We start from the raw sequence: 56,715 nt of genomic DNA, 5'->3' as shown, positions 1-56,715 counted from the left end.
ATCTGTTTCCAATCTGCGTGTTGCTGTTGGGTTGGTCTGAGGTCGATGTCGGTGGGCACCAAGTCCGGTGGTTCGGCGTTCCAATGCCCAAAGTGTTTCCGACGTTGGAATCCTTGTGGGGGCTCAATCTGGAAAACACGACCGAGACACTTCACAGGGTCTTTGCCTACGCCTTCTTAGCCGTCGTTGTTGGCCATATTGCAGCAGTGTTCAAACACAAGAACATCGATGGGCATGACGTCATGCCAAGAATATCCCTACGCGAGAGGTAAGCAGCGCGACTTCATTGGATTTGAGGTGAACTTGGAGGTGACAAGCAGTTTTTTGCCTCCAAGGTTGCGCGAAAGCCGAACACGGCGCGCGCGCCCAAAATCGTGGATAATCGCGGAACTGTCCGCTTTCTTGCAAAATTGTAAACCAACGGCAAAGTCACTGATACATTCCCGGATTATCTGAGGCCTCCAGACGCATTTACCTTAACGGAGGTTCACAATGTGGAAGGAACGGTTTTCCAGGACCGCCTCAAGGCACCGGACGACATTGGTGTTCGCCGGAAAAGACCCAGCATGTTAACGACACTGGCCTCCACAATGGTCGCGGGCTGCCGATCCTCTGCCTTGAGCCTTTACACACTCCTGTACGTGCTAGCGGATCGTATCCGCTATCTTCTTTGGCACTTGTACTTGCTTCCGATCGACCAAAAAGACCGTCTCTCGTGGGACGTCTATGAAAATGGGAAGTCTCGGCATCGCAACCCGGCAATGGCCGTCGCAGAATTAGGTTTTCACCTCACCGTCATCGCATTCATCTGGGAATGGATTTAGTTTTCTCAACTTGTTCGGCGCCTTCAATCAGTGGGTTGAGAACGACTTCAACGCCCAGGCTGCAATCGCAAAATCCCGCTTTTCTCGATGATCCAGCATGCCACGACCTCCTTCGGATGCGCAAAGCCAACAATGAAAGGCGCCAAATGAAGATCATGGTTATCAACCCTCCAAACAACAGGTCGCGGCGCGAGTTTCAACTCCGCCAAGCTGACCGGCTGGGACTGGAACTGGAGTTTGTGAACGGCGTTTCAGTCGGTGACTTGCCATCCAGGGTGCTTCAGAATGCGGCAAATGACTGGACACGTTTGATCAGAGCTCAGGATGTCGCCTGCACGTTTTCTCATTGGAGTGTTTGGGAGAAAGTCGCGAACCTGGACCAAAAGGTTTGTATCCTAGAGGACGACGTGTTGATCTCAAATAGCTTCAAACCGGTGTTGTCCTACATCCGGTCGCGTCCGGATGAGTGGAATTGCGTCTATGATCTTGAATACGCGCAGAAAAAGCACACGCTTGGCAAAACTCCAATATGGCAGAACGCTGAGTTGAGTGTCGAAGCGCACCGCATCTACAAGAACAAACGCGGAGCGGCAGCATATGTCCTTGGGCCCGCTGCGGCCCAAAGACTGCTGGACGAAGCAAAACACTACCACATGATGGAAGGGTTCCTTTGGACAAGAAAATGGATGACGCAGATGCAGATTGAACCTTGTCCGGTTGTGCAGCTTGATGTGCTCGATCCAACGGCGACTTTCGGGGAAAACAACGTAAACCCGGCAAACACAATGGTCTTCAAAAACAGCTCTTGGGTAAAAGCCAAATTAAAGCGGCTTTCAATTTCCATCGGAGAAACTCCACAAGTGTTGTCAGGAGCAACAATCGGTGAACGCAGACCTTTGCGGATGAACCCGAGTGAATTCTGTCCTCCAGGTGTTCTGAACCCGGAAACCTGACCCGGGACAGGCAGCGATCTGCTCTACCTGCTGACGCATTGATCGTGGTGACCGGGCTCGGCGCATATTTTTTGGTGCCGAATTCGTGGAACCCGCCACGTTATTGCCGCGCAGCGCATTGCTGACACTACCCGTGTGGACGGCGGGAGTGCCCTGGGCCAACCGGTGCGACGCGGCATATTTTCTGCGACTATAGTGTTGTGCAAATGCAGATAGGTGTCCTCTGTTGATCTTGAGCGGGCTTGCGCCTTGCTGCTGAAACTGCGGGTACACTGATGCGCCATCCTAAGACGCTTAATCTGACGAAACACTGCCAACATAGTTGTAAAACTCTGGCATCTCAACATCCTGAAATTGCTGGGTCACATCGGCTAACTTGTACTCCGCAACAGAACCGCATTCTGGTCCAATCATCCGCTGTTTCCCTCACCGACCGCCGGCGATATGTGCCGTGGCTTCAATTTCGATCAGAGCTTCATCTTCGACCAGGTCCCTGACAATCAGCAAGGACATGGCTGGAAAATGTTTGCCCAACACCCTGCGGTACGCCTGACCGACTTCGCGCTGTTTTGCCAGGTATTCATCCTTGTCCTTAACGAACCAGGTCAAGCGGGCGATATCTGTCGGCTTGCCTCCGGCGGCTTCGACCACGGCGACGATATTGCGCAGGGTCTGCTCCATTTGCCCGATAAAATCCTTGGCTTCGAATTCCTTATTTGCGTTCCAACCGATCTGGCCGCCAACATGGAGCGTTCCGTTTTCCGCCAGCATGCCGTTTGCATAGCCAAGTGCGGGGGCCCATCCGTCGGGGTGAATTTCTTTCAGGTTCATCTTGTATCTCTTCCGCTTGGTTTCGGGCAGTGTGTGCAAGAGGGCCGAAGCTGGCGCGCCGATCTCAGGTTACGCGCGATCTCAGTTGGTAATTCGGGTCCCGCCAGAGATCGTTCTGAATCACGGTCTCGATGGTTATTGCAGCGGCGACGACGTCCTCTTCATTCAGGTAGAGCGGGGTAAACCCAAACCGCATGATGTCCGGCGACCGGAAATCTCCGATTACACCCCTGTCTATCAGCGCCTGCATGGCGGGATAGCCGTGTTCGAAAGCAAACGAGACCTGCGAGCCGCGCTCGGCCGGATCACGTGGCGAGGCCAGTTGCAACTGCGGGCAGCGCGCCTCGACCTCGGCAATGAACCTGTCAGACAGAGCGACCGAAGCCATGCGCACATCCTGCAGATCAACGTCTTCCCAGATCTGCAATGCCTCATCCAGAATAGACAGCTGAACCACCGGCGGCGTACCAACCCGCAAACGCTCGGTCGACATTGCCGGGCGGTATTGCGGGTCCATGGCAAACGGCGCCTCGTGCCCCATCCACCCCGCAAGCGCGGGCTGTACCGTTTCAACGAGATCGGGTCGCACATAGATGAACGCCGGAGCACCGGGGCCGCCATTTAAGTACTTGTAGGTGCAGCCCGTCGCAAACTCGGCGTTGGAGGTAATCAGGTCGACGGGAAACGCGCCAGCACTGTGGGCAAGATCCCAGATCATGACGGCTCTGGCATCATGGGCGCGGCGGGTGATCTCGATCATGTCGTGCTTGCGGCCCGTGCGAAAATCCACTTCGGTCAGCATGACCACGGCCACGTCTTTGTTGATGGCGTCAGCGATATCTTCCGGTGCCGTAGTGCGCAGCTCATATTCTTTGTCGATGGTTTCGATCAGGCCCTGCGCCATGTAGAGATCGGTTGGAAAATTGCCTTCATCCGACAGAATGACGCGTCTTTCAGGACGCATTTTCAAAGCAGCGGCCAGCGCCTGATATTCTTTGATCGACAACGTGTCACCGGTTGCGACGGATCCCGCAGGCGCACCGATCAACCGGGCAATCTTATCGCCAACCCTCTGCGGCAGAGAGATCCAGTCGGCCGTGTTCCACGCTTTGATCAGCTCCTGTCCCCATTCGGACCGGATGGTTGCCAGCGCACGGTCCGCCGCCGTTTTCGGAAGCGGACCAAGAGAGTTTCCGTCGAGGTAAATCACATCGTCCGGAATATCGAACAAGTGCTTTCGATAAACGGTGTTTCCGGACATCTCAAAGCTCTCCGCGCAAATGCCAGAGTTCGGGGAAGAGTTCGACGCTGAGCATTCGGCGCAGGTATTCAACGCCGGACGTCCCGCCTGTCCCGCGCTTGAAGCCAATCACCCGCTCAACAGTGGTGACGTGGTTGAAGCGCCAGCGCCTGAAATAGTCCTCGAGATCGACAAGCTTTTCTCCGAGTTCGTACAAGGTCCAGTAGGTGTCGACATCCTCGTAAACCTGCCTCCACTTGGCCTGAACCTCGGGCAGGGGGGTATGAGGCGAACTCAACTGTGGTTCGGGGATTTTTGCGTCGGGGCCGTCGATTGTGGTGATCAGCAATCGAATGACATCGTCGTACAAACTCGGTCGGGCCAATTCTGCGCTGAGCATTTCACGAACTTCCCGATTGTGCTCGTGCGGTTTGAGCATGTTGGGGTTTCTGTTGCCCAGGACGTATTCGATCATCCGGTACTGATAGGATTGAAATCCTGACGACGGACCAAGCGCCTCGCGAAACCTGGTGTAGTCGGCGGGCGTCATCGTGCGCAGAACGTCCCATGCATTGTTGAGCTGTTCGAAAATCCGCGACACGCGCGCCAGCATTTTGAACATGTGGGACATGTTTCCCGCGTTCAACGCGTCTCGGGCCATGGACATTTCATGAAGCGCCAGCTTCATCCAAAGCTCGCTGGTCTGATGCTGAATGATAAACAGCATCTCGTCATGGGCGCTCGACAACGGGCATTGCTGGCTCAACAGGTTGTCCAGCTTCAGGTAGTCGCCATAAGACATGGCATCCTTGAAGCCCATCTTTGCGCCTTCCGAGCTTGGATCATATGGCTGCGCGCTCATGACTTTTCCTTCAATCTGAAACGCTGGATCTTTCCCGTTTCGGTTTTTGGTAATGACTGCGCAAAGATGATCGATCGGGGGTATTTGAACGGGGCGATGGATGCTTTGACGTGGTCCTGCAACTGTTTGACCATGTCCTCGTCCGGCTGGTGACCACATGAGAGAACGACATGCGCCTGAACGATGGAACCGCGTGCACCGTCAGGAAAACCGATAACGGCGCATTCGGCGACCGCTTCGTGGCTGAGTAAGGCGGCTTCCACTTCCGGGCCGGCAATGTTGTATCCCGATGAGACGATTATGTCGTCATTCCGGGCGGCAAAATGGAAATACCCGTCCTCATCTCGGTAGAAGGCATCCCCCGACACGTTCCAGCCGTCCTGGACGTATTCCCGCTGGCGTTCCCCTCTCAGGTACCGGCACCCGGTTGGGCCGCGTATCGCAAGACGGCCCACGTCACCAACGGGCACCTCCTTGCCGTCGTTGTCGATGATTTTGGCAACATATCCTGTGACTGGCTTACCCGTGCAGGCCGGTTTGTGGTCTTCAAAACGGTTGGTGACAAAGATGTGCAACATCTCGGTCGCGCCTATGCCGTCCAGCATTGGCTTGCCCGTTTTCTCAATCCAGTCATCGTAGACCGGACCGGGCAAGGTTTCACCGGCGGAAACGGCTGCGCGCAAAGACGAGAGATCTGCCCCGTCATCCATGGCCTGCATCATGGCCCGATAGGCTGTTGGGGCGGTAAAGCAGATCGTGGCGCGATACTGTTCGATAACGTCCACCATGTTCGGCGGCGACGCATTTTCCAGAAGCGTCGCCGTTGCCCCGAAACGCAGCGGGAAAACGGCCAGCCCGCCCAGCCCAAAGGTAAAGGCCAGCGGCGGAGATCCTATGAAGACATCTTCCGGCGTGACGTTCAGCACTTCTTTTGCATAGCCGTCGGCGATGATCAGCAGATCGCGGTGAAAATGCATCGTTCCCTTTGGTTCACCGGTCGATCCCGATGTGAAACCGATCAGTGCGACATCGTCCTGCGCCGTCTCGACCGCATCAAAGATCACGGGTTTTTCCAGCGCCAGACGATCCAATTCGGCATCGTGATTTGCAGTACCGTCAAACCCCACAACAGTTTTGAGGAATCTGCTGCCCTTGGCGCAGGCGGTCATTTCATCCATCAGACGGGTGTCGCACAACGCGTGGGTCACTTCGGCCTTGTCGACATACTTCGCAAGTTCCGCCGCCCGCAGCATCGGCATCGTGTTAACCACCACCGCGCCCGCCTTTGTGGCGGCCAGCCAGCAGGCAACCATGGCCGGGTTGTTGGCTGACCGGATCAGGACGCGGTTGCCGGGCTTTATGCCTAGATCCCTCACCAGGGCATGGGCCAGACGGTTGGTCCAATCCATCAGCTCTTTGTACGTCCGACGGCGTCCATTGCCGATCAATGCCGTATGATCACCGAAACCCTTTGCAACCATGGCATCCGTCAACTCGACCGCCGCATTCAGGCGATCGGGATAGTCAAAACCGCCCAACAGCAATTCCGGCCATGTATCGGTTTCCGGCAGGTTGTCCCGGGTGAACGTGTCGGTGTGAGCTGAATCTCTGAACATCTTCAAACTCCGTGGTTTGCGTTAAGCGCCTGACGTGCGATGACGACGCGCTGAACGTCCGAGGCACCTTCGTAGATCCGAAGGGCACGGATATCGCGATAGAGTTTTTCGACGGGTTCGTCGGCCTTTACACCGTCTCCGCCGTGGAGCTGAACCGCCTTGTCGATCACGACCTGTGCCTGATCCGTGGCGAACAACTTGGCCATTGCGGCTTCGCGCGTCACTTTTGGCGCGCCGCTGTCCTTGGTCCAGGCGGCGCGATAAACCAGCAGTGCGGCAGCATCGACGTCCAGCGCCATATCAGCAACGTGACCCTGCACCATCTGCAGATCGAACAGCGGCGCGCCCTGAAGGTGGCGGGTGGTGACCCGGTTCAGGGTTTCGTCCAGCGCACGGCGGGCAAATCCAAGCGCGGCGGCCGCGACGGTGGTCCGGAACACGTCCAGAACCGACATGGCAATCTTGAACCCTGAGCCTCGTTCCCCGATGAGCGCGGAAGAGGGGATACGGCAATCCGTGAATCCGAGCCTTGCAAGCGGATGAGGCGCAATTGTCTCAAGGCGCTCAACCACCTCGAACCCCGGTATGCCGGCAGGAACAATGAAGGCAGAAAGCCCTCTGGCACCCGGTGCCTCACCGGTGCGGGCGAAAACAGTGTAAACGTCGGCAATTCCACCATTGGAAATCCACGTCTTTTCGCCATTGAGAATGAAGTCGTCGCCATCCTGCACGGCCGTCATGGTCGAGCTGGAAACGTCCGACCCTGACTGAGGTTCCGTCAAAGCAAAAGCCGAGATCGCCTGACCCGCACGGGTCTGCGACAGCCACTCGGATTGCTGGGCTTTGGTGCCGAACAGCGAAATCGCACCGGTTCCAAGCCCCTGCATGGCAAAGGAGAAATCGGCCAAACCATCGTGCCGGGCCAGTGTCTCGCGGATAAGGCAGAGGCTGCGGACGTCAAGCAGGGCACCGCCTTCGGGATCAACGGCGGAATGTTGCAGCCAGCCGTCGCGTCCCAGTGCCGTGACCAGATCGCGACAGGCCTGATCCGTATCCGAGTGGTCGATACCCGCCAGTTCGGTAGCCGCCCAATCCTCAAGGCGCGCGGCCAGTTCCCGGTGACGATCCTCTAGAAATGGCCAGTTGAGAAAGCTTTTATCCGGCATCAGTCACCCTCGAATACAGGTTTTTCCTTGGCGACAAACGCGTTGTAGGCGCGGTGAAAATCCTGACCTTGCATGCAAATTGCTTGCGCCTGCGCTTCGGCTTCGATCGCCTGCTCAACCGACATCGACCATTCCTGCGCCAACATCGTCTTTGTCATCATGTTTGCGAAACTCGGCCCGTCAGCGATCCGGCGTGCCAGATCGTTTGCCGTATCAAGCAACTGATCCTGCGGCACGACCCGGTTGAAGTATCCCCAGGCCGCGCCTTCTTCGGCGCTCATTGAGCGGCCCAGATACAGCAGTTCGGCAGCGCGGCCCTGACCGATGATCCGAGGCAGGATGGCGCAGGCGCCCATGTCACAGCCCGCCAGACCCACACGGTTGAACAGGAAAGCGGTTTTTGCTTCGGGCGTGGCGATCCTGAGATCCGACGCCATGGCGATGATCGCACCGGCCCCGGCGCTGATGCCGTCAACAGCTGCAATAACCGGCTTGCCGCAATTCACTATCGCCTTGACCAGATCCCCGGTCATCCGAGTAAAGGTCAGCAGCTCTTTCATGTTCATTTTGGTGAGCGGGCCAATGATTTCGTGAACATCGCCGCCAGAGCTGAAATTCCCGTCATTCGGCGCAAAAATGACGGCTTTGACCGTGTCGCTATAGTGTAAATCCCGGAACCAGTCCCGCAGTTCGGCATAGCTGTCAAAGGACAGGGCGTTCTTTCGCTCCGGCCGGTTCAGCGCCACAGTGGCGATACCGTCGGAAATTTCGCATTTGAAATGCGTCACTTCGCTGCGCATTGATCTCTCCCTGTCATATTTCTCCGCCCGAAATGCTGAGCGCATGCCCGTTGACCGATCGTGCCGCATCCGAGCAAAGCCACATTGCCGTTCCGGCCACCTCGTCGGTCTGGACAAACCGTTTCTGCGGGTTGTTGCGCCAAAGTGAATTGGCGGCTTGTTCCGAAGTCATGCCGGTCTTTTCAGAAATGTTGGCTATGCTCCGGTCCAGCATCGGTGTTTCGATGAAACCCGGGCAGATCGCATTCACGGTTATGCCCGATGATGCCAATTCCAGAGACAGCGCGCGGGTTAGTCCCACAACGCCGTGCTTGGCAGCGCAATATCCCGACACGTATGAGTATCCCTTTAGGCCGGCCGTTGAAGCAATGGCAATCATCCGGCCCCAGCCCGCAGCCTTCATGTCGGGCAATGCGGCTTGCCAAACGTTGAAGACGCCGGTCAGGTTGACGCCAAGCATTTTATCCAGATCATCTGGCGACATTTTTTCGAAAGGCACCGACAGCGCTGCTCCGGCATTTGCAACAACGACTGCGATATCTCCGTGCTCGGCGCGAGCCGCGTCGAAGGCAGATGAGACTGAGCCCGGATCGGTGACGTCACACACCTGCCAGGACAGTCCCTGAGCCTGCAGCTGTTTCTGTCCGCGGCCCATGATTGTAACCTTGGCACCGGCATCTGCAAATTCCCGCGCCGTTTCGGCGCCGACACCGGAACCGCCGCCCGTCACGATGACATGTTTCCCTGAAATCGTCATACCTTGCCCAACACCTCTGCGTCACGGTCCGCCAGTCGCCAGCTTTGATCCCGGCCTGCCAGATAGGGGAGAGGCCAATCCGCGTGACGATCACCGATTGAGGCACCCGCATGCAGCGTCCAGTAGGGGTCAGCCAGATGCGGGCGTGCCAGACACACCAGATCCGCTCGCCCAGCCATCAGGATCGAATTGACATGATCGGGTTCATAGATGTTACCGACGGTCATGGTTCGGATACCGGTTTCGTTGCGGATGCGGTCCGAAAAGGGAGTCTGGAACATCCGCCCATAGACCGGCTTTGCGTCAACCGTGGTCTGACCGGCAGACACGTCGATGATGTCAGCGCCTGCGGCTTCAAAGGCGCGAGCAATTTCTACGGCTTCTTCGGGGGTGACGCCGTCGACCCCAACCCAATCATTGGCTGAAATTCGGACCGCCATGGGCTTTTCAGAAGGCCATGCCCCACGCATTGCGGCAAACACCTCAAGCGGGTAGCGCAGCCGGTTTTCCAGAGACCCGCCGTATTCATCCGTGCGTGTGTTGGACACCGGGGATATGAAAGAGGATATCAGATACCCGTGCGCCGCATGCAGTTCGATCATGTCAAAGCCCGCGCGGTCAGCCATTTTTGTGGAGGCCACAAACTGTGCCGTTACCTCATCCATGTCGGCGCGTGTCATCGCGCGGGGTGTTGTGTTGTCGGGTGACCACGGTATTTCGGAAGCGGAAATCAGATCCCAGTTGCCGTCGGTAAGGGGCTTGTCCATGCCTTCCCAACCCAGATTGGTTGAACCTTTGCGACCGGAATGGCCGATTTGGCAACAGATTTTGGCATTAGTTTCGTGGTGTACAAAGTCGGTGATCCGCTTCCACGCAGTTTCATGTTCGTCTTTGTACAGCCCCGGACATCCCGGCGTGATGCGGCCAGTGTCGGATACGCAGGTCATCTCGGTATAGACGAGCCCGGCGCCCCCTTTTGCCCGTTCGCCCAGATGCACAAGATGCCAGTCGGTCGGTGATCCATCGACAGCCTTGTATTGCGCCATGGGGGATACGACGATCCGGTTTTGCAGCTCCATGTCCCGCAATCTGTAGGGCGCGAACATTGGCGCGCGTATTGGTGCATCCTCGGCGACGCCAGCCTGTGACTGGAACCAGCGCTCAGCCGATTCCAACCATTTCGGATCCCGCAGGCGCAGGTTCTCGTGACTGATGCGCTGCGACCGTGTCAGCAGCGAATAGTTGAACTGAACCGGATCGAGGTCCAGATACCGTTCTACATCCTCAAACCATTCCAACGAGTTCCGGGCGGCAGATTGCAGGCGCAGCACTTCCAGACGGCGCTCTTCCTGATAGCGTTGGAAGGCCGCCTCCATCGAGGGTTCGGAATGCAGGTAGTTGGCCAGGGCAATTGCGCTGTCAAAAGCCAGCCGCGAACCGGAACCGATCGAAAAATGCGCGGTCGCGGATGCGTCGCCCAGCAGGACGATATTGTCGTGATACCACTTCTCACACAAGATCCGCGGGAAGTTCATCCAGACGGCCGAGCCGCGCAAATGATCTGCGTTGGACATCAGCGCATGACCGTCAAGATGGGTGGCAAAAACATCCTGACAGGTGGCGACGATCTCCTCTTTCGACATGGCCTCAAAACCGAACCGGTCCCAGGTGTCCTGCGCGCATTCGACGATGAACGTCGCGGTGTCGTCATCGAATTGATAGACATGCCCCCAGATCCAACCATGCTCGGTCTTTTCAAAAATGAATGTGAAGGCGTCGTCGAATTTCTGATGGGTGCCCAGCCAGATGAACTTGCAGGCCCGCACATCCAAGTCGGGCTTGAAATGTTCCGCAAAAGCGGTGCGGGTTTGTGAGTTGATGCCATCGCAGACGACAACAAGATCATAGTCATCCCTGAATTCCGCAGCGGTACCGAATTCGGCTTCGAATCGCAGATCAACGCCCAATTCCCGCGCGCGGTCCTGCAAAAGGATCAGCATCTGCTTTCTGCCGATGCCAGCAAACCCGTGCCCGCCGGACACGGTTCGGACGCCATCATGCACAACAGCGATATCATCCCAATAGGCAAAGTTTTCGCGGATCGCCTGCGCGCTTTTTGGGTCGTTTTCCTGCAGGTTTTCAAGGGCGTCATCCGAAAGAACAACGCCCCAGCCAAACGTGTCGTTCGACCGGTTCCGCTCAAACACCACAACCTCATGCGATGGATCGCGCAGCTTCATGGAAATCGCAAAGTACAGGCCTGCCGGCCCGCCCCCTAAACAGGCAATCTTCATTTGTGCCTCCATCTGAAATCAGGGCTTCATTTTGGGTACATCCTAGGTCGTTTCCTCATTTACTTCAAGCTTGAAAATTTAAGTTTAAAGCAATATGGTTTCACCAACCTGATCCACACCAGAGCGCGGGCATTCAAATGACAAACGAAGCGGGAATTGACTGGACCGAAGCATTTGCAAATGCTGAATTCATTCCGAATGGTATGGAGTATCCGGCACGCTGGAAAAAGCGGGCCGCCGAGTTCCGAAACACGGCGGACAATGCGCAACTGGACATCGCCTATGGCGACCACCCGCGCGAAAAACTCGATCTGTTCCTTCCAGCGGGTCCGGTACGCGGTCTGGTCGTGATCGTGCATGGTGGGTACTGGCTGAGATTCGACAAATCCGATTGGTCCCATCTGGCCCAGGGCGCCATGGAACATGGCTGGGCTGTTTGCCTGCCAAGTTACATTCTGGCTCCTGAAGCCGAGATACCGGAAATCACGCGCCAGATTGGTAGCGCCATAACCGAGGCGGCACAGCGCATAGAAGGGCCAATTTACCTTTCGGGTCATTCCGCAGGCGGGCAACTTGTGACCCGAATGATGTGCGAGGACTCTCCGCTGGAGGAGCGTGTGTCCGCGCGTATCGAGCGCGTTGTGTCAATCAGCGGCCTTCATGATCTCCGCCCATTGAAGCTGAGCCAAATGAACAGCCAGCTTGGCCTGACGGACGAAACCGCCGCTGCAGAAAGCGCGGTGCTTTGCACCCCAGGGGTAGGGCCTGAACTGGTGTGCTGGGTTGGCAATGACGAGCGGCCGGAGTTCCTCCGGCAATCGGCATTGCTGGCAGAGCGCTGGCGGACCGCCGGAATAAACACACGGCTTCACGTCGAGGCGGGACGCCACCATTTCGATGTTATCGACGATCTCACTGACCCTGAAAGCATGCTGGTCAAAACCCTTGTCGGAGAACGGCCATGACGGTCACGCTTACAAAACGCGGCGCAATCGGGGTCGTGACAATCAACAACCCGCCTGTAAACGCGCTCAGTCAGAGTGTGCGGCAAGGTTTGCTGGATGCCTTGCGCGAAACCGATAACGACCCGACCGTGCAGGCCGTTGTGCTGGCTTGTTCCGGTCGTACGTTTGTCGCGGGTGCGGATGTGCATGAGTTTGGTAAGCCGCCTGTCGAGCCTCTGTTGCCAGATGTTCTCAGGGCCATTGAACTTGCCAGAAAGCCATGGGTCGCCGGGCTACATGGAACGGTTTTAGGGGGCGGGCTGGAGCTGGCAATGGCCTGTCACACGCGTATCGCCAAGGAAGATGCGCTGCTTGGATTGCCCGAAGTCAATCTGGGCCTGATCCCCGGCGCCGGAGGCACTGTGCAATTGCCGCGCCTTGTTCCGGCTGAACTGGCGCTCGACATGATATCCGGCGGCAAGCCCATCAAGGCGCAGCAAGCTGTGACAGCTGGTCTAATTGATGCGCTGGCCGGGGAGGACCTTTTGGAATCAGCGGTGGAGCTTGCCAGCGAAAAGGTTGCGTCTGGCGATCACCATTCGATTCTGGATCGCCCCGTCAATTTGCCGTCGGATATGGAGGCTTTCGAGGGCAAGGCGGCGAAGATCGAAAACAAGGCCCGTGGCCAGCTGTCTCCGGCGGCCGCTGCGCGCGCAGTCATGGCTGCGCTGGACCTGCCACCTGACGCCGCGCTGAAGCAGGAACGTGAGACCTTTCTTTGGCTCAAGGAGTCCCGGCAATCACGTGCGTTGCGATACATGTTCTTTGCGGAACGCGATGCGGGTCGGTTGAGCCGCCTGAAGGGGCTGGCGAAAAAGGAAATCAAAACCGTTGGCGTTGTTGGTGGCGGAACAATGGGCGCCGGGATCGCGGCGGCCTGCCTTCTAGCGGGGATGAATGTCACTATGGCCGAACGCGACGAAAACGCAGCCAAACTGGGCGCGGACCGTGTGATGGGCATCCTGTCAGGGAGCCTGAAGCGCGGATTGATTTCCCAAAGCCGGTATGAGTTGCATGAGCAGAACTTTCGATCGGCCACCAGCTACACCGCCTTCGCGACTGCGGACTTGATGATTGAGGCAGTGTTTGAGGAGATGGAGGTCAAGAAATCTGTTTTTGCCGACCTTGCCGCTGTAACCCGCCCCGATGCGATCCTCGCCACCAACACGTCCTATCTGGATGTGAACGAAATCGCCCGATCCATCAGCCATCCGGAACGGGTGATCGGGCTGCACTTCTTCTCTCCGGCACATATCATGAAACTGCTTGAAATCGTTGTGCCCGATCTGGTGTCGGACAAGGTTCTGGCAAGTTGCATCGGGTTTGGAAAACAGCTTGGTAAAGTTTGCGTCACGTCGGGCGTTTGCGACGGGTTTATCGCCAACCGAATAATGTCGTCCTATCGTCGTGAATGTGAATACATGTTGGAAGACGGCGCGCTGCCTTGGGAAATCGATGCCGCCATGGTCGATTTTGGCCTGCCGATGGGGGTCTTTCAGATGCAGGATCTGGCGGGGTTGGACATCGCATGGGCAATGCGCAAACGGCAGGCGGCAACGCGCGATCCGGATCAGAGATATGTCGAGATCGCGGACAGGATTTGTGAACAAGGCTGGTTTGGGCAAAAGACCGGCCAGGGATGGTACATCTATGACGGCAAACAGCGATCGCCCAACCCCGAGGTGGAAGAACTGGTTGTTTCGGAGTCCAGCCGCAAAGGGATCGTTCGCCGGAAAATGAGCGCCGAACACATCATGGGCCGCATACTTGAGTGTATGCAGGCCGAGGGGCAGGCCATTCTCGATGAAGGGATCGCCCGGTGCGCGCAGGATATTGATGTTGCCATGGTGAATGCGTTTGGATTCCCCAGATGGAAAGGGGGACCCATGTTTATCGCGGAAACACAGCAGTCCAGCGGATCATAAGCGAATGGTTTGCCCAAAAGCGTAGCGTTGGCGCTGGTCAGTGATCACGCTCGACCTTGTGTAAGAGGTCCCGAACCATGTCCAGATCGCTGTCATCGAGGCCGCTGAACAGCGCATTGACCTCGGCCTCATGCGCGCGCGCCATATCTTCAAACTTGTTCCGCCCGGAATCCGTAAGCGCCACAAGCACGCTTCGACGGTCATCCGGGCTCTGCCAACGTTTGGCCAGCCCGTCACTTTCCATCCGCTCAACGATCGCCGTGACATTCCCGTTTGACACCAGCAACAGCTTTCCAAGCTCGCTCATCTTCATCGGCTTGTTGTGACGATACAACGCCGCCGCAACATCGAAACGCGGCAACGTCGTGTCGTGTTGCGTTCTTAGGAATTCCCGCAAGTGGTTCTCGGTCGCGCGCGTCGCTCGCAGGAGCCTGATCCAGGCTCTGAGACGCCTTCTTGCCAGTTCATCTTTGTCACTCATTGACCGGAAGGCCCCATTTCAAGAAAGTCATGCAAAACGAAGTCGCATTGCAAAGCTGATCTTAGATGATGTTTCTTTAAACTTAAAGCATTGTAGATTGTTTTTGCAGTCAAGCTCTGACGTGTTTCGCGTTGCGATGCTTTCTGGTCACGTCCCCCTGAAATAAAAGCTACACTTCTTCAAGCTTGAAGCTTTAAGCTTGAACATTATCAGTATTTCGGGTACATCTGTGCATGCCAGATGCATCTTTGGCCAATAAATCGGGGGACAGGGGCTCAATATGCCCTGAACAGTCAAATCAAGTGAAGCATGAGAGATATCTCCGCAAAATTCACTCCGAAGTCCACCCTGCAGGCAGGGCGATTGACCTGCTGTGCAAGCTGCAAACCCCCGAAGAGAGAGATTGGGAGGCTTATAGACTAAAGCCTTCTTGACATTGCCGGGATCGGGCGGACGCTGACAACGCTCACCTTCAGAGCAAGCCAAACAAAAAACTGGGAGATCATCATGTCACTAAAACCGTTGCTTGCAGCGATATGCACAGCCGCTCTGGCCACCGGAGCCCAGGCCGAGGGCCTGAAGGTCGGGATGATAACAACTTTGTCGGGTGGCGGAGCCGGACTGGGGATTGATGTGCGCGACGGGTTTGTACTGGCTGTCGAGCAATCCGGCCGGGACGATATTGAAGTTGTTGTTGAAGACGACCAGCGCAAACCGGATATTGCGGTTCAGCTTGCGGACAAGCTGATCCAATCCGAGAAGGTCGACGTCCTGACGGGCATCATCTGGTCCAACCTGGCAATGGCCGTGGTGCCCGGAGCGGTGGCGCAAGGCAAGTTCTATCTTTCGCCCAACGCCGGTCCTTCGCCTCTTGCGGGGCGCGGATGCCACCAGAACTACTTCAATGTCGCGTGGCAGAATGACAATCTGCACGAAGCAGCGGGCGCCCATGCAAATTCGACGGGCTACGAAAAAACCTTCATCCTTGCGCCGAACTACCCTGCCGGGAAAGATGCGCTAGCGGGCTTCAAGCGGTTTTATGAAGGTGACGTGGCCGGCGAGATTTACACCAAGCTGGGTCAGACTGACTATGCGAGCGAGATTGCTCAGATCCGCGCTTCGGACGCGGACAGTGTGTTCTTTTTCCTTCCGGGGGGAATGGGGATCTCTTTCCTGAAGCAATATGCCGACAGTGGTGTTGACCTGCCGGTTGTCGGCCCCGCGTTCAGCTTTGATCAGGGAATTCTGCAGGCCGTAGGTGATGCTGCACTGGGTGTCCACAACACATCGCAGTGGTCGAAAGACATTGATAACCCAACCAATGCCGCGTTTGTCGAAAGCTTTCAGGCTAAGTATGGCAGGCTGCCTTCGCTGTATGCCAGCCAGGGATTTGATACCGCGAACCTGTTGATGTCAGCGATGGACTCGGCCGATGTCACCGATCAGGACGCGTTCCGGGAAGCGCTGAAAGCGGCCAACTTCTCCTCCACCCGCGGCGACTTTGAGTTTGGCCCCAACCATCACCCGATTCAGGACATCTATGTCCGCGAGGTGATCAAGGAAGGTGACGTCTACACCAACCGCATCATTTCGGTAGGTCTTGAAGATCGCGGCGACGCCTATGCCGCCGAATGCCAGATGTAAATTGCCCTAAGCCCGCCCGTTCGAGAGGACGGGCGGGCTTGTGCTGAAACAGGGGTAAGTATGTCCTGGATTCTCTTGGTGGAACAAACGCTTAACGGTTTGCAGTTTGGCGTTATGTTGTTCCTTATGGCCGCTGGCCTGACACTGATCTTCGGGGTTATGGGGTTGATCAACCTCGTCCACGGATCGCTTTACATGATCGGGGCTTTTGCCGCCGCAGCGGTTGCGGCCGCGACGGGTTCGTTTCTGCTCGCACTCATTGCAAGTCTGGCTGCTGCGGCTGCCGCCGGGGTCGTGGTCGAAACCACCGTCATCCGCAGGCTCTATGATCGCGATCATCTGGATCAGGTTCTGGCCACATTTGCGCTGATCTTGATCTTTTCAGAAGGCACACGCTGGGTGTTTGGGTCATTTCCCCTGTTCCTTGACCCGCCCGACTACCTGTCGGGCTCTGTTTCTCTACCGTTTGGTATCGAGTATTCCCGCTATCGCCTCAGCCTCATCGTGGTTGGATTGGCCGTCGCGGCCGGGCTGTTCTGGATGATCGCCAAAACCCGGATTGGTATCCGCATCCGGGCCGGAGAGAATGACCGGGAAATGATCGGCGCATTGGGAATCGATATCTCCAGCCTCTACACATTGGTTTTCGCGCTCGGCGCAGCTCTTGCGGGGTTGGCCGGAGCGCTGATTGGCGCAATTCAATCTGTGCAGGTGGGCATGGGCGAACCGGTTCTGATCCTGGCGTTTGTCGTCATCGTGATCGGCGGGATCGGTTCGATCAAAGGCGCATTGATCGGCGCAATTCTGGTCGGCCTCACGGACACACTGGGGGGCTTCCTGCTGCCAAAACTGTTTGCACTGTTCCTGTCTCCTTCAGCCGCAACTTCGGTCGGGTCGTCGCTGGCCTCAATGTCAATTTACATCCTCATGGCGGGCGTCCTTCTGGTTCGGCCCAAAGGGCTGTTTGGAGGGGTATGAAATGAAACGGGAATTCTTGCTGAACGGCGGCCTTCTCATCCTGCTTGTTGTGATCCCTGCGGTAGCATGGTTTACGGACGAACCCTTTTTGATCACGCTGGTCACGCGCGCGGTAATCTTCTCGATTGCGGGTATCGGACTGAATTTTGCGCTTGGTTTTGGTGGGTTGGTCAGCTTTGGCCACGCGGCATTCTTTGGTCTGGGCGGCTATGCCATGGGCATTCTGGCGTATCATGCCCAGACCTACACGCCGATGCTGGAATGGCCGGTTTTGGTCGAAGGCACAAACTCGATGATGATCATCTGGGTGATTGCCATCGTCGTAAGCGCTCTGGCCGCGCTGGCTATCGGAGCATTGAGCCTGCGAACGACGGGTGTTTACTTCATTATGATCACGCTCGCCTTTGGGCAAATGCTATACTACTTTACGATTTCCTGGTCTGCATATGGTGGCGAAGATGGCCTGTCGATTTACGTGCGGAACGGGTTCCCCGGTCTGAACACCATGGATCCGATCCAGTTCTTCATCATCTGTTATGTGCTGTTACTGGTAGTGGTCTATGGCGTATATCGGGCCGAAAAATCGCCATTCGGGTTGATGCTGCAGGCGGCGCGGCAAAATGAAGACCGGGTGCAGGCTGTGGGGCAGGTGCCTTATCGCCTCTATCTGACAGCCTTCACAATTTCCGGTGCGATCACCGGGCTGGCCGGTGCATTGTTTGCCGATCTGAACCGGTTTGTCAGCCCATCCATGCTCAGCTGGCAGACATCGGGTGAAATCATGATTTTTGTCATCCTCGGGGGTGTTGGCCGGGTGTTCGGGCCTGTCGCCGGGGCGGCCCTGTTCGTTTTGCTCGAACACAGTCTGGGCGGTCTGAGCGAGTATTGGCACATCTACCTGGGTGCCATTCTGCTTGGTGTCGTGCTGTTTGCCCGGGGCGGGTTGTTCGGGCTGATCGCGGGCCGGGAGGTCGCACATGACTGAGCCGGTTCTGGACGTACGTGGCCTGACCAAAAGATTTGGCGGCCTCGTTGCAAGCAAGAGCATCAGCCTCGATCTGCGTACAGGTGAAATCCACGCTCTGATCGGCCCAAACGGCGCGGGTAAGTCGACGCTGATCAAACAAATCGCCGGAGGGCTGCAACCGGACGAGGGCAGCGTCTATTTTGATGGGACGGACGTAAGCCCCCTGTCTACGGCTGCGCGTGCCCGGCTGGGCATGGGGCGAACTTTTCAGATCTCGTCGTTGGCCATGGATTACACCGTTCTGCAAAACACGGTTCTAGGCGCGCTGGGCCACCGAGGCGACGTGTTCCGGTTCTTCAGACCGGTCATGAAAGATAAAAAGTTGGTTCAGGCCGCCGAAAACGCGCTGGAGCAGGTCGGGCTAGCGGAGTTTCGTGCCTTCAGAACGTCTGATCTGTCTCATGGCCAGCGGCGTCAGCTTGAGGTTGCGGTCGCCCTGACGCTGGAACCCAAGGCCTTTTTGATGGACGAACCTATGGCGGGGCTTGGGCTTGAAGGCTCGCAACGGCTGATCGGGTTCCTTGACGGATTGCGGAGCAAAGCGCCGATCCTGTTGGTTGAACATGACATGGATGCCGTCTTCACCTTGGCTGACCGGGTTAGCGTGCTGGTTTACGGCGAAATCATAGCATCGGGTTCGGTCGCGGAAATTCGGTCCAATCCAACCGTGCGCACTGCCTATCTGGGCGAGGAGGACGCAGGATGAGCCTTTTGAAAATGGCCCATGTATCTGCCTTTTACGGACCCTCTCAAGCGCTGTTTGACGTCCATATTTCAGTCGAAGATGGCGAGCTTGTCGCACTGATGGGCCGCAACGGGATGGGGAAGTCGACGACGATCAAGGTTATTTGCCGATTGCTGAAAAACCGCGGCGGTTCGGTCCTGTTCAACGGTGAGGACATTACGCGGTTGCCACCCCATAAGGTTGCCCGCATGGGGGTGGGGCTGGTGCCGGAAGGGCGCCGATGCTTCACCGATCTGACGGTCTATGAAAATCTGATCGCCGCTGCGCGACCGGGTGAATGGGATTTTGCCCGTGTCGCCCGGCTGTTTCCCAGACTGCGTGAGCGCAGGGACCAGACCGCTGGCACCCTGTCGGGCGGTGAACAGCAAATGCTGGCCATTGGTCGGGCGCTGATGACCAACCCCCGCCTTCTGGTGCTGGATGAGGCAACCGAGGGTCTTGCGCCGGTTGTTCGGCAGGAAATCTGGGCGGCGATATCTAAGCTGAAAGCTGAAACGGGTATGGCGATTATTGTTGTGGACAAATCCCTCAAGGAATTGTCCGCAGTTGCCGACAAAGCCGTCATTCTTGAAAAGGGCAGATCGGTCTGGGTGGGAGACTTTGGTTCGCTTACTCCGGAAGTTACAGACAAGTATCTTGGGGTTTGAGCATGACTTTTGTCTTTCCGCAGAAAATTCTGTTCAGGCACTGTGATCCGGCAGGAATCGTCTTTTACCCGCGGTTTTTCGAAATGATAAATGACTGTGTCGAGGCTTTCTTCGAACGAGAACTGGCCTTTCCATTCTCTGAGATTCACCGGGATGGAGCAGTCCCAACCGCCGAAACTTCGACCACTTTCCTGGCTCCGTGCAGGTTGGGCGAAGAGCTGACCATCGAACTGCAGGTCACCAATCTGGGCCGCACATCCATGGGTATTGCGCTTCGAGCGGAATGTGGCGGTGAAACGAGGTTCGAGACAAAATCGACCTTGGTGTTCGTAAGCGAGAAGGGGCGACCGCAACCGTGGCCGGAACAGGTTCGCCACAAGGTCGACCGTTTCCTGAACCGGTGAGGTAAACACCCTGTCACGCATATTAAAGAGCTGAGCTGAGTAATGACCAACGCATTTATCTGTGACGCACAACGCACCCCGATCGGCCGGTATGGCGGCGCGCTGTCGCAAGTGCGCACCGATGATCTGGCCGCGATTCCGATCGCATCTTTGGTCGAGCGGAATCTGCAGGTGGATTGGGCGGCGTTGGATGACGTTATCCTTGGGGACGCGAACCAGGCGGGCGAAAGCAACCGCAACGTCGCACGGATGGCAGCGCTGTTGGCCGGGTTGCCGGTGGAGGTGCCGGGTACGACGATCAACCGGCTTTGTGCATCGGGCATGGACGCGGTGGGCATGGCGGCCCGTGCGATCCGGTCCGGTGATTATGATCTGGCAATTGCAGGGGGCGTGGAAAGCATGTCCCGGGCGCCATTTGTGATGCCCAAGGCCAGCAGCGCCTTTTCACGGGCCAATGCGGTTTATGACACGACCATCGGCTGGCGCTTTGTAAACCCGGCGATGGAAGACATGTACGGCACCGACTCGATGCCGCAGACTGCTGACAACGTGGCAGAGCACTATGGTATCAGCCGTGCCGATCAGGATGCCTTTGCCGCTCGAAGCCAGAGGCGTTGGGTTGCTGCGCAGGAAAGAGGTTTTTTCCGGGACGAGATCACCAAAGTCACGATTCTGCAACGCAAGGGTGAAGGGATTGTCGTGGAAGAGGACGAACATCCCCGGCCCGGAACAAGTCTGGAAAAACTGTCCGGTCTGCGCAGCATAAACGGACCCGACAAAACGGTAACTGCGGGCAACGCCTCGGGCGTCAATGACGGAGCCGCGGCCATTTTGCTGGCAAACGAGGCTGCTGCTATCCGCAACGGTCTGACACCGCTGGCACGCGTCATAGGTATGTCAGTCGCTGGCGTTGAACCGCGCCTCATGGGCATTGGCCCTGTCCCCGCGACGCGCAAGGTGCTTGCACGCGCCGGGCTGCGCGTCGAGCAGATGGATGTCATAGAACTGAACGAGGCATTTGCTTCTCAGGGGCTAGCATCATTGCGCGAACTTGGCGTGCCCGACGATGCGCCTCATGTGAACCCCAATGGTGGCGCGATTGCCCTGGGACATCCGCTGGGCATGTCTGGCGCACGACTGGTGATGACTGCCGCCTATCAACTCCGCCGGACGGGTGGGCGATACGCGCTATGTACTATGTGTGTGGGTGTCGGGCAGGGGGCCGCGATCATCATAGAGCGCGTGTAAGACAGGCGGTATTCCAGCCAATCGGGCGTTTTGTCAGTCTGGTTTGAATTTTATTCTGAGCTCCAGAATCTGTTTCCTGATGGAGGCCGCGAATCTAGCGGGTCTCGCTTGGTGCGTGGCCGAACCGTGCGCGGAAGTCCCGCGAAAAACGACCCAAATGGCTATAACCGCAATCATAGGCGATTTCAGAGACACTCGCGCGGTTTTGACGCCGCAGAAGATGAAACCGTGCCTTGTCCAGTCGCACGTCGCGCAAAAACCGGATCGGGGTCATGTCGAGACTCTCGCGAAATGCCGTTTGCAGCGTGCGGTGATGCACCCCTGCGGCACACGCAATATCGTACAACCCGATGTTGTCGTGGAAGTTTTCATGGATAAAGGCTATGGCGCGACGCACATGCGCGGCAGAGCAGGGCGGCACCGCAGCGTTCATGAGGTGATAGATGTTGCTGCGTTGATTTTTTAGCAAGGTGACCGCAATTTGCCGCTCTAGCGTAAGAAGGTTGAGATCCTGCGCGATCGGTCGCACGCGTCCCGTATCAAAAGCCCGTGCCGCAATCAGGGACATGGCCCTTATACGTTGACCGGCCTTTTTCGAAAGCACCACTTTCGGGTCAAAACGCACAGGTCCGGGAAGCTCTGCGCCGATTTCCTCGGTTGCGACGCGTGCAAGGTATTCCGCATCGATCTGAACCATCAGCTTGCGGCAGTCACCCTTCCAAATCATCCGCGACGGCCGGTCGGGGTTTAGCAGCGTGCCGCAGTTGGCGCTTGCCTCGACCTCTTCGCCGCGATGTTCAATCCGGGCGCGGCCGGTCATCGGCAGTTGCAGCAGGTAGAAATCACTCAATTCGCCTGGGTTGATGGCAACGTCGGCGCCGTACCCGAGAACATTGAGCGAGACCTGAGCTCCGCGAACATGGTGGTGCACCACCTCAATCTGACCATTTGAGAAAAGTTCAAGCCGGTGATCGCAATAGCGCTGCGTTACGGCTGCCCGCGCTTCATCCAGCTTATGGGTGTGCAGAACATTGAAGTTTTCAAGCAATGTGCCGTGGTGCTTCATGCAAAAAAACTACCTGATGCGAAAACTATTTCAAGCCTGAACCTTTTTGACTCGCAAAGTGGATAAAGCCTCGGACCCGCTTCGGTGCAGGGTATTCCTGCAACAACAGCGAGGAAACAACATGGACCTGGGCATCACCCAAAGCGACGGGCATGTAGGCGACAAGGCCTGGAACGTTGTCGGACATATCTACACCCCGAAACTGCACAGCCCGAACGCCTTTATCTGGCATGCGCAGATCCCGGATGGCACCTTTGTACCGCCCCATATCCACCCGACGCAGGATGAATGGATATACATGCTTACCGGAAATCTGGAGGTCGAGTTTGGCCATGATGAAGGCAAGGTAACAACTCATCCGGCAGGTGCCGGTGATTTGGTGCGAATGCCGATGGGTAGATCTCATGGCATCTTCAACCGCTCCGGGGCAGAGGCGACTTGTGTCTTCGGTGTTGCGCCGGCGCGCAAGCTCTTTGACCTATTTGGTCAACTTGACGGCGTGACAGACCCCGACGAACTGGTGCGACTGTCAGCCTTGCACGAGGTCGACTTTCTGCCGCCGCCTCCGGACGCGGGTTAAGGAGGTTCAGATATGGCCAAACGCAAAAAAGTAGCGGTCATTGGCGGCGGGGTTTCGGGCCTTGCAGCCGCAAAGGCTTTTGATGAACGCGGCCACCGCGTCGTCGGATTTGAACGGAGCCACGATTTTGGCGGCGTATGGGAGCTCAGCCGGTCTTACCCGGATGTGCAGACCCAATCGCCCAAGGATCTGTATTGCTATACCGATCACCCGATGCCGGATGATTATCCTGAATGGCCCAAGGGTCCGCAGGTGCATGCCTATCTGCACTCCTACGCAGACAAGCACAATCTGCAGCGTCTCTTCCGGCTCAATACCAATGTGGCTTCCATGGATCGGCGTTCGGACGGGCAACCCGGTTGGACCCTGATGCTGGACTCCGGCGGCCAGCACTGGACCGAGGATTTTGACTTCGTGGCCATTGGCACCGGACAATTCTCGGACAAGAACATCATTACCCATCCCGGTCAGGAGTCCTTTGAAGCGGCCGGTGGACAGGTCATGCATTCGTCCGAATATACAGACCCTTCGGTGGTAAAAGGCAAACGTGTCGTGGTGCTGGGCGGGTCGAAGTCCGCCACGGATATTGCGGTCAATGCCGTCAAGAACGGCGCGCGGTCTGTCCATTGGGTCTATCGCGAACGGATGTGGCGCATTCCCTATTTCGTGGGCGGCATCAACTTCAAGCGGCTGCTTTACATGCGGGCGCAGGAACAGCAGTTCAATTCGTGGGGCAGGACCGGACTGCAACGCACAATCGCGACCCTTTTCAAGCCTTTGGTCTGGGCGAACTTCCGTGGGCTCGAGACCTTGCTCAAAGTGCAACTCGGGCTGAAAAAACATAACCTTGTACCCAAGGTTCCGATTGAGAAAGATATCTCCTGTTCCGTACCGATCGTGACGCCCGGATTGTTTGAGACGTTGAACGATGGAACGCTCAAGAACATCGAAGGCACTTATGACCGGTACGACGGCAAGACCATTCACATGACCACCGGCGAAAAGGTCGAAGCCGATGTTTCGATCCTTGCAGTAGGCTGGAAGATGGGTGTGCCGTACCTGCCGCAGGAATATCAGGACAAACTGATTGAATCTGATGGCCAGTACCGGACCTATCGTCTGTCGGTTAATCCCGACCTGCCGGATATGGGATTTGTCGGGTTCAATTCGTCATTCTGCACCATCCTGTCTGCCGAGATGATCGCGAACTGGCTGGTGCGCTATGCCGATGGTCAACTGGAACAGCAGCCGACCGCGGCACAGATGAATGAGAACATCGACATGATGCTGAATTGGAAACGCCACGAGCGCCCCGCGGCTCAGATCTATGGCGGTCAGTGCTCGGCACCGTTCCATTTCAAGCATCTCGACGAGTTGCTTGCGGATATGGGCGCCAAAAAGAACAAACGGTCGAACCCGTTGGCCGAGCAATTCAGCTATCCCAGCCACAAGGCTTACGGTGAATACCTCGCCTCTTGCCGGCAATATCAGGCGGTGTAAGACCTCGGGCGAGCCGGATCAGAAAAGACCAGCCCGCCCGAAGCCGAGCAGACGGTATTGCCAATTTGTTCAGGCCAAGTGATCCAGCTATGCCGCGCTTATGATCATTCCTCCGATTATGCTCCGCCTGAAAGGTTTTCGCTTTCCTCGCGAGATCATTGCCTACGCGGTTTGGGCTTACCATCGCTTTGCGTTGAGCACAGCTGACGTCGATGACCTGTTGGCTGCGCGGGCCGGGCTTTGTCGCAAACTTTGGGCATTTCTGTCTAAGATGAGATCCTCGTGTTAAAGGCGTCTCGGATTTTGACAGGAGCCAGCTGTGGCGACCTCATTCAAGGGCGCGCATTTTCCAAAGGACGTGATCCTGCACGCTGTTTTCTTTTATCTGCGCTATTCAGTGTCGTACCGTGATCTGGAAGAAGTCTTGGCAGAACGCGGTATCTCTGTCGATCATGCAACCTTGAACCACTAGATCGTCAAATATTCCCCTCTGGTTGCCGACCACGCACGTCGCCAAAACCGCAGCTGCGATCGATCCTGGCGGATGGATGAGACCTATGTGCGGGTCAAAGGCGAATGGGTCTATCTGTACCGCGCCGTCGACAAACACGGCAAGACACTTGATTTTATGTTGTCAAAGCGTCGGAACAAAGCAGCCGCGACCGAGTTCTTTGCCAGGGCGCTGGAAGTGAACGGTTTGCCCCGCAAGATCGTTATCGACAAGAGCGGCGCCAACACGGCTGGCATCAAAGCCGTCAACAAAATGCACAAGAGTTTGCTTGCCCGATCCCCATTGTGATGGTCAGGCAGAAATTTTTGAATAACGTGATTGAGCAAGATCACCGCTTCATCAAACGTCGGATTCGACCAATGCTCGGCTTCAAATCCTTTGCGTCCGCCTCTGCAACGCTCGATGGGATTGAAGTTGTGCAGATGATCTGAAAAGGCCAGTTCGGAGCCGGAACCTGTCCATTCAAGCATTTCTCGAAGCTAGCCGTCTTATCACACAAAACTCCACCCACCTTCATACATCAAAGAAGTTTGCGACAACGCCGAACGAACGACGCGTGAACATAGTCTCCATGTGGACGCTAAGACGCGGAATTCCAGTCGCGTGGTTGCTCTTTTTTGCTTCCATGGTCATTGAAAACAGGACCAAAAACCAAGGGGTGGGACTTGAGGCAACAGAATCCATCCTTCCAACAATTCCGATCCACAGTCTGGCCGGTTTTCTGTGTTAGACTGGACCCGAGGATAGTCTGGCAGGAGCAGTCCCGTTGCTACCGAATTCACTCCGTCTCCCGATCACCGTCCTGATCATGGCCATCTTGGCCGGTTCTTTTCCGAACCGTGGCGATGCGCTGTCAAAAGAAATACCAGGATGGCTGCAAAAACATGTGGGCACAGCTGATGGTCAAATTGCGCCGATCGTCCTGAAACGGGCGCGTGCGCTTTATCAGAAGAAACTCCGGCAGGGCGAAGTTTCGAACCCCTGCTATATGGCAAAGGACGCCACGCGTCCTAGTACTGCGCAGAATGGCAATCCAGGCCGGCGGTTTTACGTAATTTGCGAGGCGCAGAAGTCGTTCCGGGCCGTTTCGTCCGGCTTTGGCAACGGGCGCAAACTGCACCGGGCCAATTTCGCAAACGGACGACAATGCGCGAAGAACTTCAGCAATGCAGAAGGTTCGAAGCTGACTGCGGGCGGATCATACGTAACGGCTGAGACCCGGACCTCCTTCAAAGGATACTACAGGCACTCCGGCAAGACGAAGCCGTTTTACCGCACATTCCTATTATTCGACGGGGAAGGAGAAACAAGCAACGCTCGGGAACGCGCGATCGGTGGTCATCCCGCCGTATTTCTCAAGTGGCAATGCCGCTTTAAGAATCCGCAAAGCACACATGCTGACAAGGATGGGTACGTCCCGTACGGCAAGCTCGTTAACTATACCGGCGGTCGTAGCAACGGATGCACAACCTGGTCGCAATCTGCATCAAAGGAGATATTGGCGCTTGTCGAAGGGAACCCGACCACACTCTATATCTATCCTGAATCGAAAGACATAAACGCGGTCGCCAAAGCGGTGAAGCAGGGAAAACCGCTTTCACGCGCAGGTGTTTATTGGAACGCCGCATGTCTACAAGCAATTGGTGCCCCGAAATTCTGGCCGAAAAGAACCTTGCAACCGATCATCAATCAATGGCGGGCATCCCTGCCCAAACAGCCGCCACTAGAACTGCCAATTTGCCGATAGCGGTTGATGCAAAAGGCCACGCCTAGGATTGAGTACTACGGATCTAGCAACCCGCTGGAAGTCGATGCCGTGTGTACGAGACCTCAGACATGTCCAAACATTAATTCTATCTTTAACCAGCGGGGGATGCGAAATGCGCCACGATTTGCTGCATTGTGGAAGTCTTGACGAGGGGTTTGACAGCGACGCCAAGCCGCTCTCGGAACGGACTAAAAGCTACCGGTTTCCAGAATCGAAAACACATTCGCCCTGCTCGTCGATTACCTGCTTCGCCTTGGCGACGCTGAAGCTTTCGGCCTGATCCTGACTTTCAAAGACATCCGCCCGGATCACCGAATGGGTCTTGCGATCTCCATTGATGGTCTTTTCGATACGGGCCGACAGGCGATATTTGCCTCCCTCGGCAATCAGGTCGGGGAAGATATCGAATCCTTTGTAAGAGACCGCCTCCGGCTCTGACTTTTCGCCGCCCCCGAAGAGTTTTGAGAAGAGTGACATTGGGCGATTCCTTTAATCGTTACTCGGATCGGAGACTAGCGTTGCCCAGAGCCGGAGTTAAGCGCGTTGTTCGGTCCTTTCACCGGTTCCTCGATCCGACAGTGCTTTCTGTGCTAGGTCTGAACGTCCTGATGCGCGGCGCAGGACCAGACCCCAGAAAAAGCGACATCGAACATGTGGATGTCCATTGCTTGTGAGTCACTGCCAACCAGCGTTCTCGCCTCCGTCCCTCAGGGATCGCTACTGATCTGGTGGCAAGCTCAGCGTCCAGCGCTTTTCGTTCGATGAGAAACGGCCCAAAGCAGGCATCCATCAAGTTATTGGGATGCTGCGCCGCAACCCGCATTGCCGCCATTCTCAGTAAGCGGTAATCACCTGCGGCACATACCGACGCTTCGTGCGTCGTTGCAACCGAACACTTTGATGGAACAGACATTCACCGACTAAGGTACCCGCCGTCGGCGCGGATCGCGGCGATGTACGGGGTGTTGTCACATTAACTTCCAGTCTACGCAGAAGTCCCGATGCTGCGAATTCAAGCTGCTTGAGTGGCGGCATTCCAGGCGTCAAATGCCTCGAGGCGATGATATCGGTTTGTCAGGGCTGAACGGCGACGAGCCGGGACGCTGAAGCAATTGCGGATGGTGGAATGGGTCGCCACGAACCGCTGTAGTCCACCCGGAGACCGGTACCCCTGCATTGCTCTTTCCCGCTTGCGGAACGGTAAGTGGCTATTCTCGGCACGGTTGTTGAGGCCCTTGTGCGACCAATGATCCAAACCTGGCGCGATCTCGCGTTTGGCTGCGCGATATGATCGCAGCTTGTCCGTGATGATCCGCTTGGGGATGAAACCAAGGCGCTTTATCAGGCGGCGCATTAGCCGTTTTGCCGCCCGTTTGTTCCGTTTCGGTTGGAGGATTTCATCCAGCACGACGCCATGCTGGTCGACTGCGCGCCAAAGCCAAAACTTGCGGCCTGAGATTCTCACAACAAGTTCATCCAGATGCCAGACATCGCCTGGACGATCCTGTCGGCGTCGCAGTTTTCGAGCAAACCGCGGCCCGAACTTGATGACCCAACGCCGGACAGTCTCGTAAGACGCATCAATCCCGCGCTGCAGCAACATCTCGAAAGCTGAGATTGAACCGGCAATACAGCCACACCGCGTGCGTGATGATCTGAGGAGGAAAGCGGTGGCGATTGTCGCTGATCGGCGATGAACTCATCGACGCCACCTACGTCCAATTCCAAACACGAGCAACCGAACGGAGGTTAACGTGACAACACCGTTACCTGCATTTGCGGTATTGGTTTTCGAAGTGCTGTTGAATGCAAGCTCTCTGTTCAACCACTCGAACATTCGCCTTCCCCTCAGAGTTGATGCAGCGCTGCGGCTGATAATCGTCACACCGGACATGCACCGCGTCCATCACTCAATTGACCCGTCGGAGACTAACAGCAACTTTGGGTTCAACGTGCCATCGTGGGACCGGATATTCGGAACCTATCTGGCACAACCTAAGTCCGGGCATGAAAACATGACAATTGGAATTGAGCAGTTTCGAAACAGGCGCAATCTTTGGCTCGACCGGATGCTCATTCAACCGCTCCTTGGTCGAGCTGACCGGTATCCGAAAAATCGAGTGAAGGAACCTTCGCAAAGTGACCCGGAGCTCTAACTGACTGCTCAAGATACCCGGCGAGCATTCAAAAACACTGCATTATCATGCGCTTTGGGTTCAATTCGGACATTCGAAGCTCAAATGGGAGGAGGCAATGTCGAAGCTGCGGATGCTGCAGAAGTCGAAAACCGGCGCGGCGCAGGTCGAAATCATCAACTCAATGAACGAACAGAAGCGAGATCGCCCCGACAAGAATTAGGCTCAGCGCCCAGACCGTGTCCAGGTTGAACCAGCTTTTGGATAGAAACCGCAGCCCGAGCCAATGATAGACACCAAAAGCAAGCACAGCGCCTGAGACGGTCATTGCCAGCGTGTGAGTAAGGGCGACAGCAATAGCAATTTTGGCGTTTCCAGCCATCAGATCAGAGGCGGCAGCGTGACTGGAGTCGGAGGCGATTGTGCGACAGATGCCGAGATAGATTGGAACGAGCATCAAGCCCGCGCCGTGCGCCGTCGCAGCCAGAAAGGACCATAGCGCAAGTCGAGACGGCGGAACACGAGCGAGAAAGCGCGGATGGCGGCGATTGAAAACGAGATAAAGGCCGAGCCCAATTACAAGACACGCCGCACCGATCTGAATTTCACGTTGCCATTCTGCCAGGAAAAGAAGGGCCGTGAAAGGGAACAGGATTGCGGCCATTGCCAGTAGGTGCCCTGTCGCCAGAGCGAGCAATGCCTTGAAAAGGCTGTTGTGGTTTTTGTCCATCAAGGCGGCAGAAACCGCCAGGGGCCAACCCATTCCGGGGTTAATCCCATGGTAGATTCCCGAGGCGACAACGGCCCACCACAGGGCCGTCGCCGTATCTAGCCCGTTCACTCGTCAGACAGACGGATAGCAGAAACTGTCGGTCGAACAGTCACCGCCTTCCAAGCGGATCTGATGGCTGCGGTAGCCCTTTGGAAACTCTACATAGAAGTTTTTATCCAGTTCCAAGCCGCCGTTTTCTCCAACATTGGCCATAACCATCTGACCACCCTCATCGTCGGGGTAGAATTGATCGTCCCATGTCGAATAAAGAGAGTTGGTCCAGTAGACACGCTTGCCGTCCCTACTTATTTCCACCATCTGCGGACCATAAGCGAACGCTTTGCCATTAGGATGTTTCGCACCCCGAGCAATCCCGCCGATCTCCACCTTCCCGGTCAGCTTGGGACTCATCGGATCGGAGACGTCGTATTGATGCATTTCGCCCTGCCCCCAACAGGAGACATACAGGTATTTGTCATCGAGGCTAAGATCGATGTCCGTTACCAGCGGCGGTACTGCCTCGAACCCCTGCAGAAGTGGTGGCAGGTTCTCGGCCTTCTCGGGCCGAGGATCAATAGTGATCGTCTTTTTTGCCTCAAAAGAACCGTCGTCCTTTTGCCACCATGTGAAAATCGCACCCTGCAGATTTGTTGTATCGACGACGACGCCGCAGAAACCGTAGTCTTTTGCCGGGTCGTGGGCCGGTCTGATTTCCAAAGCCATCTGGTGATTTTCGCCAAGATCAACAGTCTGGACGTTGCGGCGTTCGCGCAGATTCCAGAAATGGATCTTGTGACCGTATTTGTTGGACAGCAGATCTTCCGCGACAATACCGTTCTCGAACTGAGGAGGAAGTGCCCATTCCGAACTCACCATGTAATCGCGTGGCAGATTCCACCAGAAATCGTAGTGTTTGTCTTGCTCACCCCGGTCCATCTCGTAACGGCCGAGGATATCGAAGGTCTCGCAATCCATGATGAAGATACCCGGCGGTCCATTCGTGCCATCATCGCCGCCCCCACCGAGCGTCGAAACATAGATACCCTCCGGGCCGCAATGGATAGTGTGCGGGCGAGAGTATCCTGTTTTGGCAAATACTTCCTCAGGCTCAATGATCTTGTGTATCTTTGCCTTAAGCGGTTCTTTCACATCGACCACGTAGATACGCGAAGACCGAATGCCCGGAATGATCAGATAACGACGTTCGAGAAACGCATGCCCGGTAAGCGGTGACAGCGCGGAGGAACAGGCGTTCCAGCCGAAATGGTGAAACTCATCACCCTTGTTGGGCATGATGAGCTGATGAACAATCTGACCGTAAGTCTTCGATTTTGGATCAACATCTATGACTGCCAGCCCATCGGGTTCGGAACCGTCCGGGCTGAGCATCAACGTGAAGGCAAGCGTTTCCGCTGGTGCCTCCATGGCGAGTTTCGGGGTTGCGTGAAATGTAGGATCAGGTCTCAGATTCATAGCTGGCTCCTCCCAGGTCGTGGGCGCCAAATCTGAAGCAAGATTTGACTGATATCGCCCAACGCCAAGAATGCCACATATTCAAGATTCGTAAAAACCGGCCCAGAGCCGACCTTGAGCGCTATGTTCGAATGCTGCGTTTGCGCCCGCATTGCTGCCGTTTGCTGCACGAGCAAGAACCATCGGATGTGTCGCAAATTCTGGCCTCGGATTGACGGGAGAGCCTATGTCTGCGCCTCTTGCCAACAAAGTAACTATGAGCAGGCATTGGTATGATCTCGTTGAAAGGCGCGCACCTCCCGAAGGAAGCGATCCCGTATGCCGTGTCCGTCATCGAAATATTTGAACAGGAGCGGTGGATTGGTTTTGGAGGATCAGACTCGCTATAGTTTCAATCTACGCCGCGTTCTAATGATGCAGCAAGCGGCGTTTCTGGGTTGTCTGGTGTTTGATTTCCTTTCTGCGTCTGAGGATGGTTTCGACCTGACCGACGTTGACATCGGCGGGTGTTAGGTTGCCGATGCTCTCGTGGTATCGGTTGTGGTTGTAATTATCGATAAAGTCGCCGATGGCCTGTTCGAGCGCTCCGGGCAGATAGTAGTTCTCCAGCAGGATGCGGTTCTTCAGGGTCTGGTGCCAATGCTCGATCTTGCCCTGTGTCTGGGGGTGGTTCGGGGCGGCGCGAACGTGATCCATGCACTGATCTTCAAGCCATCTCTCCAAATCACCGCAGACATAACTGCTTCCATTGTCACCGTGCGGCCGGGGCTTGTGAACACCGGCGGCACTGTCGCATCCTGATGCAGCCAAAGCGTCTTCCAGTAATTTCGTGACATCCTCAGCTTTCATCGTGGCGCACAGCCGCCAAGCGACAACATAGCGGCTGTAATCATCGAGTATGGTCGAAAGATAGAACCAGCCCCAGCCGACGACCTTTAGATAGGTAAAGTCGGTTTGCCAAAGCTGGTTCGGCCGAACAGTCTTCTCATGGAATTCATCCGCCGCTTTGATGGAAATGCACGCCGGGCTGGTGATCAGATCCTGCGCCTTCAGAAGCCAATAAACGCTGGCTTCGGAGATAAAGTAGCGCCTGGTGTCGGTGAACCGCACCGCGAGCTTGCGTGGTGATAAATCGGGCTCATCCAGAGCCGACTCCAGGATCTGCTTACGCACCTTGTCAAGGATGCGGTTCCAAACTCTGCCTGGCCGGGAATGGCAATCCTCAAGCCCGGCCTCGCCAACAGTCAGAAACCTGTTACTCGTCGTACCAGCAGTAAAACGTCGTTCTGGGGATACCAAGCTTTTCCAGAGTGCGTTTGATCGGCAGGTGCGATCCGTCAACATGACGGATGATCTCAAGCTTCTCGGATGCAGGGTATCTCATTCGTCGTCGCCCCCATCTGTTACCTGACAGGCGCATGCGACGCATGCTGCCGAAAGGGTGCGAACATGCTTTTTTGAGCAGCTGTCCTCAAGGGTCAGGTCGTCTACAACCTCTTTCAGCGCCGATGATTCAGCCTTAAGATCCCTCACCTCAGAACTGGTGGCTTGGCGAGCTGTATCACCAGCCAGCCGCTTCTTACCTGCCTCAAGAAACTCTTTCGACCAGCTGTAATACAAGCTTGTGGCGATTCCTTCACGGCGGCACAGTTCGGAAATGCTGTCTTCACCACAAAGCCCGTCTAAAACAATGCGGATCTTCTCCTCTGCCGAATGTTGACGCCTCGTCTTCCTGCAGATGTCTTTGACGACCCTCTCTGCCGAAGCTTTGTGTTTCCCGGACACCATTCTCATCTCCACTATCTAATGGTTACGATGAGCCTGAAACTCCCTTCAAGCAGACTTACGAGACAAAGTCGCCAATGGCTGCATTAGTCCAAGTTTATCCGCTCGCCCGCCTTTTCAACCCGATAAAACCAACGTCGGGTTTATGCAGTTCACGACTTGCTGCGGTTGCAAAGGCTAAACGAGGGATGAACGGCCGATATGGGCTCATAACACTATCCGCATTCGCCGCAGAAAATTGCTGCAATGAATCCAAAAGCTTGATGCTGTAAGCTTCAAGACAGAGTGCTATCGTGTAGCAATGACCTGTTCAACGAAGGCGTTCTGGGCGTGCATTAAAAAGGCCTTTGCAGGGATTGCCACACATCTGGGATGGTGCATCGCATCCGTTGTCACTTCTTCCCCGCGAGTCACCGGTGGACAGGGAATAAACATGACGTCAGGTCCGCAAGTGTCCAAAAATGCGGCATCTATGCGCTGTTGTAAGAGCGCGGCACGATCCATTTCTGTGGCGTTGGGCGACCAACAATCGGTTATGATGACATCTGCATCTCTTGCTGCATCAAGGTCCTCGGTTGTCGACAAGTTGCGCCCTCTACCCGCTGGCCTGAGCGCCATTTCTGGCGGGGCAACCTGAACAAGTTGTATCGGCAGCACCATTGCAGCCTCTACCCATGATTGGGCGATATTGCCTCGTGGACCCACAATAGCCACGCGCAAACCGTCCCAAGATCCGCGTTGGGATAGAATATATGCCAGATCGCCGATGATTTCACACGGGTGGTTGTCGTTCGTACGCAGATTCATCACCGGGGCTTCGAGCGCGTCGGCGAAGTCCGTGAGCCGCTTCAAACTTGGGGTTCGAACGGCAAGCAGATCGAACCAATTGTCCATATACCCAGCCAGGTCTTCGACGGTTTCAGCCCCTTCGAGACGGGCCGAGACGGATACGCAGTCTCCTCCCATCGCCTGAATGCCAAGGGCAAGCGCTGTTGGATTGCGCCACCCGGGCAGTTCCGCAATCAAGCCAACCCGAGCGTTGACAAGTGATTGAGGCATTCTTCTTTGCGCCCAAAGCTCGGCGAGTGCTATCGCACGACGGGCAAGGTTTTCATGCTCGTCTTTATTCAGATTGGAGACGGACAACAGATCAGAAGTGAGTAATTTTTGAGTCTTCATACAAGTGCTTACCGCGAATGAATCCACGAAAACAGAGTATAAGCAGACCTTCGAACAGGCGCAGCGAAAGACTGCATTGTCCGCGCGATTCCACACCACTTGGCGGAACTGAATGTCCGAACTGCGCCGCTCGCGGCTCTCTGCGTAAGCAAAGCGAAATATGGCAATTAAGGACAGATAAAGGCTCGTTCGACCAGTTGCAGCATGGTGCAGAAAAACGTCAGATGCGAGCCCGTGGTGACCTCATGTCGTTCGCAATTGGGAAAAGGGAAATAGAGCCGCTGGGTTTTCTACCTGCGAACAGGGAAAATATCCTTGGCATCCGCATCGCAGCCTCAAACACCTGTTACTCTGATGGTAGCTCAATCTGCGGCACAGGAACGGCCTTGAGATAAGCGGCAATCGCTAAACGTTCGTCATCGCTCAATCGAGAAGTATTCTCGATAACTTCAACCATTTCACCGCCGGCGCTGTCATAATCCGGTGTGAAGCCCGACTTCAGGTATTCCGCAATGTCAGCTTCGGACCAATCAAGCTGGTCTGCGGTCAGTCCTGGGATGCGACCTTTTCCGCTTGGGTTTGGTGCGCCGGTCAGCCAGAGATCACGTTTCAATCCACCCAATCCGTTTCGCGGTGTATGGCATTCAGCGCAATGTCCCAGCGCCTCCACCAGATACCGGCCTCGGATCTGTTGGTCAGTCAGGTCGCCTTCAACCACCCAGCCTGGCTCCAGGTACAATAGCTTCCATCCGCCCAGCCCGCGTCGAACATTGAAAGGGAAGCCAACCTCATGCGCTTTACTTTCAATCGCCGCCGCTGGCAGGGAGGCGAGGAATGCATGGAGCGACGCGACATCTTCGGCTGTCATGTTTGCGTAGGATGTATAAGGAAACGCTGGATAATAATGCTGCCCATTGGGTCCAGTCCCATGAACCAGGGCATTGGCCAGATCCAGCGCGGACCACGACCCAATTCCGACCTTCGGATCACTGGAAATGTTCGGAGCAAAGAAAGTGCCAAAATCCGTCTCAAACTGACGACCGCCAGATAGAATGAGCTTTTCCGCTCCCTCGGCGTCCGGAGCAGAGTGGCAAGATACACATCCTGCCGCGTAGAAAACGACCTCACCTCTTGCGAGATCAGGGGTAGCGCCTTCCAGTTGCGCCCGATCAACTCTCTGCGGTCGGGTCAGCACTAAACCGGCCAGCCCGACCAGAACTGCCACAAGAGCGGCGAAAACGAAAACCCGCCGCATAGCCAGCGCTCCTTTAATCTTTCGGTGCTCTATAAGCTTTATGACATGCCGAGCAGGCGCCGCCCAAATCACCCATCGCCCCTTTAAGCGCCTCGACATCTTGTCCTGCCGCAGCCTGCATCGCAACAGCGGCGTCGGCCAAAGCCTGTCCCTTTGCGCCTACATCCGGGAAATTCTCCCAAATTGCAGGCAACGCGCGGGTGGACGGGTCGGCCACATTATCGGATCCTGCGGGCCACATCGCGGATTGATCGATCTGCGTCAGAACGACGATGTTATTCGCGGCCCGTGTTGCCGCCTCGGCATCATATTCCGTCTCTCCCTTGGCCATGCCGCCAAGAGTGCCAAGATTGAAAGAATAGAGTTGCATTATCGAGGTCCGGGCCTTCACTGCTGGGTTTTCGCTTTCATGCGCGATGGCTGTGCCAATAACTGCTACTGACATGAGCCCTGCCGCAAAGATCGAAATTTTTTTCATCATGGTGTGCCTCCCTAATCAATACGTCGGAATGTTAGCTTGAACGAATTTTCTTGTAATTGTTTGTTATTCGTCATCACCTGTTAATTTATGAACAGCCGAAACTGGGATGATATTCGATACGTGCTCGCCGTTAGAAAATACGGATCGTTGAATGCAGCCGCTGGGGCCTTGGGTGTTACTCATGCAACGGTCATGCGCAGAGTTGCTGCACTTGAAGAACGCTTTGGATGTGTGATTTTTCAAAAAAGCCCATCAGGGTATGCCGCACTCCCCGAGGCCAGCACAATTCTTTCGGCGATGGAAAGCGTAGAAGACGCCGTGATGTCCGTAGAGCGGGCAATTGTGGGCGCAAACCGGTCCCCTGTAGGTCACGTACGCATTGCGTCCACTGATAGCCTTTGCCAGCTAGTTTTGCCTCAAATAATAAACGAGATATCGCAGACGTACCCCGGCTTGGAGCTGACTTTATTGAGCGGAAACAGCCATCATGATCTATCGCGGCTGACAGCGGACATCGCCGTACGACCCTCGATAAAGCTTGAAGAAGGGCTTGTCGGGGAACGTGCGGGTACGCTGTCATTCGGAGTTTTTGACGACGGCTCCCCAAATCGAAAATGGATGAGGCTTGATGGGGCGTTGAGCCGTTCGCTCCCAGCCAAATGGTTAGCAGAACATGTCAGTGCGGATGAAATGACCAACGGCGCAGATAGCTTTTTAGTGCTTCAGCAGATGGCTGCGGCCGGGGTGGGCAAAGCGTTTCTACCCTCATTTATTGGAAACGCGGATCCTCGGCTTCACCTGTCGATGGAAATTGGTCTCGAAATTGAAGTTCCTCTGTGGGTCACGACACTTGATGAAATTGCGCAGACTCCGAGGTTTTCCGTCGTCAAGCGAGCTTTGATTGAACGCCTATCCAATGCTCTGGCCGCATGACATAGCTCGGAAAGCGGCCACGAAGAGGGCGGTTTGCTAGTCAGCCATTTGGTCGTGGAATCCACGAGGTCTGCATTGAGGCTATCAGGTCGCCGCTGTGATGACCGCTTTGGAGATTGAACAGCCACTGCGAAGACCTTGGCTGACGAAAGCTTAGTCGGCCATTTGGATTGGAATGCTGAACGTCCGGATTGTGCGGTTCGAGACCTGCTGCATGAACAAAAGACCGAAGTGTGGTCAACAACCGCTCAGGGGGTGTTGTCACGTTAACCTCCGTTCGGTTGCTCGTGTTTGGAATTGGACGTAGGTGGCATCGATGAGTTCATCGCCGATCAGCTACAAGCGCCACCGCTTTCCTCCTCAGATCATCGCGCATGCGGTGTGGTTGTATTGCCGGTTCAATCTCAGCTTTCGAGATGTTGCTGCAGCGCGGGATTGATGCGTCTTACGAGACTGTCCGGCGTTGCGTCATCAAGTTCGGGCCGCGGATCGCTCGAAAACTGCGACGCCGACAGGATCGTCCAGGCGATGTCTGGCCTCTGGATGAACTTGTTGTGAGAATCTCAGGCCGCAAGTTTTGGCTTTGGCGCGCAGTCGACCAGCATGGCGTCGTGCTGGATGAAATCCTCCAACCGAAACGGAACAAACGGGCGGCAAAACGGCTAATGCGCCGCCTGATAAAGCGCCTTGGTTGTCTGACGTCAGCGCCAATGGGACAGTTTAGGTTGATTTGATAAGAGAGGGTTTCTGGCACATCGTAGCCACCAAGGAGTGGAGATGAGACAGAAACCGGGAACCAAGCGGAGCCACGGCGAGAAGGTAGTAAAAGACATCCGCCGCGCCACGCGCAAGCAGTATTCAGCAGAAGAGAAGATCAGGATCGTGCTGGACGTCCAGACTTCACGGGCGAGTGCCTGCAGCACCACAGTGAAGTTGTTCGAGATCACCGCCGCCGCGTGATAGAGGCTCTTGCAGCCAGACTTGATCGGGAAGCATTTCGCACCCATTTTCTCGATCAACGGCCGGACAAATTCAACAACATCTTGATCACCTTCAAGGCCACATTGAGCCCTTTTTGAACTGCTTTTGTGCGGGCACAGGGTCAGCGAAGGACAGAACCGGATGGAAGCTTGCAAGCCGCCAGTCCAGCTCCCGAAGCGGCGCCATCTGTTCCGCCGGGAAGAATCCACTGCAGTGAACCGCAACCGGTGCCTGTCAGGGTGGTTCACGACCGCTGAACGTTTCAGCGAGCCTTGAGGCAACAACAGAAATCTGAGTATCCGGAACCGCCAGGATCCACAGATCGGCGGATCGCAGTTCCGCATAGTGTTCAACAGCCCGCCCCGCTGCAGCTGCTTGGGTAATGTTTCGGGCAGACTGACCCTTCGCGCCCTACACATCTTGAACCGAGCATTCTGGGATGCCACTCAACAGGCTGATCAGCGTTTTGCCGACCCGCCCGGGGCCGACGACATTTACCTTGGTTTGAGACATGCCCACTGCCCCCAAGTCGTTCTTTGGATGCACCCCCAACGCTACACCAAACTCCGATATAGAAACATCTGCACTGCGTTCTCGACAGCCTTACTATGCGGCTTATACTATAGGCCGGCTTTAACCCTCTTTAGTTAAGACCCAGCGTTCGAGACCTCGAAGTGGGTTTTCGCCACACGTAACAAGTGCTCAAAATCACCCGAGACGGCTTCCTCCAGGAAAGTCTGAATTCTGGATTGCTCGGCTCCGGCTCTTTCGGCTGCGGTCTGGCAGCGTGCCAGCACTTCAAAGGTGTTGACGTTTGTTCTGGGCAGGTCGATGGTTGCAAGTTTATTTCATGTCAAATTCTCATGTAGAATACTGAGTAACCATCGCAGGCCAAAATTAATCTTACGTATAAGAAGTGCGGATTTTGGCCTCGTCCAACGAACTCTCCAGATATAATTAAAGTCGCGACTACAGGCTCAATAGCAAATGATCCCGATCCAAAACGGCCGCACGTTCAGTAAGCAGCAGATAATCGTATTGAACCCGCAATAGACCAAGCGATTTTTTCTGCGCTCGCTCGCTGCTGAAAAACAGCCGGGGCCGCATCATTCTCAGCGTCGCTGCGCGGCGTGAAAGACTGCCCTTCATGCATGCCGCAGCATTGACGTCAGGGCGACAATACCCGTCGGCAAGCGGCCCATTCCAGACCTTCGCAACTATGGGCGCCGCCGCGCTGCAGTTTCACCAGGCTGGACTTTCGCTGCATTGCCGACCTCTTACCCAGATCGAACTTACGTTCTGCTCAATCAAGCTGCCGTGCACAGATTGGATTTCCATGTCGGCAATCGGCCTGGCACCATCAACATTGCGCAATTAGATCGACCGCAGCCATTTCTTGAATATCCTGATCGTGACCCGGTCCTGTTCGCCGGGACGGCACACAAAATACAGGCCTCGATCCAGAGCAACGCTGTTGTTGTCCAGGCGCACTAGCCGCCCAAGCTCCAAATCCCGGGCCGCCAACAGATGCCGGGTCAGCGCCACACCCTGACGGTCCAGAGCGGCTTCTATCAACACTGCGCTATCGACGTACTTAGTTTGCTGTGACTGTATTTGATCAGCAATCAGCCCAACCTGTTCAGCCCAAATGTCCCAGCCAACATTGAAAGCGTCGTGTAGCAGAGGCAGCCTGGCAATCGCCTCGGGCCGCATTGGCAGCGGAGTATCACCGACAAACGCAGGTGCGGCTACAACAATCAGTTCCTCCTGTGCGATTTGCTCATGATACAGACCCTCCCATCCTGGCTCGCCAAAGCGCAAGGCCACATCAACTTCGGAGGCATCGAAATCCGCGTATGCATCATTGGTATCCAGAAGCAGGGCGATGCCGGGATGAGCCTGGTGAAATGAAGGCAGATGCGGCACCAGCCATTTGAGCGCCAGAGACGTCGACAGCGAAACCGTGATCGACTGCCGGTGATGCAGCCGCTTAACGTCCAGCACACCCAGTTGCAGCGCCGAAAACGCCTGCCGCGTGGACTGATGCAACCGTTCGCCGGCCCTTGTCATCTCAACCCCGTTTGGGCGGCGATGGAACAGGGTCACGCCAAGATATAATTCCAGTTGTTTGATCTGGCGGCTCACCGCTCCGTGTGTGACGTTCAGCACTTCTGCGGCCTTACTCAGGCTGGAATGGGTCGCTGTTTCGTCAAAGGCTTGCAGTGCTCGAAGGTGTCTGAGGTTTTCCATGATGTGAGAAAATTTAACATCATGTTCCGTTTATCTCGATAGGTTTCTAAACGGCAAAGGGGCTATCGTTGCCAAGCACGTTAAGGCAACGGCGAAATGCTCACACCCTGTGGGCGGGATCACCGAAGGAGGCCAATATGTCCGAAGTAAAAGTCGCATTGATGACCGGCACTGGTCAGGGGATCGGCCGGGGTTGCGCCATTGAAATGGCCAAGGCGGGTTACAAGGTGTCGCTGATGTCGCCCTCCAACCGGTCTGTTGAATTGGCCGAAGAATTGGGCGGCACCGGCAGACGTGGATCGGTTCTGGATGTCGGCGACCTCCAGTCCATGATTGATGACACCATGAGCAAATATGGCCGGATCGATGCCATTGTAAGCAATATGGGCCACGGTGGAAATGTGCCGGAGGAGATCAAGACAGTTGGATTTGATCCGGATTTCGATGGCCCCTTGCTCGAACTGAGCGACGATCTGTGGCACGAAAGCCTGGACATGTATGTTCTGAACGTCGTCAAGATTGCCCGCATCGTCACCCCGATCCTGATCGAACAGGGAGGAGGCGCCTTTGTGAACATCTCGTCGATGAACACTATCGAACCGCGCGCACCTTATCCGATGAGCATGCTGCGCGGCGCGCTACACAGCTTTTCCAAGCTTTATGGCGATCGCTATGCCCGCCACAACATCCGGATGAACAACCTGTTGCCCGGCTTTTGCGAGAACGTGAACCTGTCAGAATTTGCCCGAAGGTCCATCCCTGCCCAACGACCGGCAACATTCGAGGAAATCGGGCAGGCCTGTGTGTTTTTGGCCTCCGACGCCGCTCGTTATATCAATGGGCAGAGCATCCTGTCCGATGGCGGGATGAACCGCGCCGTTCGCTGAAACAGGGAGATCGCAAGATGATTGTCACGGCCTTGAAGGATATTATCGGAACCGAACGAGACGTTTCTGGACCTGGCTGGCAAAGCCGGCGGCTGTTGCTCGCATCCGACAGGATGGGGTTTTCGATGACGGATACGATCATCCGGCTAGGTATGACCCTGGAGTTGGAATACAAGCACCACCTGGAGGCCTGTTATTGCATTGAAGGTTCTGGAGAAATAAAGAAAGCAGGGAGCAACGAATGGCACCCTTTGGAGCCTTTTTCTCTGTACGCACTTAATCAGAACGATCGCCACGAAGTGAGAGCCATAGATAACGACATGCGCCTTATCTGCGTATTCAATCCAGCGTTGTCAGGACAAGAGCAACATCGCCCTGATGGTAGCTATGCGCCTCCTGATCCTTAAACAAGTTTGCATGATAGCAGTGCCCACGTAGCTGTCATTAGGCGATCATGCGGTATTGTCACGTTAACTCCGTTTGACCAAAGAATGCTGCTGTTCGGATTTCAAGCCATTTGAGTGGCGGCATTCCAGACGTCAAATGCCTCGAGACGGTGATACCGGATTGTTGAGGCGGTGCGGCGGTGAGTTGGGGCGCTGACGCAATTGCGGACAGCTGAGTGGGTGGTCACAAACCGCTGTAATTCGCCCGGAGACCGATATCCCTGCATCGCTCTTTACGCTTGCGGAACGGCAAGTGACTATTCTCGGCACGGTTGTTGAGACCCTTGTGCGACCAATGTTCCAGCCTCGGTGCAATCTCTCGTGTGGCGGCACCATAGAAACGAAGCTTGTCCGTGATGATCCGCTTTGGAATGAACCCAAGACGCTTCATCAGGCGGCGCAACAACCGCTTAGCAGCCCGTTTGTCCCGTTTCGGCTGGAGGATTTCGTCCAGTACGACGCCATGTTGATCGACCGCGCGCCAAAGCCAATACTTGCGGCCCGAGATCTTCACGACTACCTCATCCAGATGCCAGACGTCATCTGGACGCCCCTGTTGGCGTCGCAGGAACCGAGCGATCTGCGGTCCAAATTTGATGGCCCAACGCCGGATCGTCTCGTAGGAAACATCGATCCCACGCTGCAGCAGCATTTCTTCAACTTCACGCAGGCTCAAATTGAAGCGAACATAGAGCCACACTGCATGAGCAATGATCTGAGAAGGAAATCGGTGACGCTTGTAGCTGATCGACGATGAATTCATCGATGTCACCTACGTCCAATTACCGGCATCAGCAACCGAACGACTGTTAACGTGACAACACCAAACATGCACTCATTGAAATGTTGCCACTTTCGCAGGAACGCAGTTTTGCAAGTTGTGTTCTTTTTTCAACGCACTGTATCCTACAGCGATTCAGAGGCGATCATGACCAAACGCAGTGCGCGTGTTGACTACGATACCTTGAACAGGTGGATGTTGAAGTTTCCGCCTATGGTTGCAGCGCGTGCGCAACCGAGGAAGCGACCAAAGCTGAGATCCTGGCGTATGGACGAAACCTGTTTAAGTGTCTGCGGTAGGTGGGCGTTTCCCCACCGAGCCGCGGGCAAGGTGGGAAACACCCCTGATTTCATGTTGCATGGCCGCAGGAAAGGTCCAGCAGCCCACAAGTTTTTCACCGAGGCGCCGTCCAAGAATGGAACTCCAGAAAATATCTTGATCGACAAGAATGGAGCCAGCGCGTCAGGTGTTCAGGAGGTAAACAAGAACCTGAGATGGTTTGGCTGCCCGGCCAGCTTACAAACGATCAGTTCAAGTTTCCGAATGAAGTGATCAAGCAGGACCACCTATTTATTTAGCGGCGCATCCGGCATATGTGCGGTTTCGATTCTTTCGGATTCGTGGCCGCGGCGGTGGATGGTGTTGACGTTGCCGGCTAGTCCGAAAGAGGCAATTTTCTGGCGTAACGACTTCCGGGTTTCAGATGCGTCTGTTAAAAACAACGTGTTGCTGTCGTAAGAAGTGATGATCTGAACCCGGCACAAGCGCTTATGCGATCAGGCTTTGCGCCTTTGCTGCGATGCGGGAAAGATCTTCGCCAAATTGCGGCGGTTTTGCGCTGTGGTTGCGAGGCGGCATTCGTCATTTGCTCCACACGGACCACGTAACCGGAGCCGTCCGAGGGCAAGAATGCGTTTGAGGCGGGCGAAGAGAATCTCGACTTTTTTCTGAGCTTCTTTGAGATGTCGTACTGGCGGGTCTTGGTAATGTCTCGGGCGACCTGACCGGGCATCTTCGTGCTTTTCACGGGTAATCTTGCGTGCGGCGGTGTCAGGGCAGCACTTGGCTTTCGATGGACAGGCTTGGCGGACGTCTTTCAAGGCGCAGTAACGGGCCGCCCCTTTGCCAGTTGGCCCTCTGTTCGGGCCGGAGTAGTTAAGGCGGAATTGCTTCAACGCATGGCCTTCGGGGAAGATGTACAGATCGTTCTCGGCGTCCCGCTCGAAGTCAGAACGGGACCATGTGCCATCGGATCGACCTGCTTTGTCGAAGACGGGGTTGTGTGGCGCGATCTGTCGTTCGACCAACCAACCCAATCGCGGACCAGTGCCGTAGGTGGTGTTCGCGATCAGCTGTTCTGGATACAGATCGAACGTCGCCTTCACACGATCCAACATAGCCTTGGTCGATCCGATCTCAGCTTGTCGGGTTGACCGGGTGGCTTCCAAGTCGGCGATGATGCCATGGCCCGCGTCGATCAGGTAGTTGTCCGAATGGCTAATGAATGCCGGGCCTGTGCGTGCTGCGGCCCATAGGCCGGCTGGGTCGGAATGAGATGCGAACTTGGGCTGCACCTCACTCGCAGCTTCGAACGCCGCATCATCCCGCGTGTCGAGATACTCACGCACGGTGCGGGGCGCATCTGCCGGATCGATGCTCGTCTCGTCGCAATCTTCCTTCTGTGGTGAATTCTGTTTATTGGTATCCGCCTTGATCAGGCTGGCATCGGTTGCCATGCGCTGACGCTCACCAGACCTTCCGCGATGCAGCGCACCACAGTTGTCTCGAACAAATGGCGTAGCAGTTCGCTCTCGCGGAACCGACCATGCCGGTTCTTGGAAAACGTTGAGAGATCTGGCACGCGGTCGTTCAGATCGAGACGACAGAACCGGCGATAAATGAGGTTCAGATGCAACTCTTCGCAGAGACGGCGCTCCGATCGGATACCAATACAGTATCCAATCAAGAGCATCCTGATCAGCAATTCCGGATCAACCGATGGACGTGCTGTGTGGCTTAGAAGCCTGCGAGATGGGTGCGGGTACTTTTCAGATCAACAACCGGCCAATTGACCGAAGGAGGTGATCTTGGGGAACATGTTTCTCAAGCGAGAACTCGTAGAACAACGTCGCCTGCGCTTCCTGCTTCGGTCCCATCACTGCTAATCCCCCCGCTCGTCAAGGGAAATGAATCCGCGACTTGCCTCACGATCAATCTGATCTTTCGACCACGTCGCCACAAATTCTCCCCCCGCACACTATCGCCAGCCCAGATCGGATGCCTTAAGTCTTTGGGCAGATTACACCGCAGAAACGAGCGTCTGCCTGGGGGAAGTCGCCGCCTTTCATGAAGATCATCCAAAACCCGCTTGAAGTTTTTGTGAAACAAACATCGAAACCTGCGCGCTGGTCAATCTCAGTCCGAATTGCGGCACGACCCTTGCCCGGCCGAAGCCGGGCTGGCAGAGGTTCAGTCCGAACTTCAGATATGCAGAGCCTTACCCAAAGCCTTCAGGCAGGCTTCCTGCAGGCCCTCGGACTGGGTCGGATGGGCGTGGATGGTTGCGCCGATGTCTTCAACGCAAGCGCCCATTTCGATGGCGATCGAGAAGGCTGCCGAGAGTTCTGACATCTGGGCGCCAACAGCCTGAATGCCCACGACAGCATGGTCGCTTTCGCGCCAGACTACGCGGACAAATCCGTCTTCGCGTTCGCATGTCATGGCCCGACCATTGGCCGCCAACGGAAAATCGGTGGCCTTTGTGCCGTCAACCTCGCCGGGCAGAGCGCCACAGGTGACGATCTCGGGGTCCGTGAAACAGACTGCCGGGATCGCGCGTTTGTCCCACTCGACGGTGTGACCCGCGATATGTTCGGCTACCATTTCGCCCTGCGCCATGGCGCGATGGGCGAGCATGGGTTCGCCCGTGACGTCCCCGATTGCATAGATACCCCGCATCGAACTCTGACAGGTCTCGTCGATCCGAATGAACGGCCCATCCATGGTTAACGACAGCTCCTCAACGCCGATGCCGTGGGTGCGCGGGCGGCGGCCGATAGTCACCAGTACTTTTTCGGCCGAAACGTCGCCCTGATCGGTGGCCAAGACACCATCGGAAAAGCCTTGCGCCTTGGTGCCAGTCATAACTGTGACATCCAGAGCCGCCAGACGTTTTGCCACCGGTGCGGTCAGCGCTGTGTCATAGGTGGGCAGGATACGGGCTTCGGCCTCGACCACGGTGACCTTGGTGCCCAGTTTGGCGAAGGCTGTGCCCAATTCCAGCCCGATGTATCCGCCGCCGACAACGGCAAGGCTTTTTGGTGCGTCACCCAACGCCAGCGCCTCGGTCGAAGACAGGATATCACCGCCAAATGGCAAGAAGGGCAGTTCAACCGGGGCTGATCCCGAGGCGATGACGATGTATTCAGCACTGATTTCGCGGCTTTCACCATCGGAATCGCTGACCAACACGGTCTTGCCATCCAGAAACCGTGCGCAGCCTGAAACAAACCTGACGCCTGCTTTTTTCATCAGACCTGAGACACCTGAATTCAGCCGTCTGACAATACCGTCTTTCCAGGCAACGGTCTTGGCGAGGTCGATTTCAGGTCTGGCTGCGGTGATGCCCAGCGGGCCGTCATTCACTGCCGTGATCCGGTGAAACTCGTCGGCGGCATGGATCAGCGCCTTGGAGGGGATACAGCCGACATTCAGGCAAGTGCCGCCGGGCTTGGCCTCGTCGACCACGATCGTGTCGATGCCCAACTGGCCCGCGCGAATGGCGCAGACATAACCGCCGGGACCAGCGCCGATGATCAGCAACTTACATTTCAAGTCCGACATTCAGCCCTCCACAAACAACATGGCTGGGGTTTCCAGCAGGGATTTTAGTTTCTGCACGAAGACCGCCGCATCCCAGCCGTCGACAACCCGATGATCGAAGCTGCAAGAGATGTTCATCATCTTGCGCGGCTGGAACTGCTGGCCGTCCCAAACCGGGCGGATCTGCATTTTGTTGACGCCGACGATGGCCACCTCGGGGTGGTTGATGATCGGTGTGGTGGCCAATGCGCCCAAAGGCCCAAGCGAGGTAATGGTGATGGTGCCACCCTGCAGTTCCTCGCGCTTGATTGTGCCCTCGCGGGCGGCTTCGGCCAGTCGGGTCAACTCAGCGGCATTATCCCACAGGCTGCCCGCTTCGGCGTGGCGGATCACCGGTACGTTCAGCCCATTTGGCGTCTGGGCAGCGATGCCCACATGCACGCCACCATGGCGATGGATGACGCCAGCCTCATCATCGAAACGCGCGTTCAGTCCGGGCTGTTCGCGTACCGCTTCCACAATCGCGCGCATCAGGAACGGCAGCATCGTCAGCTTTGGCCTGTCGCCCTTGTGCTTGTTGTTCAGCGCTACCCGCAGCGAGTCGAGAGACTCGATTTCGACCTCTTCAACGATGGTGATATGCGGGATTTGGCGTTTCGAAAGCTGCATCTTTTCGGCAATCTTGCGACGCATGCCGATGACGCGCACCTCTTCAATGCCGGTATTGGCACCTCGGGTGATCTGACCTTGCTGAATACCGCCCGAGGCAATCCACTGATCCAGATCGCTGTGGCTGATCCGCGAGGCCGGACCAGACCCCGGCACCTGGCGCAAGTCAATCCCTTCTTCACGGGCACGGGCACGTACCGAAGGTGAGGCCAGCGGCTTGGTGCCTTGCGCGCGCGCTATGGCAGGCGCGGCCCGCTCAGGTGCGGTTACGGGTTCCGGCTTGGGTTCGATCTTCGACTCTGGCTCTGGTTCCGGCTCAACTTCGGTCACCTCGGCCACGGGAGGAACGTCGCCTTCGTTGCCTTCACCGTCGACCTCAATACGGATCAGAGTGGCACCGACGGCCATCAACTCGCCGATCTCCCCACCCAATTCCAAAACCTTGCCTGCGACGGACGATGGCACTTCGACCGCAGCCTTGTCGGTCATCACTACTGCCAGAATATCGTCTTCCCGGACGATATCACCGGGCTTGACCAGCCATTCGGTCAATTCGGCCTCGGCGATACCTTCGCCAATGTCCGGAAGGCGGATGGTATGTACGCCCATGGCTCAGTCCTCCATGACGGTGTTGAGGGCTTCACCCACCCGCGCGGGGCCCGGGAAATACTGCCATTCCTGAGCATGCGGATAAGGTGTGTCCCAACCGGTGACCCGGATAATGGGCGCTTCGAGGTGATAGAAGCATTCCTCCTGCACAAGGCTCAGCAACTCGGCGCCAAAGCCACAGGTGCGCGTGGCTTCGTGCACGATCACGCAGCGGCCGGTTTTCTTGACCGAAGTGGTGATCGCGTCCAGATCCAATGGCATGAGTGTCCGAAGGTCGATCACCTCGGCGTCAATGCCGGTTTCTTTCGCTGCGGCCTCGGCCACGTAAACCATGGTTCCGTAGGTCAAGACGGTCACATCCGCCCCCTCGCGGGTGACCTTGGCCTTTCCCAGAGGCACGATCTCATCGCCTTTGGGCACGTCGCCCTGTGCGTGTTTTTTCCAGGTTGTCAGTGGCTTGTCGTGGTGCCCGTCAAACGGCCCGTTATAAAGCCGCTTCGGTTCCAGGAAAATCACCGGATCAGGGTCGGCAATCGAGGCAAGCAACAGCCCCTTGGCGTCCGCAGGGTTGGACGGCATCACCACCTTGAGGCCAGACACATGGGTGAACAGCGCCTCTGGGCTTTGACTATGGGTCTGGCCGCCGAAAATACCGCCGCCGGTTGGCATGCGGATGACAAGAGGGCAGGTGAAATCGGCGTTCGAGCGGTGGCGCAAACGCGCGGCCTCGCTCACGATCTGGTCATAGGCGGGATACACATAATCGGCGAACTGAATCTCGATCACCGGCTTCAGGCCATAGGCGGCCATGCCAATTGCAGTGCCGACGATCCCGCTTTCATTGATTGGCGCATCAAAGCAGCGGCTCTTGCCGTACTTCTCCTGCAAACCGGCGGTGCAGCGGAAGACGCCGCCGAAAAAGCCTACATCTTCGCCGAACACAACCACACGGTCGTCGGCCGCCATTGCCACGTCGTGGGCATCGCGAATGGCTTCGATCATAGTCATTTGGGCCATCTCTCAATACCCCGCTTGCTGGCGCTGCCGGATCAGATGCGGCGGCATCTTTTCATAGACACCTTCGAACATGTCGCGCGGCGATGGGGCTTTGCCGTCGCCCAGTGTCCCAACGCTCTCGGCTTGTTTTTGTGTCGCAATGACCTCATCCATGATTTCGGCTTCGGCCTGAGTATGGCGTTCGTCGGACCATTCGCCGATCGTGATCAGATGTTGTTTCAAACGTTCTATCGGATCACCCAGCGGCCAGGCGCTGGCTTCCTCACCCGAGCGATAGGCCGAGGGATCGTCCGACGACGAATGCCCGCCAGCGCGGTAAGTCACATACTCAATCAAAGTCGGGCCAAGGCCGAGACGCGCGCGTTCTGCGGCCCATTTGGCGACTGCATGAACGGCCAGGTAGTCGTTGCCATCGACACGAAGCGAGGGAATGCCGAACCCATGACCACGCGCGGCAAATGTGCCAACGCCGCCTCGGGCGATGCCCTGGAAGGTCGAGATAGCCCATTGATTGTTGACGATGTTCAGAACCACCGGCGCCTTGTAGGTAGAGGCAAACACCATCGCCGCGTGAAAATCGCTTTCTGCAGTGGAACCGTCGCCGATCCAGCCAGCGGCAATCTTGGTATCCCCTGATATGGCCGAGGCCATGGCCCAACCCACCGACTGCACGAATTGCGTCCCCAGATTGCCTGAGATCGAAAAGAACCCGTGTTCTTTCGAGGTATACATGATTGGCAACTGTCGCCCGTGTAGCGGGTCATCGGCGTTGGAGTAGATCTGGTTCATCATCGTCAGCATCGGATAGTCCACCGCAACCAGCAGGCCGGCCTGACGATATGTCGGAAAGTTCATGTCACCGGGTCGCAACGCACGAGCGAAGGCGCAACTGATCGCCTCTTCGCCCAGATGCTGCATATAGAAACTTGTCTTGCCTTGGCGCTGCGCCATCAGCATGCGTTTGTCAAAGGCGCGCAGAGTCATCATGTGACGCAAACCGGTGCGCAGCTCATCAGGCGTCAATGCACCTGCCCAGTCGCCGATGGCCTGTCCCTCTTTGTTCAAAACCCGAACAATCGAAAAAGCCATGTCACGAATGTCATCCGCGGCCACGTCGACCGGCGGCCGGGGAACTTCGCCAGCGCGGGGGATTTCGAAATCCGAGAAATCCGGCGTATCGCCGGGGCGGCAGCCCGGTTCAGGTACATTCAGCGACAGCGGTTTGATTGAATCGCTCATGCCGCACCCTCCTGTCGGTCGTCACGGGTGCGATCCAGAATGTCCTCGACAATCTGATCCGCGACCTTTGTGGTCGACTGGCCGGTGCGTTTCGAGGTTTCGAGGATCTCGGCAATACGCGTCGCGATATCCTTGAGCCTGGACTGGCGGTATGTTTCACCTGCCTTATGGATTTCACCTGCCACGCTGATGATGCCGCCTGCATTAACAACGTAATCCGGCAGGTAGCGAATTCCGCGCGCGCGAAGGGTCTCGGCAACGTCGTCTTCAGCCAATTGGTTGTTGGCTGCGCCACAGACCAACCGCGCTGACAGTTTCTGCGCGCTCTCATGGGTCAGAATACCGCCCAGAGCACAGGGCGCGAAAATGTCCATCTGCGCGTCAAAGACCTGATCGACGGGGCAGATATCGGCACGCAACTGATCACGGGCCAAATCCAGCGCGGCCTGATTGATGTCCGACACGATCAGCGACGCGCCCGCAGCATGCAGTTTTTCCGCCAGGCTCATGCCCACATGGCCCAGACCCTGAACCAGCACGCGACGCCCGGTCAGGTCGTCGCTACCGAACACGTCGCTTGCGCCGACCTTCAGGCATTGGAAAACCCCTTCCGCGGTAAAGGGTGACGGGTCACCGCTGCCATGCTCACCACCTTCAAGGCCGACGGCGAATTCCGTTTCTTCAGCCACAATCCGTATGTCTTTGGGCGAGAACCCTACATCTTCGGCCGTGTAATACTGTCCCTCCAGCGCGTTGACTGCGCGGCCAAAGGCGCGCAGCATTGCCGGGGTTTTGTCTTTGCGAGCATCGCCGATGATTACCGATTTGCCGCCGCCCAACCCGAGCCCGGCCATGACATTCTTGGCCGTCATCCCGCGTGCCAACCGCACCACGTCCTCGCGGGCAGCATCCCGGCTGTCGTAAGCCCACATTCGGCAGCCACCGGCCGCCGGGCCACAAACTGTCGAATGAAGACAGATGTAAGCCTGTAAACCGTTACTGGTATCCTCGGCAAAGATCAGACGTTCATATCCGGGCGGCGGAGTTTCTTCTGTGAGGATCAGGGGCATGGTTTCACCATTTGTTTGCATGGCAGGGGTGTAGTCATTTCGATCCGTCAGGATCATCACTTCCAGATTAAGGGCCTACGCCGGGTTGAAAAACCGCTTTTACAAGGTATTCTGAACCAATCTGAGCGATTTCCACTATTATCTGAGGTAATCATAGTGCCTTTCACTACTGATCAAGTAGATCGAGAGATTATTCGCGCGTTACAAGAGGACGGACGCATGTCGTTGGTCCAGCTTTCGGAGCGCATCGGCCTGTCCGCCACACCTTGCAAACGCCGATTGGCGCGCCTTGAGGAATCCGGGCTAATTTCGGGCTACAGCGCCCGTATCGACCGTAAAACAGCGGGCTTTCCGATCACGGCTTTCGTCTCGGTCGAACTCGAGCGACAGGACGCCGAAAAAGTGGCCGACTTCCAGCGTCAGGTCGCGCTGTTTGACGAGGTAGTGACCGGAACGTTGATGACAGGCGCCCAGGATTTCTTGTTGGAAGTTGCGGTTGAAAGCCTCGAGGAGTTTGAGACGTTCCTGCAGACAAAACTAATGCGGCTGCCGGGTTTACGTGTTGTGCGCTCGCGGTTCGCCCTACGCCGTTTCATCAGCCGGGCGCGCATCCCTTATTGAAACTCTGAGCCAGTCAAAAGACCCGACGGTGTTTTCGACGGTGCCTGCGCATTCATAGTTCACATGGGCGCAGATTTTGCGGCCGAGTTCACAAATCTCCGCACGCTGTTCATCCCTCAGATACGGCGCAGGGGCGCGTTCGACGACCTTCTGTTTCCGGCGTTGGACCGAGCAGTGGCGTTCGTAGAGGTGGTAGATCTCACCATGCTTGTCGCCCAGAATCTGCACCTCAACGTGGCGGGCGCGGGTGATCATCTTTTTCAGATACCCCTCGCCATTGCCAAAGGCGGCCTCGCGGCGGCTTTCCAGAACCATTTCTTCCAGTTCGCCCTCGGACAGGTCGGGCGCATACCGCGAAACTTCTTGAACAGGCGGGTCGCTTGCGCAGCCCCGGCGACCCAAAAAAACTACCCCTGCTTCATCACGGCGACACCCGCGACTGGGCGCTCAGGCTAGAGGCGGCGACCCGAAAGACCATTGAGGTGGAACGCGGCACGACCTTTTCCGACATGACCCATGTTATTTCCGCCTGCATTGCAGGAAGCGGAGCCGCGATCAGTGGTTCCCTGCTGGCGAAACAGGCGTTGGAGGAAGGCAAACTGATCCGCCTGTTCGAAACCGAGGTGCTTGCCCGACAATCCTATTATGTCGTGGCGGAAAAAGAACGGCTGGAGAGCGGCATAGTCCGAATTGCCGTGGAATGGTTGATGCGCGAATTTGCGCCGCTGGACTATGGTTGACACTCAGACTGGTCAAAATGTCGGCGGGGTACAGGCGCTGACAATCACGCAAGACTTTGGCCCAATCTGACGAAACCGGTGTGGACGGCGGCTGTCGAACAGATAGGCATCACCGGGCCCCAGAATTTTCCGTTCTTCTCCGACGCTGATCTCAATCCCGCCCGAAATGACCACGCCGCCTGGTTGTGTTGCAAAATTTTGGAACGACCAGATCCAGCGGATTGCTAGACGCAGTTATCCCGCGATCTCAGCAAACATCCGAAAGCCGAAAGTCGCATCACTGGCGAACTGCTTCTTCCGGATCATGTTCGCTACCTCAATGCTATCCAGTGTGGCTGAAGCTGATCTGAACGACTTAAACCCACATATGTGCCGTACGCGTCGTTTGATGCATCTGTGATCCTGTTCGAGCATGTTGTCCAAGTATTTGGACCTGATCGTCTGTACCTTGGCTGGGCACCCGAACCGCTTCAGGATTCTGTTCACGGCTCGAATGCCAGCTGCATTGGCGCCACTCTTGTCTGTGACGATTTTGTTTGGGATCCCGATTGACGACAGTGCTTTGCAAAGAACCTGGTGGCTGCTGGACGATTTCGTCGCTCAGACAGCATGAAGTCCAGGGTGTTTCCCGCTTTGTCGACCGCTCGATAGAGATACATCCACTTGCCACGTACAAGGAGATAGGTTTCGTCCATACGCAGGAATTCTGAGTTGGACGCTTCATTGATTGCGCACGAACAGCGACTATCGGCGAATAATTCACAACCCACCTATTTGATGTGGCGTGGTCAACTCGCACACCGCGTTCAGCCATGATCTCTTCCTAATCACGATAGGACACTGTGTATTGCAGGTAGAAGTACACAGCGTACAAAACGGCATCCTTGGGAAAATGGCAGCCTTTCAAGGAAATCATGCTGAAACCTGCTGGAGAACAATACGCGGACAACAAACGTCGGAATTTGCATGTTATTCAATCCAAACTCAAAGTTTGCGACACAACCGTTTTTTGCGCGTTAAGAGAGTAGCGGACTAGTGATGCGGGCAAAATAGGGGCTCTGTTGCAAACTTTTGGCGGTCAACGGGGCGTAGCTGTTACCAGTCTGCCTTACGATGCATCCTTCATTCCGCCCGAATGGGGCGCAACATCAAACCCTTAGAATTCCAAGTCGCAGCTGCTCATATCAACCAGAAATTCCTGATAATACATGGGAACACCATCAGGGGTCTCTGCCCAACTTGATACCTTGAAGTAGTATCCGGAGAGAGCCAGACCATATTCTTCAGCGGCCTTTTGAGGTACAAACTCCGATTTCAACCGGTTTTGCAGAACCGTGTGGGGGGCTTCGAACTTTTTCCTGAGCATGACGCGGATGTTCACGAAATCCAGGTCCGTAGGGTTCATGTCTTCAAATTCGGTGCAACGCTGCTTGTCTACGTACATTTCTGCGTAAACCGGGATGTTTCCGTTCATGACAAGCCATCTCTGGATCGCAAGAATGCCGGCCTCTGAACCAAGAAAGGAGGTCCAGGGACCTTGGTCCGAAACCGAGACGACACGGGTCCGTGAATCCGTTACCCGAACCGGCAGCCCCGTCTCACGTGATCTGAGACGGAAATGCCGCGCCCGGCTGTCGAACTCTTTCTTACTGTTGACGACAGTACCGTCACCGCGCCGACGCGAAACAAAGCCCAGATCCCGAAGTTGCGACAACGCGGCCTGAACCGTGCCAAGGCTGAACCCCGACTTTTCGGCCATTTCCCTTTCTGACGGCAATCTGTCGCCTGCGCTGAGAACACCTTCGCTGGTCAGATTGGCAATACTCATCCGCAATGCAGACCGTTTGGTTATTCCCCTTTCGGCCTGCAGTCTGGCCAACCTTGGCTTTAGCTCATTGAAAAAGGTGTCGGAATCCATGGTATGGGGTTCAGTCCGCTGATTTGGCGCTTCGATACTTTGCGAGTCTATGTCTCCACAACGGGCCAAGAATGACAAGGATCGAAAGAACCACGAACACGATGGCGATCGGACTTTCCCAGATCACGTTCAGGTTTCCTTTGTACAGCAAGACCGACTGACGCATGGCGGTCTCGAACAGGTCGCCCAGGATGAAGCCGATGACCATGCACACGACCGAAAACCCGGTACGGTTCATGATGAGCCCGACGACCGAAAACGCCAGCATCGTGCCAACATCGAAAAGGGATTGCCCGGGCAGATACGCCCCGGTGACGCAGAGAAAGACCACAGCAGGCAGGATGTAGCGACGCCTGACCCGAGCAACCGAGGCCCAGATCGGAATGCCCACTCGGCCAATGATCAGGTGCAGGACATTTGCCATGAGCATTGAGGCAAAGAGCGCATAGATCAAATCGCCGTGCATCGTCATCATGAACGGGCCCGGCGTGACACCGTGAATGATCAATGCAGACAGCAGCAGCGCGGCCGCGACGTTTCCTGGAATACCAAGCGCGAGGGCAGGCACAAGATTGGCACCGACCACCGCGCTGTTGGCTGCCTCGGTGGCGATGATGCCCTCGGGGTTGCCCTTGCCAAAGCTGTCCGGATCCTTTGACGCCCGACGCGATGCACCGTAGCTGAGGAATGCGGCCAAGGTCACGCCGAGGCCAGGTAGCATCCCGATACCGGATCCGATCATTGTCGATCGGAGGATCGTTTTCCAGTGCGAGAAAAATTCGGTTACCGGAAGGGATCGAATTTTCGAAGTCGGAACCGTTCTGGTTCTGTCGCCATCGACGGTGTTTGTTTTTCTGGCGGTCAAAATCTGATCCGCAACCGAGGCCAGGGCCAAACTGCCGATCGCAACCGCCGAGAGGGACAACCCGTCGTAGAGATAAATGCTGCCGAACGTCATCCGGGGCGAGCTGTCGATAGGATCAAGCCCGATCGATGCCAAAAAAATACCCAGGAAGATGGCGATCAAACCCTTTTGGGGTGAGTTGCTCGAAATACCTGCCAACAACGTAAAGGCAAACAGCAATATCGAGGCGAGTTCCAGCGGCCCGAACTGTAATGCGATAGCGGCGAAGGGAACAACCAGAACAATCAAGAGGATGTCGGACAGCATGTCACCCGTCACCGATGAGTACAGCGCGAACTTCATCGCCCGTTCCGGCTCACCCCTTTTCGCCATCGGATATCCATCCAGCGCCGATGCCGCTGATTCAGGTGTTCCGGGACTGTTGAGAAGAATGGCGGGAATGGCGCCGCCTGACGTACCGCCTTTGTTGATGTCGACCAGAAATCCGATCGCGGCCAGTGGGGACATGTAAAAGGTAAGCGGAATAAGGACCGCCATGGCGGTCACACTGCCCAGACCCGGAATGACGCCGATGACGATCCCAAGAGTCAAACCTGCTCCGACAAAGAGCAGGTTGTAGACCGTCAGGGCCGCTTGGAAACCGGCGATACCCTGAACGCTGTGGCGATGGCTCATGCCGAGGCAATCAAGCTGTTGTCTGACGACATCGCAAGGGCAATCGCAAGACGCTGACATTGCAACACACTTGTTGCTATGGACAAAACCAAGGCTCGGCTGGGAAGGCAATGATCGGTTTTTTGAACAAGTTTCGGCTGGAGCTGTACTTTGCTTCACAACTGTTGATCCTGTTCGGATCGATGGTTTCGGGCGAGTTATTCTTTGAAAAATGGATGGGCGACGCGCTGTTCCTCATCAACATCGCAATGGGTATTTCATTGTTGAAAGAACGCTCTTTTCTCTTGCGCATAATTTTGGTTTTGCTGGCGGCTTCGGTGGGTATCGATCTGTTCGATTATTGGATGGGTATCAGTGTTTGGAGCAGTACAGCCGTCAACCAGTTTCAGATCTTGTTGTTTCTCGCTATCTACGGAATCGTCGCGATGCGAATTGCCGAGATCGAATGGCGCGCGACGGTTATAAACCAGTCTGTCATCATCGGTTTGGTCGCCGGCTATTTGTCCTTGGGATTCGTGTCTTTTTTTCTATTCCTGACAATCGAGTATTTCGCCCCAGGGTCGCTGCATGGCATTGACGTTAACCACGGTTTGGAGGCAGAGACTCAATCCATTTTGTATTTTTCGTTCATCACGCTGATGACGATCGGATACGGCGATTTCATCCCGGTCACCCATGTGGCACAGAAAGCTTCGGTGCTGGTGGGGCTGATGGGGCAGTTTTACATGGTATTTCTGACCGCAATCGTTGTCGGGAAATACCTGCAGCAGCCAAAGGAACCCTAGTGAGTTTGGCAAGAGTTCGAGACACCCGTTTCAATGTCAGGAGGATGCTTTAGGCAAAGACTTTGCGATCCTCCAGCACCATATCGCTGCATTTTTCTCCGATCATGATGGCGAGTGCGTTGGTGTTGCCGCTGACGATGTCCGGCATGATTGAAGCGTCTGGGTTTTGATGGAATGGACATCTCCTGATCTCTCATCTGATAGGTTTTGGAGATGGAAGCCGTCAGGAGGTTAGCAAAATGGCGGATTTGGACCTTGTCGGCCTAAATCTGGCGAAGAATGTGTTCCATCGTCATGGGTGCAGCTCCACAAGCGAGGTGGTGCTTCGCAAACAACTCAGACGCAACAATCTTCTGTCGTTCGTTTCTGAACTGCCAGCGTGCACCATTGCGATGGAACCTTGTTCCGGGAGCCATTATTGGGGTCGAGAATTTGAAGCGCTCGGACACACGGTTC

General features: G+C 56.0%; 47 protein-coding genes and 13 pseudogenes (1 of these 60 only partly in view). 28 read left to right on the top strand and 32 right to left on the bottom strand.

What is annotated here, in order from left to right; all coding sequences use genetic code 11:
- Window positions 1-272 carry the end of a cytochrome b gene (locus tag MHN28_RS20330; RefSeq protein ID WP_239344394.1) on the top strand. Its footprint begins 283 nt before the window's first position, so only the last 272 of its 555 coding nucleotides appear in the window; its start codon lies beyond the left edge, outside the window; it ends in the stop codon at window positions 270-272.
- 698 nt (window positions 273-970) lie between these two features.
- A complete protein-coding gene (locus MHN28_RS20325; protein WP_239344393.1) occupies window positions 971-1,777 on the top strand; it encodes a glycosyltransferase family 25 protein in 807 nt (268 codons plus the stop codon).
- Window positions 1,778-2,203: 426 nt separating this feature from the next.
- On the opposite strand, the gene MHN28_RS20320 is transcribed toward MHN28_RS20325, so the two are convergent.
- From MHN28_RS20320 to MHN28_RS20285, 8 genes are all read right to left on the bottom strand, one after another.
- The gene (locus MHN28_RS20320; RefSeq protein WP_239344392.1) at window positions 2,204-2,608 is read right to left on the bottom strand and encodes a RidA family protein; all 405 of its coding nucleotides are present in this window, start codon (window positions 2,606-2,608) and stop codon (window positions 2,204-2,206) included.
- A gap of 64 nt (window positions 2,609-2,672) precedes the next feature.
- The gene (gene kynU / locus MHN28_RS20315) at window positions 2,673-3,869 is read right to left on the bottom strand and encodes a kynureninase (RefSeq protein ID WP_239344391.1); all 1,197 of its coding nucleotides are present in this window, start codon (window positions 3,867-3,869) and stop codon (window positions 2,673-2,675) included.
- A 1-nt stretch (window position 3,870) separates the two neighbouring features.
- On the bottom strand, window positions 3,871-4,710 hold the full coding sequence (gene kynA / locus MHN28_RS20310) for a tryptophan 2,3-dioxygenase (protein ID WP_239344390.1): 840 nt from the start codon (window positions 4,708-4,710) through the stop codon (window positions 3,871-3,873).
- Complete coding sequence (locus MHN28_RS20305) at window positions 4,707-6,326, bottom strand: AMP-binding protein (protein WP_239344389.1); 1,620 nt, start codon at window positions 6,324-6,326, stop codon at window positions 4,707-4,709. Before MHN28_RS20305 ends, kynA begins: the two co-directional genes overlap by 4 nt.
- 2 nt (window positions 6,327-6,328) lie before the next feature.
- The gene (locus MHN28_RS20300; RefSeq protein WP_239344388.1) at window positions 6,329-7,492 is read right to left on the bottom strand and encodes an acyl-CoA dehydrogenase family protein; all 1,164 of its coding nucleotides are present in this window, start codon (window positions 7,490-7,492) and stop codon (window positions 6,329-6,331) included.
- Window positions 7,492-8,292, bottom strand: a complete 801-nt coding sequence (locus MHN28_RS20295) for an enoyl-CoA hydratase family protein (protein ID WP_239344387.1) — start codon at window positions 8,290-8,292, stop codon at window positions 7,492-7,494. Before MHN28_RS20295 ends, MHN28_RS20300 begins: the two co-directional genes overlap by 1 nt.
- Window positions 8,293-8,305: 13 nt before the next feature.
- Window positions 8,306-9,049: an SDR family NAD(P)-dependent oxidoreductase gene (locus tag MHN28_RS20290; RefSeq protein ID WP_239344386.1), complete on the bottom strand. Its 744-nt coding sequence runs from the start codon at window positions 9,047-9,049 to the stop codon at window positions 8,306-8,308.
- Window positions 9,046-11,343, bottom strand: coding sequence for a bifunctional salicylyl-CoA 5-hydroxylase/oxidoreductase (locus MHN28_RS20285; RefSeq protein ID WP_239344385.1), 2,298 nt, complete (start codon window positions 11,341-11,343; stop codon window positions 9,046-9,048). Before MHN28_RS20285 ends, MHN28_RS20290 begins: the two co-directional genes overlap by 4 nt.
- A gap of 137 nt (window positions 11,344-11,480) precedes the next feature.
- Between MHN28_RS20285 and MHN28_RS20280 the strand changes: the two genes are divergently transcribed.
- On the top strand, window positions 11,481-12,308 hold the full coding sequence (locus MHN28_RS20280) for an alpha/beta hydrolase (RefSeq protein ID WP_239344384.1): 828 nt from the start codon (window positions 11,481-11,483) through the stop codon (window positions 12,306-12,308).
- Window positions 12,305-14,272, top strand: a complete 1,968-nt coding sequence (locus MHN28_RS20275) for a 3-hydroxyacyl-CoA dehydrogenase NAD-binding domain-containing protein (protein ID WP_239344383.1) — start codon at window positions 12,305-12,307, stop codon at window positions 14,270-14,272. The genes MHN28_RS20280 and MHN28_RS20275 overlap by 4 nt, the downstream gene beginning before the upstream one ends.
- 37 nt (window positions 14,273-14,309) lie before the next feature.
- Here the strand turns inward: MHN28_RS20275 and MHN28_RS20270 are convergent, their stop codons facing one another.
- On the bottom strand, window positions 14,310-14,753 hold the full coding sequence (locus MHN28_RS20270) for a MarR family winged helix-turn-helix transcriptional regulator (RefSeq protein WP_239344382.1): 444 nt from the start codon (window positions 14,751-14,753) through the stop codon (window positions 14,310-14,312).
- 507 nt (window positions 14,754-15,260) lie between these two features.
- Between MHN28_RS20270 and MHN28_RS20265 the strand changes: the two genes are divergently transcribed.
- From MHN28_RS20265 to pcaF, 7 genes are read left to right on the top strand one after another with little or no spacing between them, the layout of a single operon-like run.
- Window positions 15,261-16,397 carry an ABC transporter substrate-binding protein gene (locus MHN28_RS20265; protein WP_239344381.1) on the top strand — a complete coding sequence of 379 codons (1,137 nt, stop codon included), beginning with the start codon at window positions 15,261-15,263 and terminating at the stop codon, window positions 16,395-16,397.
- Between the two features lie 60 nt (window positions 16,398-16,457).
- On the top strand, window positions 16,458-17,375 hold the full coding sequence (locus tag MHN28_RS20260) for a branched-chain amino acid ABC transporter permease (protein ID WP_239344380.1): 918 nt from the start codon (window positions 16,458-16,460) through the stop codon (window positions 17,373-17,375).
- Window position 17,376: 1 nt separating this feature from the next.
- Entirely contained in the window at window positions 17,377-18,360 is a 984-nt protein-coding gene (locus MHN28_RS20255; protein ID WP_239344379.1) for a branched-chain amino acid ABC transporter permease, read from the top strand.
- Window positions 18,353-19,108, top strand: a complete 756-nt coding sequence (locus tag MHN28_RS20250) for an ABC transporter ATP-binding protein (RefSeq protein WP_239344378.1) — start codon at window positions 18,353-18,355, stop codon at window positions 19,106-19,108. The genes MHN28_RS20255 and MHN28_RS20250 overlap by 8 nt, the downstream gene beginning before the upstream one ends.
- The gene (locus MHN28_RS20245; RefSeq protein WP_239344377.1) at window positions 19,105-19,794 is read left to right on the top strand and encodes an ABC transporter ATP-binding protein; all 690 of its coding nucleotides are present in this window, start codon (window positions 19,105-19,107) and stop codon (window positions 19,792-19,794) included. Before MHN28_RS20250 ends, MHN28_RS20245 begins: the two co-directional genes overlap by 4 nt.
- 2 nt (window positions 19,795-19,796) lie before the next feature.
- Window positions 19,797-20,198, top strand: a complete 402-nt coding sequence (locus MHN28_RS20240; protein ID WP_255733454.1) for a thioesterase family protein — start codon at window positions 19,797-19,799, stop codon at window positions 20,196-20,198.
- A gap of 42 nt (window positions 20,199-20,240) precedes the next feature.
- Window positions 20,241-21,446: a 3-oxoadipyl-CoA thiolase gene (gene pcaF / locus MHN28_RS20235; protein ID WP_239344375.1), complete on the top strand. Its 1,206-nt coding sequence runs from the start codon at window positions 20,241-20,243 to the stop codon at window positions 21,444-21,446.
- Between the two features lie 94 nt (window positions 21,447-21,540).
- Here pcaF and MHN28_RS20230 read toward each other — a convergent pair whose 3' ends face one another.
- A complete protein-coding gene (locus MHN28_RS20230) occupies window positions 21,541-22,512 on the bottom strand; it encodes an AraC family transcriptional regulator (RefSeq protein WP_239344374.1) in 972 nt (323 codons plus the stop codon).
- A gap of 121 nt (window positions 22,513-22,633) precedes the next feature.
- On the opposite strand from MHN28_RS20230, the gene MHN28_RS20225 reads away from it, so the two are divergent.
- From MHN28_RS20225 to MHN28_RS20205, 5 genes and pseudogenes are all read left to right on the top strand, one after another.
- Window positions 22,634-23,092, top strand: a complete 459-nt coding sequence (locus tag MHN28_RS20225) for a cupin domain-containing protein (protein WP_239344373.1) — start codon at window positions 22,634-22,636, stop codon at window positions 23,090-23,092.
- A 12-nt stretch (window positions 23,093-23,104) separates the two neighbouring features.
- Window positions 23,105-24,592, top strand: coding sequence for an NAD(P)/FAD-dependent oxidoreductase (locus MHN28_RS20220; RefSeq protein ID WP_239344372.1), 1,488 nt, complete (start codon window positions 23,105-23,107; stop codon window positions 24,590-24,592).
- 100 nt (window positions 24,593-24,692) lie between these two features.
- Window positions 24,693-24,824 (top strand): annotated as a pseudogene (locus tag MHN28_RS20215) (IS6 family transposase); the annotation flags it as partial.
- A gap of 87 nt (window positions 24,825-24,911) precedes the next feature.
- A pseudogene (locus MHN28_RS20210) lies at window positions 24,912-25,534 on the top strand (IS6 family transposase).
- 335 nt (window positions 25,535-25,869) lie between these two features.
- Window positions 25,870-26,850 carry a murein L,D-transpeptidase catalytic domain family protein gene (locus MHN28_RS20205; RefSeq protein WP_239344371.1) on the top strand — a complete coding sequence of 327 codons (981 nt, stop codon included), beginning with the start codon at window positions 25,870-25,872 and terminating at the stop codon, window positions 26,848-26,850.
- 216 nt (window positions 26,851-27,066) lie between these two features.
- Here the strand turns inward: MHN28_RS20205 and MHN28_RS20200 are convergent, their stop codons facing one another.
- Together MHN28_RS20200 and MHN28_RS20195 are read right to left on the bottom strand one after the other, a co-directional pair.
- Window positions 27,067-27,348 (bottom strand): HlyU family transcriptional regulator, encoded by a 282-nt coding sequence (locus tag MHN28_RS20200; RefSeq protein WP_239344370.1) that lies wholly within the window; start codon window positions 27,346-27,348, stop codon window positions 27,067-27,069.
- A gap of 535 nt (window positions 27,349-27,883) precedes the next feature.
- Window positions 27,884-28,574, bottom strand: a pseudogene (locus tag MHN28_RS20195) (IS6 family transposase).
- 66 nt (window positions 28,575-28,640) lie between these two features.
- On the opposite strand from MHN28_RS20195, the pseudogene MHN28_RS20190 reads away from it, so the two are divergent.
- A pseudogene (locus MHN28_RS20190) lies at window positions 28,641-29,027 on the top strand (sterol desaturase family protein); the annotation flags it as partial.
- A 160-nt stretch (window positions 29,028-29,187) separates the two neighbouring features.
- On the opposite strand, the gene MHN28_RS20185 reads toward MHN28_RS20190, so the two are convergent.
- The 6 genes and pseudogenes from MHN28_RS20185 to MHN28_RS20160 all read right to left on the bottom strand — a co-directional run bounded on the left by MHN28_RS20185 (window position 29,188) and on the right by MHN28_RS20160 (window position 35,951).
- Window positions 29,188-29,847: a hypothetical protein gene (locus MHN28_RS20185; RefSeq protein WP_239344369.1), complete on the bottom strand. Its 660-nt coding sequence runs from the start codon at window positions 29,845-29,847 to the stop codon at window positions 29,188-29,190.
- Window positions 29,848-29,850: 3 nt separating this feature from the next.
- Entirely contained in the window at window positions 29,851-31,251 is a 1,401-nt protein-coding gene (locus tag MHN28_RS20180; protein WP_239344368.1) for a selenium-binding family protein, read from the bottom strand.
- Between the two features lie 408 nt (window positions 31,252-31,659).
- Window positions 31,660-33,045 (bottom strand): annotated as a pseudogene (locus MHN28_RS20175) (IS3 family transposase).
- 279 nt (window positions 33,046-33,324) lie between these two features.
- Window positions 33,325-34,215, bottom strand: coding sequence for an ornithine carbamoyltransferase (locus MHN28_RS20170; RefSeq protein WP_239344367.1), 891 nt, complete (start codon window positions 34,213-34,215; stop codon window positions 33,325-33,327).
- A 346-nt stretch (window positions 34,216-34,561) separates the two neighbouring features.
- On the bottom strand, window positions 34,562-35,470 hold the full coding sequence (locus tag MHN28_RS20165; RefSeq protein ID WP_239344366.1) for a cytochrome c: 909 nt from the start codon (window positions 35,468-35,470) through the stop codon (window positions 34,562-34,564).
- A 13-nt stretch (window positions 35,471-35,483) separates the two neighbouring features.
- Window positions 35,484-35,951 (bottom strand): cytochrome c, encoded by a 468-nt coding sequence (locus tag MHN28_RS20160; RefSeq protein WP_239344365.1) that lies wholly within the window; start codon window positions 35,949-35,951, stop codon window positions 35,484-35,486.
- 87 nt (window positions 35,952-36,038) lie between these two features.
- On the opposite strand from MHN28_RS20160, the gene MHN28_RS20155 reads away from it, so the two are divergent.
- The 4 genes from MHN28_RS20155 (at window position 36,039) to MHN28_RS20145 (ending at window position 37,844) form a co-directional block, all read left to right on the top strand.
- Window positions 36,039-36,884: a LysR family transcriptional regulator gene (locus MHN28_RS20155; RefSeq protein WP_239344364.1), complete on the top strand. Its 846-nt coding sequence runs from the start codon at window positions 36,039-36,041 to the stop codon at window positions 36,882-36,884.
- 316 nt (window positions 36,885-37,200) lie between these two features.
- Window positions 37,201-37,323, top strand: coding sequence for a hypothetical protein (locus MHN28_RS25125; protein WP_370645768.1), 123 nt, complete (start codon window positions 37,201-37,203; stop codon window positions 37,321-37,323).
- Window positions 37,301-37,618, top strand: coding sequence for a DDE-type integrase/transposase/recombinase (locus tag MHN28_RS25120; RefSeq protein ID WP_370645767.1), 318 nt, complete (start codon window positions 37,301-37,303; stop codon window positions 37,616-37,618). Before MHN28_RS25125 ends, MHN28_RS25120 begins: the two co-directional genes overlap by 23 nt.
- Window positions 37,619-37,661: 43 nt before the next feature.
- The gene (locus tag MHN28_RS20145; protein ID WP_239344450.1) at window positions 37,662-37,844 is read left to right on the top strand and encodes a hypothetical protein; all 183 of its coding nucleotides are present in this window, start codon (window positions 37,662-37,664) and stop codon (window positions 37,842-37,844) included.
- On the opposite strand, the pseudogene MHN28_RS25115 reads toward MHN28_RS20145, so the two are convergent.
- A pseudogene (locus MHN28_RS25115) lies at window positions 37,823-37,891 on the bottom strand (hypothetical protein); the annotation flags it as partial. The gene MHN28_RS20145 and the pseudogene MHN28_RS25115 overlap by 22 nt on opposite strands.
- A gap of 1,348 nt (window positions 37,892-39,239) precedes the next feature.
- Entirely contained in the window at window positions 39,240-40,115 is an 876-nt protein-coding gene (locus tag MHN28_RS20140; protein WP_239344363.1) for a LysR substrate-binding domain-containing protein, read from the bottom strand.
- A gap of 137 nt (window positions 40,116-40,252) precedes the next feature.
- Between MHN28_RS20140 and MHN28_RS20135 the strand changes: the two genes are divergently transcribed.
- Together MHN28_RS20135 and MHN28_RS20130 are read left to right on the top strand one after the other, a co-directional pair.
- Window positions 40,253-41,002: an SDR family oxidoreductase gene (locus tag MHN28_RS20135; protein ID WP_239344362.1), complete on the top strand. Its 750-nt coding sequence runs from the start codon at window positions 40,253-40,255 to the stop codon at window positions 41,000-41,002.
- Between the two features lie 17 nt (window positions 41,003-41,019).
- Window positions 41,020-41,409, top strand: coding sequence for an ectoine synthase (locus tag MHN28_RS20130; RefSeq protein WP_239344361.1), 390 nt, complete (start codon window positions 41,020-41,022; stop codon window positions 41,407-41,409).
- Between the two features lie 101 nt (window positions 41,410-41,510).
- Here the strand turns inward: MHN28_RS20130 and MHN28_RS20125 are convergent.
- Window positions 41,511-42,211 (bottom strand): annotated as a pseudogene (locus MHN28_RS20125) (IS6 family transposase).
- A gap of 66 nt (window positions 42,212-42,277) precedes the next feature.
- Here MHN28_RS20125 and MHN28_RS25110 point away from each other — a divergent pair.
- On the top strand, window positions 42,278-42,781 hold the full coding sequence (locus tag MHN28_RS25110; RefSeq protein ID WP_370645772.1) for a DDE-type integrase/transposase/recombinase: 504 nt from the start codon (window positions 42,278-42,280) through the stop codon (window positions 42,779-42,781).
- Between the two features lie 224 nt (window positions 42,782-43,005).
- Here the strand turns inward: MHN28_RS25110 and MHN28_RS20120 are convergent.
- From MHN28_RS20120 to MHN28_RS20095, 6 genes and pseudogenes are all read right to left on the bottom strand, one after another.
- Window positions 43,006-44,388, bottom strand: a pseudogene (locus MHN28_RS20120) (IS1182 family transposase).
- Between the two features lie 322 nt (window positions 44,389-44,710).
- The gene (gene lpdA / locus MHN28_RS20115; RefSeq protein WP_239344360.1) at window positions 44,711-46,072 is read right to left on the bottom strand and encodes a dihydrolipoyl dehydrogenase; all 1,362 of its coding nucleotides are present in this window, start codon (window positions 46,070-46,072) and stop codon (window positions 44,711-44,713) included.
- Complete coding sequence (locus tag MHN28_RS20110) at window positions 46,073-47,329, bottom strand: dihydrolipoamide acetyltransferase family protein (RefSeq protein ID WP_239344359.1); 1,257 nt, start codon at window positions 47,327-47,329, stop codon at window positions 46,073-46,075.
- A gap of 3 nt (window positions 47,330-47,332) precedes the next feature.
- A complete protein-coding gene (locus MHN28_RS20105) occupies window positions 47,333-48,346 on the bottom strand; it encodes an alpha-ketoacid dehydrogenase subunit beta (protein WP_239344358.1) in 1,014 nt (337 codons plus the stop codon).
- Between the two features lie 3 nt (window positions 48,347-48,349).
- Window positions 48,350-49,585, bottom strand: a complete 1,236-nt coding sequence (locus MHN28_RS20100) for a 3-methyl-2-oxobutanoate dehydrogenase (2-methylpropanoyl-transferring) subunit alpha (protein ID WP_239344357.1) — start codon at window positions 49,583-49,585, stop codon at window positions 48,350-48,352.
- The gene (locus MHN28_RS20095) at window positions 49,582-50,712 is read right to left on the bottom strand and encodes a Glu/Leu/Phe/Val dehydrogenase dimerization domain-containing protein (RefSeq protein WP_239344356.1); all 1,131 of its coding nucleotides are present in this window, start codon (window positions 50,710-50,712) and stop codon (window positions 49,582-49,584) included. Before MHN28_RS20095 ends, MHN28_RS20100 begins: the two co-directional genes overlap by 4 nt.
- Window positions 50,713-50,808: 96 nt before the next feature.
- On the opposite strand from MHN28_RS20095, the gene MHN28_RS20090 reads away from it, so the two are divergent.
- The gene (locus MHN28_RS20090) at window positions 50,809-51,276 is read left to right on the top strand and encodes an Lrp/AsnC family transcriptional regulator (RefSeq protein WP_370645771.1); all 468 of its coding nucleotides are present in this window, start codon (window positions 50,809-50,811) and stop codon (window positions 51,274-51,276) included.
- On the opposite strand, the pseudogene MHN28_RS20085 reads toward MHN28_RS20090, so the two are convergent.
- A pseudogene (locus MHN28_RS20085) lies at window positions 51,268-51,632 on the bottom strand (pyruvate carboxylase); the annotation flags it as partial. The gene MHN28_RS20090 and the pseudogene MHN28_RS20085 sit on opposite strands and share 9 nt — an antisense overlap.
- Window positions 51,633-51,653: 21 nt before the next feature.
- On the opposite strand from MHN28_RS20085, the pseudogene MHN28_RS20080 reads away from it, so the two are divergent.
- A pseudogene (locus tag MHN28_RS20080) lies at window positions 51,654-52,016 on the top strand (LysR substrate-binding domain-containing protein); the annotation flags it as partial.
- Window positions 52,017-52,028: 12 nt separating this feature from the next.
- Here the strand turns inward: MHN28_RS20080 and MHN28_RS20075 are convergent.
- From MHN28_RS20075 to MHN28_RS20060, 4 genes and pseudogenes are all read right to left on the bottom strand, one after another.
- A pseudogene (locus MHN28_RS20075) lies at window positions 52,029-52,202 on the bottom strand (cupin domain-containing protein); the annotation flags it as partial.
- Between the two features lie 48 nt (window positions 52,203-52,250).
- Window positions 52,251-52,932: pseudogene (locus MHN28_RS20070) on the bottom strand (IS6 family transposase).
- Between the two features lie 240 nt (window positions 52,933-53,172).
- Window positions 53,173-53,934 (bottom strand): GntR family transcriptional regulator, encoded by a 762-nt coding sequence (locus tag MHN28_RS20065; RefSeq protein ID WP_239344352.1) that lies wholly within the window; start codon window positions 53,932-53,934, stop codon window positions 53,173-53,175.
- Window positions 53,935-53,944: 10 nt separating this feature from the next.
- Window positions 53,945-55,474 (bottom strand): tripartite tricarboxylate transporter permease, encoded by a 1,530-nt coding sequence (locus MHN28_RS20060; RefSeq protein WP_239344351.1) that lies wholly within the window; start codon window positions 55,472-55,474, stop codon window positions 53,945-53,947.
- Window positions 55,475-55,584: 110 nt separating this feature from the next.
- On the opposite strand from MHN28_RS20060, the gene MHN28_RS20055 reads away from it, so the two are divergent.
- Both MHN28_RS20055 and MHN28_RS20050 read left to right on the top strand, forming a co-directional pair.
- A complete protein-coding gene (locus MHN28_RS20055) occupies window positions 55,585-56,259 on the top strand; it encodes a potassium channel family protein (RefSeq protein ID WP_239344350.1) in 675 nt (224 codons plus the stop codon).
- 239 nt (window positions 56,260-56,498) lie between these two features.
- A pseudogene (locus MHN28_RS20050) lies at window positions 56,499-56,715 on the top strand (IS110 family transposase); the annotation flags it as partial.

Origin of the sequence: Ruegeria sp. Ofav3-42, from assembly GCF_022347725.1 — a bacterium.
Taxonomy (GTDB): domain Bacteria; phylum Pseudomonadota; class Alphaproteobacteria; order Rhodobacterales; family Rhodobacteraceae; genus Ruegeria.
Note: the sequence above shows the minus strand (reverse complement) of the source record. Positions and strands in the feature narration are given on the sequence as shown.

What these genes read in the sequence shown, in the direction of transcription:
- MHN28_RS20325 (WP_239344393.1), top strand. Translation starts at nt 971, where the DNA reads ATGAAGATCATGGTTATCAACCCTCCAAACAACAGGTCGCGGCGCGAG.
- MHN28_RS20320 (WP_239344392.1), bottom strand. Translation starts at nt 2,608, where the DNA reads ATGAACCTGAAAGAAATTCACCCCGACGGATGGGCCCCCGCACTTGGC.
- kynU (WP_239344391.1), bottom strand. Translation starts at nt 3,869, where the DNA reads ATGTCCGGAAACACCGTTTATCGAAAGCACTTGTTCGATATTCCGGAC.
- kynA (WP_239344390.1), bottom strand. Translation starts at nt 4,710, where the DNA reads ATGAGCGCGCAGCCATATGATCCAAGCTCGGAAGGCGCAAAGATGGGC.
- MHN28_RS20305 (WP_239344389.1), bottom strand. Translation starts at nt 6,326, where the DNA reads ATGTTCAGAGATTCAGCTCACACCGACACGTTCACCCGGGACAACCTG.
- MHN28_RS20300 (WP_239344388.1), bottom strand. Translation starts at nt 7,492, where the DNA reads ATGCCGGATAAAAGCTTTCTCAACTGGCCATTTCTAGAGGATCGTCAC.
- MHN28_RS20295 (WP_239344387.1), bottom strand. Translation starts at nt 8,292, where the DNA reads ATGCGCAGCGAAGTGACGCATTTCAAATGCGAAATTTCCGACGGTATC.
- MHN28_RS20290 (WP_239344386.1), bottom strand. Translation starts at nt 9,049, where the DNA reads ATGACGATTTCAGGGAAACATGTCATCGTGACGGGCGGCGGTTCCGGT.
- MHN28_RS20285 (WP_239344385.1), bottom strand. Translation starts at nt 11,343, where the DNA reads ATGAAGATTGCCTGTTTAGGGGGCGGGCCGGCAGGCCTGTACTTTGCG.
- MHN28_RS20280 (WP_239344384.1), top strand. Translation starts at nt 11,481, where the DNA reads ATGACAAACGAAGCGGGAATTGACTGGACCGAAGCATTTGCAAATGCT.
- MHN28_RS20275 (WP_239344383.1), top strand. Translation starts at nt 12,305, where the DNA reads ATGACGGTCACGCTTACAAAACGCGGCGCAATCGGGGTCGTGACAATC.
- MHN28_RS20270 (WP_239344382.1), bottom strand. Translation starts at nt 14,753, where the DNA reads ATGAGTGACAAAGATGAACTGGCAAGAAGGCGTCTCAGAGCCTGGATC.
- MHN28_RS20265 (WP_239344381.1), top strand. Translation starts at nt 15,261, where the DNA reads ATGTCACTAAAACCGTTGCTTGCAGCGATATGCACAGCCGCTCTGGCC.
- MHN28_RS20260 (WP_239344380.1), top strand. Translation starts at nt 16,458, where the DNA reads ATGTCCTGGATTCTCTTGGTGGAACAAACGCTTAACGGTTTGCAGTTT.
- MHN28_RS20255 (WP_239344379.1), top strand. Translation starts at nt 17,377, where the DNA reads ATGAAACGGGAATTCTTGCTGAACGGCGGCCTTCTCATCCTGCTTGTT.
- MHN28_RS20250 (WP_239344378.1), top strand. Translation starts at nt 18,353, where the DNA reads ATGACTGAGCCGGTTCTGGACGTACGTGGCCTGACCAAAAGATTTGGC.
- MHN28_RS20245 (WP_239344377.1), top strand. Translation starts at nt 19,105, where the DNA reads ATGAGCCTTTTGAAAATGGCCCATGTATCTGCCTTTTACGGACCCTCT.
- MHN28_RS20240 (WP_255733454.1), top strand. Translation starts at nt 19,797, where the DNA reads ATGACTTTTGTCTTTCCGCAGAAAATTCTGTTCAGGCACTGTGATCCG.
- pcaF (WP_239344375.1), top strand. Translation starts at nt 20,241, where the DNA reads ATGACCAACGCATTTATCTGTGACGCACAACGCACCCCGATCGGCCGG.
- MHN28_RS20230 (WP_239344374.1), bottom strand. Translation starts at nt 22,512, where the DNA reads ATGAAGCACCACGGCACATTGCTTGAAAACTTCAATGTTCTGCACACC.
- MHN28_RS20225 (WP_239344373.1), top strand. Translation starts at nt 22,634, where the DNA reads ATGGACCTGGGCATCACCCAAAGCGACGGGCATGTAGGCGACAAGGCC.
- MHN28_RS20220 (WP_239344372.1), top strand. Translation starts at nt 23,105, where the DNA reads ATGGCCAAACGCAAAAAAGTAGCGGTCATTGGCGGCGGGGTTTCGGGC.
- MHN28_RS20200 (WP_239344370.1), bottom strand. Translation starts at nt 27,348, where the DNA reads ATGTCACTCTTCTCAAAACTCTTCGGGGGCGGCGAAAAGTCAGAGCCG.
- MHN28_RS20180 (WP_239344368.1), bottom strand. Translation starts at nt 31,251, where the DNA reads ATGAATCTGAGACCTGATCCTACATTTCACGCAACCCCGAAACTCGCC.
- MHN28_RS20170 (WP_239344367.1), bottom strand. Translation starts at nt 34,215, where the DNA reads ATGAAGACTCAAAAATTACTCACTTCTGATCTGTTGTCCGTCTCCAAT.
- MHN28_RS20165 (WP_239344366.1), bottom strand. Translation starts at nt 35,470, where the DNA reads ATGCGGCGGGTTTTCGTTTTCGCCGCTCTTGTGGCAGTTCTGGTCGGG.
- MHN28_RS20160 (WP_239344365.1), bottom strand. Translation starts at nt 35,951, where the DNA reads ATGATGAAAAAAATTTCGATCTTTGCGGCAGGGCTCATGTCAGTAGCA.
- MHN28_RS20155 (WP_239344364.1), top strand. Translation starts at nt 36,039, where the DNA reads ATGAACAGCCGAAACTGGGATGATATTCGATACGTGCTCGCCGTTAGA.
- MHN28_RS25125 (WP_370645768.1), top strand. Translation starts at nt 37,201, where the DNA reads ATGAGTTCATCGCCGATCAGCTACAAGCGCCACCGCTTTCCTCCTCAG.
- MHN28_RS25120 (WP_370645767.1), top strand. Translation starts at nt 37,301, where the DNA reads ATGTTGCTGCAGCGCGGGATTGATGCGTCTTACGAGACTGTCCGGCGT.
- MHN28_RS20145 (WP_239344450.1), top strand. Translation starts at nt 37,662, where the DNA reads ATGAGACAGAAACCGGGAACCAAGCGGAGCCACGGCGAGAAGGTAGTA.
- MHN28_RS20140 (WP_239344363.1), bottom strand. Translation starts at nt 40,115, where the DNA reads ATGGAAAACCTCAGACACCTTCGAGCACTGCAAGCCTTTGACGAAACA.
- MHN28_RS20135 (WP_239344362.1), top strand. Translation starts at nt 40,253, where the DNA reads ATGTCCGAAGTAAAAGTCGCATTGATGACCGGCACTGGTCAGGGGATC.
- MHN28_RS20130 (WP_239344361.1), top strand. Translation starts at nt 41,020, where the DNA reads ATGATTGTCACGGCCTTGAAGGATATTATCGGAACCGAACGAGACGTT.
- MHN28_RS25110 (WP_370645772.1), top strand. Translation starts at nt 42,278, where the DNA reads ATGCACTCATTGAAATGTTGCCACTTTCGCAGGAACGCAGTTTTGCAA.
- lpdA (WP_239344360.1), bottom strand. Translation starts at nt 46,072, where the DNA reads ATGTCGGACTTGAAATGTAAGTTGCTGATCATCGGCGCTGGTCCCGGC.
- MHN28_RS20110 (WP_239344359.1), bottom strand. Translation starts at nt 47,329, where the DNA reads ATGGGCGTACATACCATCCGCCTTCCGGACATTGGCGAAGGTATCGCC.
- MHN28_RS20105 (WP_239344358.1), bottom strand. Translation starts at nt 48,346, where the DNA reads ATGGCCCAAATGACTATGATCGAAGCCATTCGCGATGCCCACGACGTG.
- MHN28_RS20100 (WP_239344357.1), bottom strand. Translation starts at nt 49,585, where the DNA reads ATGAGCGATTCAATCAAACCGCTGTCGCTGAATGTACCTGAACCGGGC.
- MHN28_RS20095 (WP_239344356.1), bottom strand. Translation starts at nt 50,712, where the DNA reads ATGATCCTGACGGATCGAAATGACTACACCCCTGCCATGCAAACAAAT.
- MHN28_RS20065 (WP_239344352.1), bottom strand. Translation starts at nt 53,934, where the DNA reads ATGGATTCCGACACCTTTTTCAATGAGCTAAAGCCAAGGTTGGCCAGA.
- MHN28_RS20060 (WP_239344351.1), bottom strand. Translation starts at nt 55,474, where the DNA reads ATGAGCCATCGCCACAGCGTTCAGGGTATCGCCGGTTTCCAAGCGGCC.
- MHN28_RS20055 (WP_239344350.1), top strand. Translation starts at nt 55,585, where the DNA reads ATGATCGGTTTTTTGAACAAGTTTCGGCTGGAGCTGTACTTTGCTTCA.